Below are 57,671 nucleotides of genomic sequence, written 5' to 3'. Positions count from 1 at the left end.
GCACTTAACTAGAGAGGTGAAAGTCCTCTTACCCGGTTTCGCAGAGCCGAAGGTTAGCGAAAGGGCAAGGGCGTTGTTGCAAGGCAGGGTCTACGCGACCCGGTCTGAAGGAAGCTCAACGCAAAATCGCGGAGCGATGAACAAGAATCCAGTATGAGGTGTGACGTATTCTGGGCCAGTGGGCCCGTGACCATTAAGCCCTCCATCTGCAAGCGGGATACGTTTTATAAATTGGGCGTCTACGCGAGGAAAGTTAAGTGTCTTACCCCGGGAGGTCTGTACTGTGTTGCGGGATTAACTGACATGGGAGCAATCTGGTGTGATCGCAGTGCAGAAGACAGCATAAGGCATAGTAGGTGACCTCTTGTCACTGAAGGCCTGAACAAATCTCGGAGAGTCATCATCGGGGAAGTGGTTTCGGATGGCATCTGTTAAACAACTGTCGTTGTCTCTGGAAACTCCGGAGGATGTTCACCCGAGCAGGCCGCATTTTGCAACTTGTTCTTTGATCTTGTTATTTATCTTGTTCGTGTTTATAGGTGGACAGGGTCTTTTCACCTATGGACATACCTGTTCATACAATGGACAGTCTTTTCTTGCCTTTTCTTTATTGCTATCTATGTTTCTGTCACGCAAGAAAAAACCCGGATCATCAGAGTTGCCGCTCCTACCGGGTTTTTCTCTCAAACTATTAGCTATTGCTCGGGAAGCAGTATAGCAATGATTTCTTTTGCGTACACAATTGGGGTGTTGAAATTGATTCGGGTTGAAATTCAAACAGGTGATTTAGAGAACCTGACTCCAACCAACGGTTGCTGCTAATAGTGCTCGCGTCTTTTGCTAATAGTGAAGGCGAATGCTGGCCGAGCCAGAAAAAACAATGACAGCGGCAAAAGACACCGTTTGGGGGATGATTCCTAATCGTGCGATGGCCAAGCAACTTGCTGTTCGGGATATTTCTTCACTGGTTTATGATGCAGTAAATCTTGAAGGGCTCGCAATGACATTACCGGAAGTTCAAACACTGCTGGATGGGATTACCGTTGGTGGCCACAAAGTCAGTGATCAAAATATGGCTCTGAACCAGGCGGTGTTTCTATGCGACAGCGGAAATGACTGAGATGAATAAGTTTTTGAGATCGTGCATTCACAACAAAATCATAGAGAACTTCCAGGCGAACGGCTAAACAAACTCGAAACGACGTGCAGCAAGACGGTCATAGCCCGGAGCTGGTTGCTGACATCCTGAGCAAACTGCATGGCCGCTCTTGCATGGGGCCACGATTACATGGAATACTTCAGAGCCTTGATAGAGACTGAGTTTTACACCCGGATAAAAAAATGACTGGTATTATTGAATTAGAAAAGCTTCTCAGCAGCATCAACCCGAAGCTTGTAGAGGGTGAATTTATTTTCTGTACTTTACCCGGAGACCTCTCCGATTATGCTCATTTAAATCCACTTTCAAGCTTTATTGAATCAGAAGGCTTATCTTTAGTTCTATCAAAAGATAACGCTGAAAGTGCGAATATTAAGTTTGAACATATTTACAGGCAAATAACACTGACTGTACACTCAAGCCTGGAAGCCGTTGGTCTAACAGCAGCAGTTTCAACCAAACTTGCCTCAAAAAATATTAGTGCCAATGTAATTGCAGCTTTCTTCCATGACCATATATTTCTCCAGCGTCAGATAAGGCGGAAGATGCTTTGAAAGCACTGCATGAACTCTCGACAACTAATAATAGCTATACACGCATGTAACGAATCAGGATGAATTTACATTGAATTTCTGGTGATATGTTAGCTCACTATGGAATACAGCAATGGTTACTTAAATCATCATCTACTCCAAGGATTCAGATGTACCATTTTGAGATAATGCCCCTTCAGTAAAATTAATACAATCCTGAGTGGGATTTTTGATAAAATATTCTGCTGAATGCAAAATATTATTTTCATCATGATCCGCCAATCCTATTTCATTTAGTGTGGTTTTTAAAAAAGAATCAGGGTCAGCATCTTTTAAAAGTAAAGCATGATAATGGTCATCTTTAGGCTTTTCTTTTTTATGTAATCTTGGCAAATGACACTTTATATCTTTTTCACAAAGTGATTTTACATTATCAGATTTTCCCCAGAGATTAGGGTAATTTTCATCAGTATAAAAAGTAAAAACAAATCTATCTTTAATAGGTATTGAGTTGATGGTTATGCAAGTTGTTGTATAAAATCCTTTATTCTTTGGAAAATATGAAAATCCAAAGTCAAACTTTCTGGCTAAATGTAATGAAAATACACCCGTCTTGTTTTCTGACGATTCGATAAAGTTGCTGTTTAATCGTAACTTCTCATTATTAACGGGCAAAACCTCAGTGTCTGACGTCATTTTAGCGGTTTTAATGGGCTTTAGAGGATTGCATGTAGAATTTGCTGGTCTTTTTTGAGTAATTGTGGTTAGACCTGAATTTACGGATATCGATGGTGGCATTATAGGCCTCTAGAGTTATTAACAATTTATTAAAAATGGAGTTTAGATTAGATTATTAGAATAAAAGTTCACTGTTTAAACTAACAATTCAAAAATAGTGCCCATCAAAAAATTCAAGTGGACAGTGCCTGTGGTGCCACCGCTGAATTTGGCGTTAGACTGGGAAGCCAGTGAGTGATCAATGGCCAGCTATTCCGTTCTTCCTTAGCGGAGTTGAAAGACGCAAACTCCGAATCCAGACAGATCGTGCAAAACATCGTTCGACTCTGCTAAGGGTGAGCGGAGATTACACATTAACCAAAAATCGACAATGCCGCCTGCAGAATAATCAGGTTAACAATATCAATAAAGAAGGCACCAACAATAGGCACAACCATAAACCCTTGGGGTGAAGGACCAAAGCGGTTAACGACGGAGCCCATGTTCATGACCGCTGTGGGTGTTGCGCCAAGACCAAACCCGCAGTGACCGCTGGCAATAACGGCCGCGTCGTAGTCTTTGCCCATCACCCGGAAGGTCACCACATAAGTAAATATTGCCAGCATAACGGACTGTGCCAGCAAGATGATCAGGATCGGGATGGCCAGATCGAGAATATTCCAGAGCTTTAAGCTCATCAGGGCCATGGCCAGAAACAGGGCCAGTGACACCGTGCCGAGAATATCGATGGTTTCAATATCCAGCTTTTTCACCCGGGTGACTTCCAGCGTGTTGGTGATGATAACGCCGATAAACAGGGCATAGACAAAATCGGGAATCATCAGCCATTTGATCTCAAAGTTGTTGACCCAGATTTCAAGGTACTTGGCACCGGTCACACAGATCAGAATCATAAACAGTGATTCAATCATCTTTTTTGAGGTGACATTGTCTTCCTCATTTTCGTTGTAGGTTACCAGCTCAGGAAACTGTTCATGGGTTCTGTTGGTGTTGCCGTATCTGGATTTCAGGCCATATTTATCCACCAGTCGCTGCGCCACCGGACTGCCAATAATGCCGCCCATGATCAGGCCGAAGGTGGCTGAAGCCATGGCTATCTCAAGTACATTGTGCATGCCGTATACTTGCTGGAAGGTTTGAGACCAGGCCGCACCGGTGCCGTGACCTCCGGAAAGAGTGATTGACCCGGCAATTAACCCCATCAGCGGGTCAAGCCCCAGCAGGCTGGCCAGTGACATTCCCAGGCCATTTTGCAGCACGATATAGAAAGACGCCACGGCAAGGAAAACAAACACCTTGACCCCACCTTTAATCAGCTGGGTATAGCTGGCGGCCAGACCAACCGTGGCAAAGAACATCAGCATAAAGGTGTTTTGCAGGGGCAGGTGGAAGTCAATCTCGACACCATTGAAGTGCAGCAAGGCAATAACACCGGCAATGATCAGTCCGCCAACAATAGGCTCAGGAATATTGAACTGCTTTAATAGAGGAATTCGGGCATTGATGAAATGCCCCAGAAATAGCACAAAAATGGCGATGAGAAACGACTCAAGCGCGCCAACCGTCAGTAGTTGATTCATAAACCCTCAAAATAAAAGTGATCAGATACAGGCAAAGCGTCTACCCAGTTTGCTGTAGCCCAGTCCGGTTTCTTTTATCACTTCTATCCGGGTGGGAATCCGTTCTTTCAGGGACTCAATATGGGAGATGATACCGACCATCTTCCCACTGGCATTCAGGCTATCCAAGGCGCTGAGTGCGGTTTCCAGTGTTTCCTGATCCAGTGTACCAAACCCTTCATCCAGAAACAGCGAGTCGATACGGGTTTTATGGCTGACCAGGTCAGATAACCCCAGTGCCAGCGCCAGGCTGACCAGAAAGCTTTCACCACCGGACAGGGTTTTGATATCCCGTGCGGAGTCACCCTGCCAGGTGTCCAGCACTTCAAGGCTGAGTTCATCGTTGCTCTTGCGGTTGAGCAGATAGCGGGCATGGAGTTGTTCCAGCTGCCGGTTGGCCAGAAGAATCAGATGATCCAGCGTCAGGCCCTGGGCAAACTTACGGAACTTGTCGCCTTTGCTGGAGCCAATCAGGCCACTGAGTTGCGCCCAAACCTGATATTGATGCTCTTGCGCCGCAATATCCCTGAACAGGCTGGCCTGGCCAAGACGTTTTTCGTCGTCGTCTTTCAGTGCCTGGGTAATCTCACCCTGTCGTTGATTGATTAAGCGAATATGGTTGTCCAACTCGGTCAGTCTGTCAGTCACTTCATCCAGAGTTAGTTTAGTCGCTGGCTGTTCAATATGAGCTTTCAGGTTGGCTTCCGCCGAGGCAAGCTTGCCTTTGGCTTCATGCAGCTGTTGTTCAATGGCCTGTTTCAGTTCTGTCAGTGTCTTTCGCTCTTCTCTGTCCAGCAGAGCCTGCTGGAAATGTTCGCTATCCCGGAATGGACTGTCGTTTAATAATGTCTGCCAGGTTGTTCCGGCGACTGTCAGTGCTTCGCTCAATGTTTCCTGTTCCATGGTCTGCTGGCGAACGATTCCAGTCAGCTGAGCCAGCTTGTCATCAATGGCTTTCAACTGGCTTTGGCTTTGTTGATGGTGTGCCTTTGCTTCGACCACCAGTGACTTGAGTCGCTGTCGCTCCTCACTCACGATTTTCTGGCCAAACAGATCCTGTCGTTGCTGCTGTTGCTGTTGTCTCTGAGTGTTGGTGTTATCCAGCGTTTGCTGGATGTCACGGATAAGTTCGTCCACTTTTTGCCGGTTTTGATGCTTGTGATTCAGCTGCTGGGTAATGGCCTGGATTTTCTCATTCAGCGCTTGTTGTTCAGCGGTGATGTGCTGCCATTGTTGCCAGTTTTTTTCCTGCTGACTCAGCCAGGTTGATTGCTCTGACAGGATAGGAATCTCCAGATGCAGCGCAGTCTGGATTCTCTGCCTGATCTTCTCTTCCAAAGCCCGGTTGGCGTGTTGGCGTTGCTCAAGCTGTTGACGCTTTTCGGACAGCTGCTGGTCAATCTGGCTTTGCTGATGCTGGTTAACCTCCCGTTGATGGGTGCGTTGGGTCATGTCGTTATTCAGCTGGTCCAGCTGCTGCTGTTCAAGTTGAATGCGGCGATTAAGCTGGCTCAATTGGTCAAGCTGCTTTTTCCGGGTCTCCCCGGTCTCGGAAAACTGTTTGAAGTGGCTCTGATACTCTTCGGTGTTGTTGATCGATAGGGAAAGAGACTGGGCATTGCTGGTGGCGGACCAATCTGATGTGACCAGAGCAATCTGATTTTGCAGCTTGTTAATGGTCTGCTCTGAGGATTCCAGTTGTACCTGTAAACGCGCAACCTCTTTGTTCAGCTTCTCGCCCTGAAGTTGCAGCTGCTCCAGTTCCTGCTGTCTGGCGGTTAAACGTTGTTCGGTATCGGAAATATTCAGCTGCTGATAGTGTTCAATGGCCGGGTGTTCTGTGGCACCGCAAAGGGGGCAGGCCGCTCCGGCCTGCAGTTGGTTGCGATAGTCCTTAAGGCTGGTGATCTGCCGCTCCCGGGCTAACAGCTGCTCCAGGTCATGACAGTGCTGCCTGACATTCCGATACTCTGTCCGGCATTTTTCAATGTTGTCGGTGTACTGTGCTACCGACTGCTGCAGGTTGCCATGGAGGCTCTGCTCTTTCTGTAAGTCAGCGGTGCAGTTGATAAATTGCTGGCTGAGGTTATTCAGATGCAGCCATATCGGGTATTGATCGTGCCACTGCTGCTGATCGGTCAGCAGCTGCTCTTCTTCCTGGCCATTTAACAGGGCTGTTTTGTTCTCTAGCAGTGTTGTGTTCTGGCTGGCGCGTTGTTCCCGTGTTTTGGCCAGCGACTGAATATACTCTTCCAGTGTCTGGTGTTGTGCGCCCAGGTTCTGGCGTTCCTGCTCTAACTGATGAATAGCTTGAACAAACTGTTGTTCACCTTGGCTGGCGGTTTCCCGCTGCTCAAACAGGGTTTGTAATACCGGCAGCTGTTCGCCCAGTGTTTGCTGGTGTGCATTCTGCTCCAGATAACGGTTGGCTACCTGAAGTTGTCCAGTGAGTTGTTCCCGGGACTGCTGGTCATCGGCAATGCTGTTGTTCAGTGTGCCCTGCTCATGTTCAGCGGCCTGCAATTTGCCTTTGATGGCCTGTTGTTCATTGGTCAGCCTCTGTATATCAGCATCCAGAGGGATGACCTGCTCTACCAACAGGGATTCGGTTTGCTCCTGTTCCTGCTGATAGCTTTCCCAGGCATTTAACTGAATCTGGCACTGTTTCTGAACACTTTCCGCCTGTTCGGTGGTGACCTGTTTTTCCTGCTGATGATCGGCCAGTGTCTTTTGTATCCGTTGATGCTTTTGTGTCAGTTCGCTCAACCGATCCCAGTCCGGCAGCAGCTCCATGGCGGGCAGGGCCTGCTCCAGACGGTTTATTTGCTCGCTGTGTTCTGATTTGTGTTGAAGAGCATTATTCAATGACTCCCGGGCTTTTTCCTGTTCACGTTGTCTGCTGGCCAGCTCTTCCAGCCAACGCTTCTGCTGGTTCAGGGATAGGCGTTCGTTGCCGGTTTCCTCCTGTTGCCCGGCAAGCTGACTCTGTTCTTCTCTCAGTTCTGTCAGTCGATCGTCGTTCAGTAGGGCAATGCCGCCCGCTCTGGCCTTTAACAGGTCGAGTTGCTGCTCTGAGGTGCGCATGCGCTCAAAGGCACGGCGGGAGATTTCTCCGTAGATCTCGGTACCGGTCAGTTCTTCCAGCAGCTCAGCCCGGTCATTGGCACTGGCCTCCAGAAAAGCGGCAAAACCGCCCTGGGCCAGCATCATGGATTTGGTAAAACGTCCGAAATCCAGCCCGGTCAGCTCACTGACCTTTTTCAATTTATCGCTGATACGGGTGGTAATAATCGTACCATCACTGTCGGCCAGCTCGACTTGGGGTGCCTGCAACTTGCCGTCTGCTTTGCCCCTGGCCCGGCGTTGTGACCAGAAGGCCCGATACGCTTGACCTTTGACTTCAAACTCAACTTCGGCGAGTGACTCAGCCGTATGCCGGGTCATCAGCTCGTTATCGGAGGCGGAGATTGTGGTCAGGCGGGGAGTCTGGTGGTACAGGGCAAGGCAGATGGCATCCAGCAGCGTGGTTTTGCCAGCACCGGTTGGGCCGGTAATGGCAAAGAGACCCGTGTTGGTAAACGGTTCACTCTGGAAGTCTATTTTCCACTCGCCCCTGAGGGAGTTAATATTTTTCAGGCGCAGGCTGAGAATTTTCATCAGGCGTTGTCCTTCTGGCCATGCTGCGCCAGCATGGGATGCTCTTTGTCTGCTGCAAACACGTCTTCGAGTATTTCCTGAAACGCGCCGGTCAGCTGCTGTAATTGTTCATCGGTCAGCTCTTCCTGCTTAAGCCGTTGCTGAAAAACATCCTCAACGTTCAACTCGGCCAGACTCTCCTGGTCAGCAACGGTCAGGGATGCTGCGGCTTTTTCCCGTTTTCTTCTTACCCTCAGCAGCTCAACTGAGGACAGCTCCTCTTTGGCCAGCACCATTTGTTCGACCCGGCTTTGCAGGTCGTGAAGGTAGGCTTCGGTGGTGATTTCAATCTCCAGCCATGGATCAGCCTGCGGTTGCTCGTGCTCATTGGCACGCTCAGTGGCAAGAGTGGCCAGCTGCTGGTCAATGCTGTCCAGGGAGCCCTTGAGGCTGATCAGAGGCCTGAAAACAGGAACAATGACGGACTCAATTTTATTCAGCTCGTTTTCCCTGAAGTCCACAATAATGACTTGCTTATCGGATCCGGCTTCATCAAAACTCAGCGGGATTGGTGAACCTGAATAGCGGATATGTTCCTGCTTAGCCACGACCTGTGGCCGGTGCAGGTGGCCGAGGGCAATGTAGTGAGCCTTGGGAAATGCGGCCACCGGAAATGCCGACAGGGTTCCGATATAAATCTCACGCACGGATTCGCTCATTTGCCCGCCAACTGTCGTTAAATGACCCGTTGCAATAATGGGCAGCCGTTCCCCTGCCAGCTTTTCAGCTTCTGCATAAATGGTCTGATAGTGGGCAGCAATCGCCTGTTGCAGTGCCTGCTGTTTATCCTCACCGGTCTCTCCCGCCTGACTTTCCAGAACATCCCGTGGGCGGACAAACGGAATGGCACAGATCACCGCGCCGGGGTTGCCCTGAGCGTTGTTCAACACCAGAACCTGTTCCCGGGAGTCTTGACTGACACCACCCACCACAAAGGTATTCAGGCAGGCCAGCAGCTCTTTTGATTCATTCAGTGTGGCCACTGAGTCATGGTTGCCACCAATCACGATAAGCTGCCGACAGTGGGTATTGCGCAGGCTGACAATAAAACGGCTATACAGTCCCCTGGCATAGCTGGGCGGGGTGCCGGTATCAAAGATATCACCGGCAATAATCAGGGCATCGATGCGCTGCTCTTGTACCAGCTCGATCAGCCAGTCCAGAAAGGCCTGGTGTTCTGCCTCCCGGCTTTTGCCCATAAAGTGCTGGCCAAGGTGCCAGTCTGAAGTGTGAAGAATACGCATGGTGTCTTAAGTGTCGGGCAGTCAGGGGTTGGTGTGAACATCACCCTGGTGAAAAAGTAAAAAAGTGAAGCTACACCAGAACCGAACTGTAGCCAATCATCTGGCAGCGGATTCCTTGTTTCACTCTTCTTGCGACAGTGCTGCCTGGCAAAGGATAGCTGGATCATCTGGGAATTGCTCAGGGTACTCAGATTAATATCACATCAACTGAGTGGACTGGAAAACTGCGGTCAGCTATTGAGCTGTATCAGGTTGGTTTAATTGATCCCAGACGGGGTTTCCCCACAGGGGCACGGTGGTCATGGAGTGTTTGGCACTGCCGACCGTTTCTTTGGTGGAGTAGCTGAGATAGATCAGGGTTTTGTTTTTCTCATCCCAGATACGTCGTATTTTCAGAAGAGTTGTCATTAACAGGGAAGAGGTTAACGCACGCATGTTTTTGAACCGTTAATTAAATAGCGGGCTCAGCCCGCGTAACAGGCTGAGCATTGACCGATGCCAGTCAGTAAAGAACGCGGCAGCGGATGGTGCCCTCAATCTTTTTTATCTTCTGCATGGCCATATCGCTGTGTTCAGCATCAACATCGATAACGACGTAACCAACGGACTCATTGGTCTGCAGGTACTGACCGCTGATGTTGATACGGTTTTCAGACAGTATCTGGTTGATCTGGCCCAGAATACCGGGAATATTCTGGTGGATATGCAGCAGTCGGTGCTTGCCGGGGTGAGCAGGCAGAGCGACTTCCGGGAAGTTGACCGACGACAATGTAGTACCAATATCGCTGTACATCACGAACTTCTCGGCAACCTCCCGGCCAATATTTTCCTGTGCTTCCTGGGTACTGCCGCCAATATGGGGGGTCAGGATAACATTCTTCATGCCACGCAGGGGGCTGATGAATTCATCATCGTTACCCCGTGGCTCTTCCGGGAATACGTCAATGGCTGCACCCAGCAGCTTACCGTTCTTCAGGTACTCGGCCAGCGCTTCAATAACCACCACAGTACCACGGGAGGCATTGATCAGAATGCTGTTGTCCTTCATGGCGGCAAACTGTGCTTCACCGAACATCCACTGGGTATCCCGGGTTTCGGGAACATGCAGACTGACAATGTCGCACATGCCAAGCAGGGTGTTCAGATCACTGATCTGGGTCGCATTGCCCATGGAAAGCCGGGTCACCACATCATAGAAATAGACTTCCATGCCCAGGGACTCTGCCATGATGCTGAGCTGGCTGCCGATATTTCCGTAGCCGATAATACCCAGCTTTTTGCCGCGGATTTCATGGGAGTTCGCCGCTGTTTTCTGCCAGCCTCCCTGGTGTGCCATGGCATTCTTTTCCGGGATTCCACGCAGTAGCAGGATGGCTTCAGCCAGCACCAGCTCAGCCACTGAGCGGGTGTTGGAATAAGGTGCGTTGAAAACAGGTATCCCCCGTCGTGTAGCTGCGGGCAGTTCTACCTGGTTGGTGCCAATGCAGAAACAGCCAACAGCACAGAGTTTTTTTGCCTCCGCAAAAATTTCATCGGTCAGCTGGGTTCGGGACCGGATGCCGACAAAGCGGGCATCAGCGATACGTTCCTTAAGTTCCTCAGGAGGCAGGGAGGTGGTGACATAGTCGATATTGGTATAGCCCGATGCTTTAAGAATCTCGACAGCAGACGGGTGGACACCTTCCAACAGGAGAAAACGAATCTTGCTCTTATCCAGCGATATTTCGGGCATATCGGTCTCTTTATGGTTAGCTGAGGGCGGACTGGCTCAGGGCTGTTTCGGGCTCAAGGCTGTTTTACACAGAAGCACTGTTTTTATTGTGCAGGCGGACAACAGCAGTAGTGCTTCCAATTGATGGCTGTTATTGATCCGCCCATCGTTTTCATGGCGCATTACCGGTTGCGCCCGGCTGCGTCAGGCGGCACATCATAACATAGGCTGTGCCTGATGGTACTTACTAAAAGGCGGTGGGTAGTTACCGGCAGGGAGATCGGCCTCACATCAGTGAAACCGACCAGGTTGTAAACTGTGTCATAGTGACCGTATTTAAATACCCATGCTGGAGAGGGTAAACATTAATTGCCGGATCGCCTGTGTCAGGGCCGGGTGGTCTTCACTGAAGCGAATGGCCTCCTGCTCCAGCTGATCGTTGTAGCCCTGAATGGGAATCTCTCCTTCTGCCTGGGCAACGGCAATGTTGATCTCTTCGGTTATCTGTTTTAAGGCTCCTGCTGTGCATTCATCGACGGGTGAGTTTTCAAGAATATCATGAAGGCTCTGGATATTGAGTTGCAGCTCTTCTGACATACTATGCTCCTTCCACTGTGCGGCCAGTCTTTATGATACTACTACAGTGTATGTGAAAGTGAGATGCTTTAACTGTGACTTGAGCCGTGGGACAATAGTCTCCCCGGGGAATGACAGGCAAACACTGTCTGTTACCCCGACAAAGCTTCTGGCTCAGTTGAATAATAAATATCCGTATGATGTTGGCGCGTATTGTGCGTTCCATTTTTCATCACCGGCGTTAATAAGGGATGCGCTATGAAGTACAGGCACCGCTGGATCAGTGGCGACCGTATTGACCTTCCTGTTGGGAAGGTGGTTTGTGTAGGACGGAATTATGCGGCACATGTTCAGGAACTGAATAATCCCCTGCCGGATGATCCGGTCCTGTTTATTAAACCCCGTACGGCCATGGTTAACCTTGAGCAGCCTGTGAAATTACCCCGTAATCGTGGGGCGGTCCATCACGAGACAGAAGTGAGCCTGCTGATCAGGGAGCCTCTGACCGATGCCAGTGAGCATGAGGCTAACCAGGCGATCATGGCTATTGGTCTGGGACTGGATTTGACACTGCGAGATCTGCAGGAACGGCAAAAGTCAAAAGGGTTGCCCTGGGAAGTTGCCAAAGCCTTTGATAACAGCTGCCCGTTATCCGGGTTTGTGGCTGTCGAGCATATTAAAGATCCTGCCAATCTGGGGTTTTCTCTGTCGGTCAATGGAGAGCCAAGGCAGAAGGGGACAACGGCGCATATGTTGACCTCCATTCCCGGGCTGTTGAGCTATATCAGCAGGCATTTCACCTTACTCCCCGGAGATATCGTGCTGACCGGAACGCCGGAAGGTGTTGGGCCTCTGCAATCGGGGGATGATGTAGAGCTGTCCATGAATGGGATTTTTTCGACCCGGACGCGGTGTCTCTGAAGACACGTGTTACGAGCCATTCACTCTCAGAGTGGGCTGAGAGGATCAGAGGCTCCTGATCCTCTTCAATATTCTAGAAGTTCCTGACCCGCTGGGTCCGTCCACCCCGATCAATGGCAACAAACACCATGGTTGTTTCTGTCAGTTTCTCCCAGCCATGGTGGTTTTCTATCCAGCCTTCAACGACCACCTTAATCGAGGTTTTGCCGATTTCTGTCACCCGGGTAAAGAACCCGATCAGGTCACCGGCCTGAACTGGCCTGAGAAAGCTCATACTGCCAATACTGACCGTGACCACCCTGGCACCATTGGAGGCCTTGCGGGCGCATACTTCCCCGGCCTGATCCAGGTGCATGGCTACCCAGCCAGCAAATACATCACCACTGCTATTGACGGAACGATGATCCGCCAGGACTTTCAAGGTCATTTCCCCTTGAGGAGCAGGGACGCTGTCGAGATTTTCATGTCTGGCACTCATGGAAGGCTCCAAACTATTTTTATTGTTTTGTTCAGTTAATTTGATTTTGCGGGTATTCTATCTTTTTTACTATCTATTTCATATTAAAAGTCTTTTTGGCCGTCCTGTAGAGAAAATAGCTTCACATTACTAAGCAATTTTATGCTGTACTCTGACAGCCTGCTGACTGATTATTGAACATTGAATATTGGGTTTGGCTGATTCTCTGTTCTTGGTGCTAAATAACTGTTTGTTATCTACGAGATAATTGGTTGTTAATATTTGGCGATATTGGTTTTTTACAATTTATTGAAAATAGATTCATATGAAACTCTTATGTAAATATCCTGCAGCCTGTATAAGTTTTAATGATGTGGTCGGGAGTCTGCTATGAAAATAGAGAGAAATGATACTGGCTTTTTATCATATGATGATGGTCGTCCCGGCCGGGAAAGTCACAGTAAAAGCGTCAAAGATAAAAGTTTTTCAGGTATGTCCGTTTCAGAAAGTAATGAAGTAGTTAACCATCTTCCTGAGGCGGAAAAATTAAATGATTATCATGAGGAAAATTTATCGGATCGTTCAAGCCAGTGGCGTGTTTCAATAGCTTCTATTGACTCCGGTTATATTTCGAATGCTGGAGAAAATGACGATGAATCTTTGCATGAAAATAAAAGGCTGAACCCGAATAAGGCTGCTATTTCTGTCCTGGAACGTATTGAGTCCTTTAAAGAAAATGCTGGTCATAAAAAAATAACAGAATTAAAAAGCTCTCCCATCCCCGAAGATGATTATGAAGTTTCAGTGGCCGAGTTGGTTGATAAGTATGAAAAACATCATTCTACTCCTGAAGCTGACAGGGGAAAATCTCACTCAGAAGATAAAGTTAAGGTACCAGCCGGATCTCCTTTTAATAGAGGCCGGTGGACACGTAAAGCGATACGAAATAAAAATCATAAGATCGATTTACCCTCAACCAAATTAAGTCAGGAACTCTGCTCTGAACCGATAAAAGCAGAGGAAAAAATTCAACGTCAGTTAGCGCAATTATTTTCCTTCAGAGCTGCTCTGAGTGATCGGGCAACACGATTCCATGAAGTTGAGCCCTACCAAAATGGTGCCCTTGACCCGGGCTTTGTCATGAGGGCTGTCACAGATATACAGTCTTTTGTCAGGCTGTCTGAACCGTACAATTTGATTAGAGACGTGAATATGGATCTGGAGCAGGTTCCGGATGTTATGAAACTGGTTCTGGGGGAAGATAGATATACAACCCTGAGAGGAGAGGCCCTGCGAGATGCCATTTGGCCTGCTGTTGCAGAAAGCTTCTGGAAATTTCTTGATGAGTGTGGCTCTCTGGAAAGCACGGCAAAGCATATGCCTGAGTTTCAGAAGTGTGAGCACTATTTTCCATTAGCGTGTACCAGGGCTGTTGCTAAATTCAATCTGGCATTTGGGATTGCTGAAAAGCGTTTTCAAAAGTATTACCTGAAAAGCACGCTTACCGAAAACGAAAAGGGTGAAGTCCTTCAGCTTGTTAAAATGGCTGAACAGTTACAGAGTAAGTTCTCAGAGTTTTATTGTCATTATAAACAGCTTCCTGATAGCTCTGTTAAGGTCGTTTTGAAAACAATGCTCGGTGATGTTCTGGTGGATGATGGTGATACTAAAAGCAGGAAATTAATTAGAATGCACCAGGGCATTTTGAAATTGCTAACAATAGCAGATCCTTCCTTTCAGCTTGACCCTGAACAGTTATTACGTGTCAGAGTCAGCTTTGGTCAATGGGATTTGGATTTTTCAGTAGAAAAGGCATTTTCAGAACTTCGCTCAGGCATGAAGGAAAAGGACCCACTGATATTCTATCGAGATTTGGCCAGTCAGATTGTAAATAATGTTAAGGGCAGAGAAGGATTTCCCGAATCCAGTGAACAGGCTGTATTGCCTTCGGATACCATAATAACGTCAGATTCCCAGCGGGAAAAACTGAGAAATTTTTACAGACAGTTTATGATTGACTTGTATGATCAGATAGATCCAATTCTGGAAACCCTGGCTAATGATGAGCTTAAAACAATTCATCAAACAACCTTTGACTATATCTGGCGTGGAATTGAACCAGACTTGTTACCGTCTGTAACCTCAAAAGACAGCAGTCGTTTTCTCAGGCTTAAGTCCAAAAAGCAAAAGCTCAAAGAAGAGCGGCAAAAAATGCTGGAAGTGGCGAGAACAGAGTTTGCCGGAGTTGCTCACTTCATGGAAGTTAAAATTGCCTATATGCAGGCTGAAAAGCAAAATCCATCCAGTTAAAGATTTCTCAACGGTAAAAACAGGCAATTCCTGAACCATTGAACTATCTTTGAACAGTTATCGTTAGCGAGCCATTTAGAGGTGCATATCATGGCATCATCCTGGGTACTGGTTGCTGATAACAGCCAAGCCAAGGTCTATCGTTTTGACCGACACCAGAAAGAGCTTGATCTGGTTGATCATATTGATCATGAAGAAGGCAGATGGAAACGGCATGAGTTCGTGACGGCAGGTCCCGGCCATTCAGTCACTTCATCCACTGGCGGTAGTGTCCGTAGTCTGGGTACGGATAACTCGCCCAAAGAGCATGAGTCGGTCAACTTTGCCCATATGCTGGCCAGGTCTATCAATCATGCCCATGATCAGCACCAGTTTGAGACCCTGCGTATTTGTGCTCCCCCAAAACTATTGGGTGAAATACTGCCTGTGGTCGATAAACATGTGCCGTTGGGAGATCACATCAATAAAGATCTGGTGCACGAGAGCCCGGAGCAGTTACTTGAGCGCCTTACTGAGCTTCATTAAAATCAGTCATCAGCAGACACATTCAGCGTTTTTCCTTCCATCATTTGATCTGGATCATGTTTTTGTCGTTTATTAAGGCTGTTTTTCCCATCGGGATTTGATCCTGATCATTTATCTTCCCTGCCCGCAAAAAACAGCCATCCGCACCCTGATTTTATTGATGTACGTCACTTTTTAATGATGGGTGCTCGCTGACGCATATCAAGCCGGTCTCGTGCTCGTTTGGGTAGCCTTGTTGCGCTAACTCATTCAAACCCGAGGCACAGGCTCCTCATGCTTCTTAAAACCAAACTGTTTGGAAAGGTCTACAGCTTTTCCAGCATTAAAGAAGTACTCGCCAAGGCCAACGAAAAACGTTCTGGCGACGTACTGGCGGGCATAGCCGCCGAATCAATCACTGAAATGATCGCTGCGGTTGCCAAGTTGATGACCAACGTCGATCTGATTTATGCGGCCAGCAAGATCGAAGTACTGGCCACCTGTAATACGACCATCGGTCGTCATGGCACTCTGGCAGCCCGTCTCCAGCCAAACCACACCACGGACAACGTCGACGGTATCCGTATCTCTACCCTGGAAGGTCTTTCCTACGGTATGGGGGACGCGGTTATCGGTCTGAATCCGGTGGATGACACCACTGACAGTATCTACCGCTGTCTGCACCAGTTTGAAGAGATCAAGCAGAAGTTTGAGATCCCAACCCAGAACTGTGTACTGGCACATGTACTGTCCCAGATGGAAGCGGTTGAGCGTGGTGCACCTGCGGGCATGATTTTCCAGTCCATCGCCGGTTCCCAGAAAGGCAACGAAGCAGCCAAAACACCCGCGCGTCTGGGGATTGGCAAGGCAGGCCCCCGTTACGAGACGGAAACCATGCTGCGTTTTCGCGCTGACCATGCGGTGGCCATCGACTCGGTCTTCAACGAAGTGGCTGAAGCGTTCATTACTGAAACCGGTCTGATCGCTGTCTCTTCCAAGTGTGATGACAAGGACATGTACGTTACCCGTCCTGACCTTGGCCGCATGATCAGTGATGAAGGCGTTGCCAAAATTCAGTCTGAGTGCCGCAAAGGTGCGGACGTTCAGATCGTCATTGCTGATGGTCTGTCTTCCAGCGCGATTACCGCCAACCTGAAAAACATCCTGCCTGCGTTGCAGCAGGGCTTGGAAGGTTATGGCCTGAGCGTAGGCGACCCTGTCTTCATCAAGTTTGGCCGTGTCGGTGCCATGGATCACCTGACTGATCTGGTCAACAGCAAAGTGACGGTGATGCTGGTCGGTGAACGACCAGGGTTGGCTACCGGTGAGTCCATGGGTGCCTATATCACCTATGAAGGCAAGGTGGGCATGGCCGAAGCCGGCCGTACTGTTATCTCCAATATCCATCGTCGCGGGACCCCGGCTGCAGAAGCGGGAGCGCACATTGCCAACATCGTCAAGAAGATGTTTGAGCAGAAGTGCAGCGGTGTTGGTTTCCGTTTCTGATCTTTGGGAATAGAGGAGTAGAGCAATGAAAGGTGATCGTCTGGGTGCCAGTGTACTGGCGGTGAAAATGATCCCTAATGTTGATGCCAGAATGGCAGATAAAGCTGGGCATGCCAGAGGGCTGGAAGAGCCTGGGCATCCTGACAGCTGATGCGGATGACGTGACCTACTGCGCACTGGATGAAGCGTGCAAGAACGCGGAAGTGTCTGTGGTGATGGGCAAGAGCTTCTTCGGCGGCGCGGCCAATGCCAACTCCAAACTGGCCGGTGAAGTGATCGGCATGCTGGCGGGTCCAAGCCCGGCTGAAGTGCGCAGCGGCGTGTGACGCCTTTGCTGACGCTGTACGGTTTGTTGCAGAGAATCCCAAGCATTTCTGATTAGCCTGAGAGGGGCTGGCGATGAGAACACAAGAGGCGGCAGGCTTTATTGAAACCGTTGGCTTCCTCCCGGCGGTAGAGGCGGCGGATGTCTGTTTGAAAACCGCCAATGTCAGCCTGGTTGCAAAACACAATTCCGGTGGTGGTCTGGTGACCGTCATCATCCGTGGTGACGTTGGTGCTGTGAAAGCAGCAGTAGAAGCGGGAACCATGGCTGCCGATCGCCTTGGCAGAGTGGTATCCACCCATGTGATTGCCAGACCGGCCACGGAGCTGGATGTGCTGCTCAGTAGTACGATCAGAGAACCTGCTCCCGCTGCGGCAGCCCGGCCAGAGGCTGTGGTGCCAGCAGAAGCGGTAGTGACAGTTGGCTCTGATCCTGAGTCTTCATCCATTGCGGCTCTTAATGGGCAAATGACGCTGGATGAACTGAAGGCTCACAGAACAGTAGAGTTAAGAAACATGGCACGACAGCTGCCGGATTTCCCAATGAGCAAACAGGACATCAAGTTTGCCAGGAAAGACGCGCTGATTCAGGCCATGATCGAATATCACAGAAGGTAAAGTAAGTTGGAACTGCTTGATAAAGACCTCGCTTCCATCCAGGAAGTAAGAAATCTGATCCGCCGGGCCAAAGAAGCCCAGAAAGTACTGGCTGACTACAGCTTAATCCGGCCAATGCCGATTGTGAGACTCCGCTGTGAATACCCTCGTGAATGAAGAACTCCTGAAGCAAATTGTTGATCAGGTGATTGTTGAATGCGCTGCGCAAACCCTGTCCTCTACCGAGGCTGAGTGCGGCAACAAAGAGATCCCCATTGAGGCGTCTGCCCGCCACGTACACCTTTGTCAGAAGGATGTTGAGGCCCTTTTCGGAGCCGGCCATCAGTTGACACCGGTGCGTGAACTTTCCCAGCCAGGTCAGTTCCTGTGTGAAGAGCGGGTAACAGTGATTGGCCCCAAAGGCACTTTTGAGAAAGTGGCGGTACTGGGCCCGGCGCGACCAGAAAGTCAGGTAGAAATCTCCCGTACGGATGCCCGTCAACTGGGTGTCAATGCACCGCTGAAAGAGTCCGGTGATATTGCTGGCAGCCCCGGTATTTTCCTTTATTCCTCGGTTGACAATAAGCAGGGTATGGTTCAGCTCCACAAGGGTGTCATTAGTGCCCGTAACCATATCCATATGACCACTGCCGATGCCCTGCGACTGGGGGGTGAAGGACAAGCAGGAAGTAGATGTTCGGGTCGAAACCGATCGTCTGATGACTTTCCATCGGGTTCTGGTCCGGGTAAACGACAGTTTTTCCCTGGCAATGCATATTGATTTTGATGAAGCCAATGCGGTTGGCCTGTCGGCCAATGCAAAAGGCGAACTGATCGCCTGTTAATTTTAACAAGCGCTGCCCACCTCCCGCGGCCCGAAAACGCCAGAAACGTTGTTTTTACCGGGTGCGGGCAGCGGTTCCAACGTGATTTACGACGATGTCTGAATTCAATCCTGAGCGCATCAGCCAATTGATCCGGCAAGTGGAAAACAGTCTGACCCACACCGCACAGGTTACCGATGCTGACAAGCTGGTGGTGGGGGTCGACCTTGGTACTGCCTACATCGTGCTGGTGGTGCTGAACCATCAGGGCGAGCCGGTTGCCACGGAAATGCAGTTTGCCCAGGTGTTGAAGGATGGGCTGGTGGTTGATTACATCGGTGCGCTGACTATTGTCCGTCAGCTCAGGGAAAAGCTGGAGGCGCGTCTGCAGGTATCCCTGGAAAAAGCCGCCATTGCCATGCCTTCCAATACCCCGGAATCGGTGTGCAAAACCCATCGTTATGTGGTGATGGATAAAGTCAGTGTGTCGCTTCGTCAACATATTGGTGCCAGCAGCCAGCCGGTGGTGAGTGTTGGTGACCGGGTGGTTAAAGGGCAGTTAATCGGTGCAGCACCTGAAGGGCAGTTAGGCTCGATGATTCATGCCAGCATGGATGGACAGGTTGTTGAAGTGAATGAACGACAGGTGGTTATTGTCCGGGGATAAGAGGGATAAAAAGGATAAACAACATGAGTAAAGCATTAAGAGTTTTTCCAGAAGCTGCTTTAAAACGCGCTTTCACTTGATACAGTTTTAATCAAGAGCAAGGCCTATTTGCCTATGGTAAGCTTTTTACTATCTTGAAACATTGAGGCCTCAAAAATGTCCCGCCAGTTTATTGATCAGATGCAGTATTCAGTAGACGTCAGTGACAAGCCAGTGAGAATTATCTCTCTGGTGCCATCGCTGACAGAGCTGTTGTTTGATCTTGGCCTGGAAGACCGGATTGTTGGAGTAACCCGCTACTGTGTTCATCCCGGGCGGGCACGCAAGGAAAAAACGATTATCGGTGGTCCCAAGACATTGGATTTTGCGGCGATAGATGCCTTGCAGCCGGATTTGATCCTCGGTAACAAGGAGGAGAACTACCGGGAGGGCATTGAGCGGCTGCAACAGCAATACCCAACCTGGGTCTGTGATATTCACAACCTGGATGATGCCCTGGCCATGATCACCTCCGTTGGTCAGCTGACCAACAAAGAACACAATGCCGATGAAATCGTCAAAGACATCAGGCGCAAAATGGCACGACTGGCTTCGGGAAAGACGCTGCGTGTGGCTTATTTTATCTGGAGGAAGCCCTATCGGGTTGCTGCCGGTAATACGTTTATCAATGAGATGCTGAAGCTTTGCGGGATGGAAAACGTCTTTGCTGATCTGGAGCGTTACCCGGAGATCACCATCGAACAGCTAAAAACAGCCGGGCCAGATATGCTGCTCTTGTCTTCAGAGCCCTATTCATTTAAAGACCGGCATTGTCAGGAATTTGCCGGGCTGGGTGTGACTGCCAGTACCCGGCTGGTGGATGGTGAGATGTTCTGCTGGACCGGCAGCCATTTGCGCCTGGCTGCTGATTACTTCATGGCCCTGAACGAAGAACTTAGTGCTAAATCCGGGGAATAATGTTCTCTCCCAGGTCTCGCTGATCCTGCCATGTATGAACGGTATTCATGATAAATTTTATCTGATCCGCTGATTGAACAAAGGCGGGTCCCCGGTCTTTTCTTCCTTGCTGAATAGTCTTGAATACTGCCTGATCCAGTTCCTTCTTATTTTGATATTTTCCGGAGAGTATGTCCCGGTAGATTTCATTTAACACAATAAGCGTTCCGGTTCTGCCAACGCCTGCCATGCAATGCACCATTGTGTTGCCTGAATAGTCTTTCCCGACCTGATGAGTGCGCAGTGCTTCTACAAACCTGAGCAGAGAGTCTTGACCGTTTGTTTCATTAGGTACTCCGTGATCCGGCCAGCCAGTATAATGATATCTTCGTATAACGCGGGTTTTGCCAGTAAGGGGATCAGTCACCGCATATTTTATTTTTGAATACCCATCTTCTTGTTGTTTTGCCTTGTATCTCACTTTAATCCCATTATCAAAGACGATTTCACGGTCGACTTTGCCATCGACTTTGCCATTGACTTTGCCGTCGTCTTCGAGTTTTTCTCCGGTTGGGTAATACGAAGCAATAGGTCCTCCTTTATTTACCTCGAACTTCTCATTATCTCTGGTCAGATCACAAATTACACTGCACCCCGAGTCAAGGGCTGCTCGCCAGATATCGCCTCCAGACATTTGTGCTTTAGTTCGAGGTGCCTGAATGGCGACATACCTGGCATTGGTCAACTCGATATTATTGGCGGGAATATGATTGCCATCAATTGTTAAGGCTGTTTTTTTCGGCAAAGGTACATTTCCTACTGTCTTATCGCTAAAGCCAAATCTACTCCATCGTCCATTGGTAATATGTTTACCTTTTATGGCCGCCAAACTCTCATCACGCATTTGAATATGTGCGCCTATATAATTTTCCTTGTTAATTAATTCAGTAACTTTTTCTGATAAAGGCGAAGTTGTTATTTCCCGGGGCAATTCCACATCATCGTACAGGGATTCCGTACTGCCATAAACACTGTTGTAGCCACTATCGAGACTGGTGGTTGACCCCCAGCCAGAATGCAATGTATTGGCTGAACTTCTTCGATTTCTAACGCTATCAACACTGGATGTTGCATCCTCGTCCGGTGGCTGAGTACTATTGCTATCATCGACGTGATTCATAAGGAGGTGAACATCGTTCTTGTCGACGAAGATTACATCAGGCGGCGATACTTTTTTATAGGCCTCAATGAGCCTTTTTGCTAAGGCTGGTGAGACTTTTCGATCCTTTAAACCCAGGGTTTTTACCGCTAAATCAGAACCTTCTACAGGTTTTTCCTTATTGGCTTCAGAAGAGTTGAGCCTTGGTTTTATAGAATTAAACTTAACTTCCTTACCATTGCTTTGGGCCACCAATACATATTCTTCAGAGTTTTCAATGGATGCTAATTGATTGATTTGATTGATTTGTGATGGGGTAAGCGAACCTAATCCGTTGCTGCTCATAATAATCTTCCGAGATCCTTAAATGATCTGAAAATTATAGCATCGTGCTGGTTAGTAAGTTTGACTGGAAAATGAACAGGGCCTCATGGAGACCCTGTTATTGATCAATAAATGTCACATCAAAGGGCATTGTTAAAGATCTGTTCAACTTCTGCCAGAGTTCCCTGCCTGGGGTTGGTTGCTGCACAGGTATCCGAGAGCTTCTCAGCAGATACCGGCAGGTTATAGGTCATAACATGGGGAAGCAGAATGGCATTGCAGATTCCGTGGGGCAGGCCATAGCGAACTCCCAGCTGGTGTGCCATGGCATGAACATAACCCAGACCGCTTTGATATGAGTCTGCTCATTAGTGATGATGCAGAACCGGGTCATTTCGGAAGCAGTACCCGCTGTGATGTTGATACAAATGACGTCCTTCTTGTCTTCAAGCGTGCGTTTCAGCTTTGCCTCAATGCTCTGCCCAAGCACTTTGCCAAAGCCTTCTTCGACAATCACAATCAGCGGCTGGGGTAGTTTAATCATCACGTCCATGCCCTGGATGATGATGTCAGCCAGCTCCTGAACGTACTGGGAATCCGGGTTTCTATGCCCTTTCAGCGCCAGGGCAACATGTTGCGCACCGGTTTCAAGGTCAAACCATGACAGTTTTTCCCGAATGGTTTTTGCCAGTTCAGCCCCGGGCAGGGCCTCATCCTTCAGTGAAAGTCTTAATGCCGGGACGTTTTTAATGGGAAAGACATCACGGGAAAAGTTGATGGTGCTGCCGCTGATATCAGTGGCATGGGAGCCGGCACCAATCACCGTTGCCCGAATGGTCTCCACCGCATCAAAAACAGAAAGCTGCTGAAACAGGGATGAACGACGGATGGCTTTGCCCAGCAGAACGCCTAAATCGCCGTATTGATAATCGGTGGTGGAAGGCTCCTGATCATAGATATGAACGGCAACGCCACCGGAGAAGCAGATCTGATCCAGGCGGTAGTTACGGTGCAGGTCACGGGTGCCCCGGCCGATCAGAAAGGCCAGATCATTGGTGGCCGGTTTGAGGCCCATTACTTCCTGGAGAATCTCAACCATTCGATCGACGATACGGTCAATCTGCTGTCGATTCAGCTGGTCGCCCACCTTCACCGGCATGCCCATGCGACGGGTCATTTCCCGCCATTTTTCAGAAATATAAGTGACTTCTGTGCCGCCTTTCTCGAATTTAATCAGTCGACCACCGATGTCCAGACAGGTGGTATCAATCACTTCACCCACCTCATAGGTGGCGATATTAGTGGTGCCACCGCCAATATCGAGATTGGCCACAATACTGTTCTGGTCAAAGGACTGTTTCGCGGCCCCGGCACCTTTACCGGAGATAATACTTTCCAGATCCGGACCGGCCGTGGCAACCACAAAGTCACCGGCCAGAAGGCTTAACGCATCGGCAACCTGTCGTGCATTTTCCTTGCGGGCTGTCTCGCCAGTGATGATGACGGCACCGGTATCTATATCCGCCGGATTGACGCCTGCATTGATGAATTCCTGCTCCATCAGCTGGCGAACCTTATCGGCATCGATCATGGTGGGTGACAGCAGCGGGGTGAAGTGAATCTGGCTGCGGTAAATGACCTGACGGTCAACGATTTCCACTTTTGGAATCATGGCACCCGGGGAGATGTTCTCCAGGAACATCCGGGTAAAGACCAGCTGGGTGGTTGAGGTGCCAATATCAATGCCGGCACTGAGAATTTCTTCGCGCATGGCTGTTCCGGTTCAGAGGCATTATGCGCAGGCCGGTTTCCGAAGAAAGCCGCCCGCAGAGACTGCAAAGCTTGATGGGGCAGGCAGGCTTGTGCAGAAGCCGACCTGCATCGGGGATTAAGCGTGTTTCGCTTTCAGGCTAGCCTGTGGCTCAGCCATGTTTTTGGTCACCAGAATGGCGATGATCACCGCAGTAACACCACCAACCAGCTTGCCAACGATCATGGCCGAGATCATTTCGCTGTTCACGGCAGCGGTGTAACCCAGGTGATCACCCAGGGTGAAAGAGGCACTGACGGCGAAAGCAACGTTAATGATTTTACCGCGGTTATCCATATCTTTCATGATGTTGAACATGGCGATACTGTTCGCCAGGGTCGCTACCAGACCAGCAGCCGCAGTTTCGCCCATGCCCATGGAACGGCCAACGGCCATCAGCGGTTTGTTGAACGGGTGGTAATAAAGTGCACCAGGGGGAAGGCGCCCGCCAGAACCATGGCAATGTGACCAACGGTGGCAACACCATCAGAGAATGGTGCCATACCCGGAATAACGACAAAACCGGTCAGGGCTTCAATCACTGCGGCAGCCAGGGCGGCAGTGATCAGAATAACCACACCCTTACCGAAGACTTCAAAACTGCGATTGCTTTTGATTCTGAAATAGCTCCCGGAAGTTGGAGAAAGCAGGTTATTTCCAGGCGGCGTATCAGTGTGCGAAGGCTATCAGTGGCGGGACGGCATACTTATGACCTGACGCAAGTCAGTCTCACTCAATTCATTGACGTTAATCAATAAAATTGAGCGGTATAAAAATCACGGCTGATATCAACAGAAAGCGTCTGTGTTACTGCTCCGGGCAATGAAAGTGCCACATTGTCAACGTGCAATGCCTGACAGTCGTCGTCATTTTTCCAATGGCCTTATGCCCCTGAACTGAAAAAAATTCTCTGGGCAGGAACTTTTGTCGAGTTAACTGATCTATAACTCAGATACTGGATGGTCAGACAAGTAATAGAGGATGGCTAAACCACCATAGAGTACTACTAATCCATTGCCGCATACATTCAATCCTTGTGTCGATATGACCGGAGTTACCATGCAACCAATAGCGTCAGGCAGTGCAGCCACAAGCAGAACAGCAACCGATGAACGACAGTTCTCTGATGATCTGAAGCCACCGCATAAATCGGTGGCTGCATACAACAAACAAATCTCAGAAATCCCGGAACTGGAGCTGGTCGAATCCCTGGGGCAGCTGAAACTGGATTCACCACCCGACGCAACGCTAACCACCACTATTGATGAGCGCAGAATCGGGCTGAATATTTCCACGATGCCGCAGCCATCAGACGCTGGTTTGGACGGTGCATTGCAACAGCATGACCAATCGAATTCACCTCACGATAACAATACGTACGATAATAAGACATACGATAATACGACATACGATAATACGACATACGATAACAAGAGTAGTACCGAGCCTGAATCAGCAGATAAGGCCACGGTGCCAGCAGGTGCTGTTCCGGCAAACAGTGTTAATTCACTTGCCTCACTCAACAGGCCATCAACGAACGTCTCAGACACCGAATCATCATCGGACAATTCAGACACCGAATCATCGACGGACGATTCAGACACCGAATCCGCCTCCCAAAAAGCATCGACAGCACGGGTTTCCGGCGCTACTGCAAATAGCGACACGATAGTACCTTTTAATAAGTCACAGGGCGCGGCCCTTATTAACAATCAATCGGGGGAAATGGACGCAAAGAAGGCGGACATTTTCCATTGTCAGACCAATTATCTGCAACTCAAACAGGTGATCAGCTTCGGTCGTTATGCCTGTGCAGCCAGTTTTAGCCCTTCGAGTAAGCATCTGGTTATCGATGCTTTAGACAGTGAGGACGATCGTATTCTGGGCATCTGGCGACAAACTGCGGATGGCAACTGGTCCCAGAGCGGGAAGTTCAGGGAGCATAACTTCCATTTCGAATTCAACCGGTCGGAAAATACATTACTGCGTACCAGCTCCGAAGGCATAGTCACGGTGAGTAAGCTGAACAGCAATGGCTTTTGGCAGGAGGAGGTGGTACTTGAGCACGGCCCCTGCGGTAGAGGCGAAAACCATGTGGCGGTGATCGCAGGCTTTAGCCCCCGACAGGACAAGATTATGACTTACAATTTTCGGGCCGGCAAAATCCGTGTACTTCCGGCGGATAGCAACGGTCAGTGGACTCCGCTAACCCAGACTCAAGAGATCCGTCACCGTCGGCAATGGGGGCCACAGCAGCCACCTTTCAAAGCCACGGACCATAATTTACTGACTTACCGGGGTGCAACAGCGACCATCTGGGCATTTAATGACGACAGCAACTGCATGGAGGTGCAAAAGGTCATTGAGTGCAGTAAGTGGATTTGGGGTGCCCACATGAGTGATGATGAGCAGTATGCTGTGATCTTCGGTGTGGACCAGGCCATCTTTCTGGGGTGTGATGGCGATGGCGAATGGTCGCAAATCGGGGAGGTTTGTCATCCTAAAAGTTATTCAAAGGCCAGTAACGAACCTATCATAGGCTTTATTCACAAAGCATCCTTCAATGCCTCCAGACAATATGCACTGAGTGTTGATTCAAATCATATCGCGATTATCTCTGGTTATGACGAAAACGGTTCATGGGAAGTAAAAACTGAAATTCAGGATTGTTCAGATGCCCGATTCAGTGCCTCCGGGCGCAAATTACTGGCCCAACTCTACAAACCTCTGTCTTGCAACAAGACTGATGACCCGCTGGATCAAGGTCAGCCCCCTGATGAGCACAGCGACGATTGTTGCGAGGGCTTCATACGACGGACCTATAAAGGCTTTAAACTCTGGGACTGCAGCAGTAATGGTGGTCGGCTGGATAAAGTTCAAACCTGTGAGCACAGCGGCAGTAAAACAGTCATCTTCAGCCCGTCAGAGAATTTTCTTCTGAGCTACGGTGTTGAATCGAATTTTGCCTGTATTTGGGGGTATGACGAGGAAGGTAATCTGGTTGAGAAGGCAAAGGCATTTCACCGGGGGGGGGTCCACTATGCGGCTTTCAACGCTCAGGAGGACAGTGTGCTGACCAGGGGTAATGGCCAGGAGGTAAAAATTCAGGGCCTGGACAGCCAGGGCAAATGGCAGGAACAGTTGGTGGTTAAACATCAAAGACAGATTCTCGATGGCTTTTTTTCCGATTCAGGGCACCTTGCCTATACCGTTGGCCTGGACGGAACCGCGTGTATCCTGGGTCGCGACAACAATGGCCAGTGGATGAAACAGGCGATGATAGACCTGGCTGATGGCTACTCCATTGGAGGTGCCCAGTTTAATGGATTGGATGACCATTTTCTGATCTATGGCAAAAAAATAAACAAAAAAGACAAACACCAGCCAGGCCTTGTGCAACTATGGGGGCTGGATAGTGATGGTAAATGGGTAGAAAAAGAGCAGATAAAACTGGATTACCCCGTGAAAAATGCCGAATTTAGCCCTGATAGCGATCATTTATTGATCAGTTGTAACGATGATCGACGGGGATATTTTCGTTCAAAAAATGGTACGGTGTTACTCTGGAAAATTCCTGCCAGCCCGGGGGTGGAAACAGCTCACACTTGAGGTGTTACTGAAGTTGACGTTTCGTTGCGAGCACGCAACGAAACGTCAACAGGCCCTGGGAATGAGGGCTGAATATTTTCCTTTTTTGCAAAGAGGTAACGGCAAATAAATTTTTATCGTGTTGTTATTCAAATCGTCCATGCTGATCTCTGTTGTCAATCCAGCCCATCTGCCCATGTCGTATCACGCATACGGGGATCGTCGACCCGTTGGCCAAAGCAGTTGTAATATTTTCTTGTTTCAGTTTCGGACTGCGAGTCCCGAAAATGTTTGGCGCTGATCGTCATTTTTTCAGTGGCTTCATAACTCTGAACCAAAAAATACCTCAGTGAGAGGAACTTTTGCCAAATTGACTGATCTATTGATCAGTTACTGAATGGTCCGACCAGCAATGGCGGACGATTTACTCAATCACAGGATGCTACCGGTTCATGGCGGTGTAAATTCAATCCCTGTGCCAATATGATCGGAGTTATCATGGGACCAATAGCGCAAAAATGTCTGAACGCTTGCTTTGCGGGCGGTTCTAAAGCCTTGAAAAGCCCGCAAGCACAAACAAAGGTGATTTCATTTGGTCGTGTGCTGAGCAGGGCAGCCGCAAGCAAAATCGAAACCGGTGAATGGCAGTTATTTAATAACCTGAAACCCCTTTTTGAATCAGTGGCTGCCTATAACAAATATGCTGCAAAAGTCTCTGAACCGGAGCAGCTCAAATCCCTGGAACGGTTGAAACGGAATGCACCACCCGAGTTGTCGATCATCACTGCTATCGGTCAGCGTAAGCTGGAAATTATCGGGCTTAAGATTTCCATGATGCCATCGTCAGACGCTGGTCTGGGAGATGCATCACATCAGCATGAACAGTACACTGGCTCCGCAGCCATTAATGATGGGCAGTTACAGGATATTGCTCTGAATAACACGCATGCGGGCAATATTGATCCAGCGAAGGCTGACATTTTCCAATGCCAGGAAAATTATCTGGAATTTCGACTGGCGGCCTGCTTCGATCACCATATTATCGAAGCCAGCTTCAGCCCAATGAGTAAGAACCTGCTTATACGTGGTTGCAACGATGGGGGCGATTTCAGGCTGAAGATCTGGCGACAAGGTGCGGATGGCAACTGGTTGCAAAAAGGGGATGTTGAAGACTCTGCTTCTATCTATCGCTACGAGCTCAACAGGTCTGAAAATACGCTTCTGAGCAGCAGCTACGATGGCAATGTCAAGGTAAGTACGCTGAACAGCGATGGCCGTTGGGAGGAGGCGGTGGTGCTTGGGCTTACCCCCTATGATGAAGACTATCCACGGATGGATGCAGGCTTCAGCCCCGGGCAGAACAAAATTATGTCCTACGACCCACAGAACGGCAAAATCAACGTATTGCGCCAGGATAGCAACGGCCGGTGGACTCCGCTAACCCAGACTAAAGAGATCATTCACTATAAGCATACCGGACCACAGCAACCACCTTTTAAGGCCACAAACGACTATTTCCTGACTTACCAGGGCTCAAAAGTGACCATCTGGGCCTGTAATGATGAGAGCAACTGCCTGGAGGAGAAAAAGGTCTTTGAGTGCGGTGGGAACATTGCCAGTGCCCAGCTGAGTGATGATGAGCAACACGCTGTGATCTTCACCTGGGGTAACCAGACCATCTTTCTGGGTTGTGATGTCGATGGGAACTGGTCACAGATCGGGGAAATCTGTCATCCTGCGACGATCATAACCGACGACAACCAACATATTACCAACCTGGTTTGCAGAGCCTTGTTCAATGCCACCGGGCACTATGCGCTGACCAAAGATATAGACAACACAGTTATAGTTTCTGGCTACAATGCTTATGGTGTCTGGGAAGGAAAAGCAGAAATTCGTTGTTGTTCAGATGCCAGATTCAGCCCATCCGGGGGTAAAATACTGGCCCGTTTTGAAAGCGGTGGCTCTTTTAAACTCCTGGACTGCAAAAGTCCTGATGATCGCCTGGATCAAGGTCAGACCTTTGTCCATCACGCCAGTCGTGAAGCGCTTTTTAGCCCCTCAGAGAATCTTCTTCTGAGCTATGGCTATAAATCGAATTTCGCCTGTATTTGGGGGGATGACGAGGAAGGTAACCTGGTTGAGAAAGCCAGGGTGTATCACCTGGCGGGGATTGACTATGCTGCCTTCAACGCTCGGGAGGACAGCGTGCTGACCCGCGGTTGTGATTGGACCGTAAAAATTCATGGCCTTGACAGCCAGGGCAAATGGCAGGAACGTTTGGCGTTTAAACATCTGCTGGAAATTCGTGAAGCCCGGTTTTCTACTTCAGGGCGCTTTGCCTATACCTTTAGCCAGGACACCACTGCTGCCATCCTGGGGTGCGATGACAATGGCAAGTGGACGACACTGGCCGTGACAGAACCTGGTGCCTATGGTATCCATGGTGCCCATTTCAATGCACTGGAAAACCATTTTCTGACCTATGGCAACAAAATAAACCGGAAAGACACAGACCAGTCTGGCCTTGTGCAACTCTGGGGCATCGGTGATGATGGCAAATGGATAAAAAAAGAGGAGGTAATAGTGGATTTTCCCATTAAACAGGCCAAATTCAGCCCTGATAGTGAACATTTAGTGATTTATTGCAACGATGTTCGGCAAGAGCCTTTCCATTCAGAAGCTGGCATTGCGTTACTCTGGAAAATTCCTGCCAACAACAGGGAGTGAGCAGCCCGCGACTGGATAGAAAAGCAATATTGAAATACCCATGGTTACCACTGCATAACAACTTGAGTGAATGACAGATCAGGGAGTATGTAAAACGACGAAAGATCAGTGGTGGGACTCGCAGCTTAGGATTTGTCTCGGAATAATTTCCTCTTTTTGCCACGGAGACACGGAGAAAAGAAAAAAATCTTTTCCTCTGTGACTCCGCGTCTCCGTGGCAAGGTTTTCTCCTCACCAGGCAAATTGGAAATGTGGAAGTTATTTTCAGACAACTCCTTACCAGCGCTGTCGGGACACATTCGTGAGCCTGAAGAAAACGTGTCGGCCGCATGGCCTGTCATTCTCAAAATACCTGAAAGCCAAAATTTCAGGGTCCTGTCTTATTCCGAAGTTTTCACAACTGGTACGTGAGAAATTAACTCACCTCACAGCCAAATTTACCTACTCTTTTTGAGCAGTTCCCCGACGACCAATAGAGGATGATTTAAACAACCATAAGGATACTACTGGTCCATGGCGGTATAAATTTAATCCCTGTGTCAATATGACTGGAGTTATCATGCAACCAATAGCACAAAAATACCTGAACATTTGCTTTTCAGGTAGCACCCAATCCTTGTGCAGTCTGCAAGCAAGAAAACAGGTGATTTCATTTGGTCGTGTACTAAGCAGAGCAGCCGCAAGCAGAATCGAAACCGGTGAATGGCAGTTATTTAACCATCTGAAACCACTGTGTAAGTCCCTGGCTGCCTATAACAAAAATGCCTCAAAAGTCCCTGAACCGGTTCAGATTGAATGGCTGAAACGGTTGAAACTGAATTCACCACCCGAAGCGACGATCATCACCGCTATCGGTCAGCGTAAGCTGGAAATTATCGGGCTGAATATTTCCATGATGCAGCAGTCGTCAGAAGTGGGTCAGGTCGATGTATTGCAACAGCGTGAACGGCGGAATATACCGTGCGATAACCACTTCGAGCCTGCATCGGCAAATAAGGCCATGGTGACAGCTGATGCTATTTCAGCTAGTGGCAATACACTGACATCAATGAACAGTCCATCAACCGACGACTCAGACACCGAATCTGCCTTCCAGACAACGTTAGTAGTAGAGGCTCACGGCAATCCTGCAAATATCGCTGCGCTAGTTAATGACTTGCAGTTACATGATGTTGCCCTGAAAATCAGGCAACCATGCTTCATTGACCCAATGAAAGCGGATACTTTCCAATGCCAGACCAATTATCTGAAACTTAAACTGCTAGTCAGCCTTGATGAATGTATTCTTGATGTCCGCTTCGGCCCAACGGGAAAGAACCTGGTTATTATGGGTTGCGACGATTATGACGATTCCAGTCTGGGCATCTGGCAACAAGGTGCGGATGGCAACTGGTTGCAAAAAGGTTTGGTCGAGGATTATAGAAAGATCTTTCGTTGCCAGCTTAACCGGTTGGAAAATACACTCCTGAGCAGCAGCGACAATGGCATTGTCACGGTGAATACACTGAACAGCGATGGCCGTTGGGTGTTGGCGGAAGTGCTTGAGCATACCCCCACTCATAAAAACTATCCGAAGGTGCAGGTAGCCTTCAGCCCCTTGCAGGACAAGATTATGTCCTGGGATCCACAGACCGGAAAAATCAACGTATTGCGGGAAGATAGCAACGGCCGGTGGACCCCGCTAACCCAGACTAAAGAGATCTGTCACTTTCAGCAATGTGGGCCACAGCAACCGCTCTTCAAGGCCACGAACAATTATTTACTGACTTACCAGGGCACAACAGCGACCATCTGGAACTGTAGTAATGAAAGCAACTGTCTGGTGGAAAAAAAGGTCATTGAGTGCAACAGGAATATTTTAAGTGCCCAGCTCAGTGATGATGAGCAGCATGCCTTGATCTTGACAGAGGGGCCCCAGGTCGTTTTTCAGGGTTGCGATCTCGATGGCAATTGGTCGCAGATCGGGGAGATCTGTCATCCTGAATCGAGGTTAAATCGCCTCAACAACCGTATCACCAACGTTATTTGCAATGCGTCCTTCAATGCCTCCGGCCAATATGCACTGACTCTTGATGCAGACGATAAAGCCATAATTTCTGGTTATGATGATGACGGTGTCTGGGGAGTAAAAACTGAAATTCAGGGTTGTGCAAAGGCTGAGTTCAGCCCCTCCGGGCGTAAATTACTGGCCCGTCTCTTTCAGAATAAAGGTCAGACTCTTGAGCACAGCGGCATTAGCGAAGCTATCTTCAGTCTGAGCTATGGCAACTTTCAACTGTGGAACTGCAACAGTACTGGTGGTTGGCTGGATAAAGGTCAGACCCTTGAGCACAGTGGCTGTAGCGATGTTATCTTCAGTCCCTCCGAGAATCTTCTTCTGAGCTATGGCAATGAAACGAATTTCGCCTGCATTTGGGGGGATGACGAGGAAGGTAATCTGGTTGAGAAAGCAAAGGTAGGTCATCAGGGGGGGATTGACTATGCTGCCTTCAACACTCAGGAAGACAGTGTGCTGACCCGCAGTCGTGATCGGACCTTAAAAATTACGGCCCTCAACAGCCAGGGCAAATGGCAGGAACAGTTGGTGGTTCAAGATCAAAGCGACACCTGTGATGCCCGGTTTTCCCTTTCAGGGTACCTTGCCTATACCATTAGCCTGGATGAAACCGCCTGTATCCTGGGGCGCGACGATAGTGGTAAGTGGGTGAAACAGGCAGTGACGACCCCCGGTGCCTACTCCGTCGATGGTGCCCAGTTTAATGAGTTGGATAACCATTTTCTGATCTATGGCAACAAAACCAACCGGAAGGACAAACGCCAGCCAGGTCTTGTGCAACTCTGGGGCATTGATGATGATGGCAAATGGGCAGAAAAAGAGCAGATAAAACTGGATTATCCCGTTAAACTGGCTAAATTCAGCCCCGATAGCGATCATTTAGTGATCCAATGCCACGATAAACGACGGCAATTTAGCCTTGCAGAAGCCGCTATCGCGTTACTCTGGAAGATCCCTGCCAGCCCGGGTAAGGTGGGAAAGAATCAGGCCTGTAATACCATCGAACTTTCTAACTCTCTATTACTCTGACTCCTCATGGGAGTTAAAAAGCACGATTGGTATTTTCCTTATTTTGCCAAATTATCATTATAATGCCTTCCTGTTTCAGCAGATCCCCAGCCAGCAGTGAGATAATGGTTCTCTGACTGAGCAGGATCTCTTTGACACCCCAGTGAATCAACACCATTACATCCGCTTCAGAGATGGACTTCTGCCCCAGGAAGTCGTGAACCCGGATGGTGCTGGCGGTTTTTTGTGGCTCAACTTTACTGTCACGAATGATGTCTGAAAGCCCCATCCGGCTGCCAAGAATCGCACTTGAGGTGTTGCAAAATGGCTAGGAGCCTGAATAATTTCCTTTGTTTTGCCCCGGAGCGACAGGAGAAATGCTTTTTGCTTTTCTCCGTGCCTCTCTAAGTGGTTTAAGCTTAACCTGAGTTATTTACCCCTCTGGATGTTACTTACTGCTGATTAACCATTACGGCCTGATCCAGGCATCCTGCCAGTACTGGCTGCTGGCTGGCGCATAGGCCGGATTTGAACACCAGGCGGTGTAAGGCCATGGCTTACACTCGTACAGGGCATGATCACTGCCAACAACAATATCGCCCGCTGCATAGCTGGCATTGGCATCATACAGTGGATACTCACCCGGAGGTGGTGTTACGCCGCCGTCTACTTTAACCGTAAAGCCCGCCTCGTAGCTTGCTGTTTCACCATCTGCAGTGGTTCCGTTTACGTTCAGGGTATAACGGCCCGCTTCCGCATTACTGATGATCATGGTCAGATTACTGTTTTCGGTGACGGAAAGGCTGGTATTACTGACCACACTTCCGTTTGAGTCAGTGATAACTGCATTCAGGTTCATAGCTTCATTCACGGTAATCTGCAGCGACAGGCTTACCTGACCATCGACCGCTGTATATTCAGTAGTGACGCCGGAAACCGTGATTTCAGCGTCAGCATCAGGCTGACTGCCACCACAAGAACTGTCAGAGACTTTTTGCCATACGCCCCACTCTCCGGTGGTACCGGGCTCTTCACCCTGGGTCCACCAGCCTGACTGCCACAGAGCCCCGTTATGAGAGACCTCATCCCCTTGCAAATAGATGGTGCCAGCATCCCAGGGATTGGCGCAGCTGGTGCCGTCCGATACGGTGACTTTCCGCTCAGCGGAAACTGTCTGGCCCGCACTGTCGGTTACGGAATAGTTCAAGGTATAAACGTCAACGACAGATGTATTGACAGAACCAGATATCCGGATTGTGGTTGTCAGATCACCGTCTTCTGCATCCATAGCCGTAACCCCTGCCATTTCATCAAACAGGGTATTTAGCGGGATGATCGAATTATCAACACCGGAGAAAACCGGCTTCAGGCTGAACACTTCCACAGAACGGACGGCAGACGTTGTATGACCATCACTGTCCGTTACACGATAAGTGAGGGCATAGGTGCCAATCTCATGGGTATCTACATAACCATCGATGCGAATTTCGCCAGTCAGGTCGCCATCTTCATTATCAATGGCATTGACGCCGACCATGGCATCAAAGTCAGAGCCATGGAGAACACGGACATTCTGAACGCCTTTCAAGACCGGCTTGCCGTCAACCGGTGGAGGCGTTGGAGAGTTGCTGTGGATAAACGGGCCATAGTCTTTAACAAACTGCTCGTTATAGGCGTTACCGGAGGCATCGGTGCCCATATCCCAGTTTATCGACCAGGTCATCACACCGCGCAGGCCCTGCCCCTGTGAATCAAGGCGTTTGAAAGCGTTGTATAGATCCTGAGGGTCTTTGACAAAACCGGTAGCTGCGGCATCATTACTGGATGGGATGCCGAAAACCAACCTGGAATGTGGAATCTGATGAAAACCACGGGTGCCGTTTACCAGTGAGTCCGCCATGTAATAAATAAACTCTTCTTTTAAGGCATCGTTGTTCTGGGCAATCCAGCCAACCCCATCAATCCATATACCATCGCCACCCTGATTATAAAACTGCGGGTTGATCCAGTCGTAGTAACCTTCCAGGTTATCGATGTAGGGAACGTACTTACCACTGTCTACAAGGTAAGGAAACTCCGGAGCCATGGTAATCAGGAAGTTTTTACCCTGCGCCTTGTAATGATCTTTTACAATACGAAGCGCTGCTGGAATTACCGTCTGGTTATCTGCTGCGGTAACGGCGGCCTGTTCCAGATCGATATCCAGACCATCAAAGCCGTAGTAGTCGGTCAGTCGGATAATCTCATCCGCAAAAGGCTGCTCATCACCGGCCCGCAGTTCAATGTGCGCATCAGCACCACCGAGGGCGATCAGCACAGAACGGCCCTGATTATTCAGTTCAGCAATCTGGTCAATAAACTGCTGCTCAGTAAGACTAATGGCCGGGTCCAGATGGAACGTCGGAATACGACCTGCAGCTGTGTCGTACACTTTCATAAACGAGACGTTGACCACATTGTACATTGGGTCAACCTGGTCCAGTTTCACACAGGGAGCGTTCCCGCCCTGATAGCCGGAGCCATTGCACCAGTTGTGCCAGTAGCCCACCACAACGCCACTGTCCGGATTAACCATGGCCGAACCGTTAGCCTGTGCAGTCACAACTATTCCCGCCAGTACCGCAGAAGTAGCCAGTTGTAATAATTTACGCTTAAACAAATTTCTGTTCCTTACACATTTTATTTGCCAGCAGTTTTTATAGGCTTTTGATTTATAAGACAAGAGCAACATAAGGATCCGATCACAAATTATCGAAAAAGGTCAGGGTAGACTTCGATGAAAAAGCAATGGCACCAGCATAAGCCAGTGCCAACTACTTACAGATTAAAATGAAAAGGTCGTAAATGATCAGTCACAGGTTGAAGGTCCAAAATTTACCCACACATCGACCACTCCGGGCTCGTCCCCTTTGCTCCACCATTTAGCTTCCCAGCGCAGACCGTTGTGGTTGACCTGGGCACCACCGTTATAGCCAATACCGGACTGCCAGCCAAGCTCAACATCACTGATCAGCTGCCAGGCTTCGTTGGAGGGTGAAGGCTCCGAACCCTGTACCCACCATTTGGCTTTATACACCAGGCCTTTATGGCTGACCGTTTCTGTGGTGTAGATTGTGGCAGCATCCCACGACGGATAGTTGCTGGCATTGGGATCAGTCACATCACAGTCGCCCGGAGGTATCACCCCGGCAACGTTCTCAACGTGAACAACGGTGGTTGCACTGGCTTGGGCATCGCCATCCGAAACAGTAACCACAATGTTGTGGGTTTCGCTGGCATCAACAGCAGGAGCCTTAAGCTCCAGGGTGTTTTCCAGCTCAGAAAGGATGGTGAACACTGACGGTACGCTCCAGCTGTACGTCAGAATATCGTTATCGGCATCCCGGGCGTTGGCAGTCAAGGTAAACAGGGTCTGCTCATCAACATAAGTCGTTGGGGAGATAGTCACCGCAGGGGCTGTGTTAAGTTGCTCCGGTTTATTGGTAATCACCACGCTATCGGTGTTTGACAAACCTTCTACATCAGTAACCGTCAGAGTAAAGGTGTACTGCTTTTCTGCATCTACCCTCGGTACGACAATCGTCGTTGTTTCAGCGGTTGCATCAGCCAGTGTTAACGGATCGCCAACTGTCTGCTGCCATTGATAAGTAATGGCATCTCTATCTGGATCGAAGGAACTACTGCCATCCAGGGTGACTGCCACCGGACCAACGACGGATTGATCAGCCCCTGCCCGTGCCACCGGTGCGCGGTTTCCGGGCTCGGTGGTTCCTTCTCCATGCCCCAGGGACTCGTGCATGGCATTGGTGAGCATGCCGTTATCCGCATCAATTTCCCAGGAGAACAGGCCCGCCATATTGTTATCAAGCACATATTGCCCCTTGGCCTGAATCGATGAAGGATCATCGTAGGTGATCAGCTCACCGGTTGACTCCTTCCACAGGTAAGGTGCCTCGGCCTGCTGATCATAGCCATAGACAAAGCCTTGGGCTTCACCGTGATTCTCATAAATATCACGATAATCCAGCACGCCCTTTTCCCAGGTGCCGTTGATACCACCGGTAGCAGTACCACTGAACGGATTACCAGCCTCCTTCAGGTTACTGACACCTGCCCAGCCACGGCCGTAAAGCGCAACACCCAGAACAATTTTGTCGTGATCAATACCTGACTTGACGTACTCCTGAATACCGTTGTGGCTGAAGTAGCGGTTTTCCCCCATATCGTTCATGGATGACTCATACAACCCGGTATGGTGGTTAAGATTGGTGACATTAAATGCACCGTAAAAGTCATAGGTCATGGCAAAGAGGTAATCCAGGTAAGGGCTCACCTGTTTATAATTGACCACATCAATTTTATCTTTGCCAGCGTTCATGGCGGAGGTCAGCTGGTATTCCCGGCCGGTTTCAGCTTCCAGCCTGTCCAGCATTTGACGCAGCTCTTTCATCAGGGTGACATACAGTGGACCATCGGTTTCAGGATTACCCAGCGATGGATTTGCACCTTTACCACCCGGGTGCTCCCAGTCGATGTCCACACCATCAAAGAACTTCCAGGTGCGCAGGAACTTCTCGACAGAATTAACGAATGTTCTCCGGTTCGTTTCATCATGGAACTGGTGGAAGGGATCACTCAGCGTCCAGCCACCAATGGATGGCAGGATTTTAAGGTCCGGATTGGTCTTTTTCGCCGCCATCATCGCCGCATAGTTGCCTTTGTACGGATCACTCCAGGAAGAAGCACCTTCCTGACTAAAGCCTTTTTGCAAGGCGGCCCATGGATCATGAATGACCACTTCAAACTCCGGGGTACCGGCACAGGCATTTTGCAGGGCTCCCCAGGAACCATCAATCGATTTCAGTGAGTCATTATGCTGTTCAGAGCAGATAGGAATAAAGCCGTAGAGAATATGGGTCAGATTCTGCACTGGTACCTTATCAAAGGGATAGTTACGACCATAAACCGACCACTCAACAAAATAGGTACCCATCACTTTGCCGGTTTTATTCTCATAAGGTTTATGGAACTCTGTCCAGGAAACCGGCAGAGCCTCCAGATGAGCACCATCGGTATCAGCAACCACTACTGGTTTGGGTGCTGAGGTGGAGCAGCCGCTGCCATTGCAAAACTGCAGCGTCATGTCCCACTTACCACCTTTGGACATAGGGAATGATGCCTGTTTTGCGCCAGCAGTGCCGGTCCACTGTACGTCACCATCAAATAATATTTTAGCTTCAGTGTCCGCTGCTGTGCCCCAGGGCAAATCCCAGCTTACCTCAATATTCACCTCGTCATTAACCGTCACCAGTTCCTTATAAGCGACAGCAGACTGGCTGACCTCCACCAATGCATATTTGTGATCTCCCCAACCGAGGACTGGCGTGGGCGGCAGAGCTGCCTGAGCAGCGGCAGAAGCAATCATACTTCCTAGAATGAATGCCAGTTTTGTTTTTCTGATCATGGATACCCCAAAAAACACAGCAACTTAAAAAGGTGGGCAATGTTAGTATCAAGCCCAGCACCAATCAATAAACAACATCTCATACTTAGGCTGCAAAATGGAACGGGTTTCTGCAATCGGTTTCATGATTTACATGTATTTGTGAATTGAGGGGGATGCTAAACGACAATGGTATAAAAATGCGGCACCAGTAATGAATCAGGGGGATTAAGATAGGTAAACACGTAGCGATTTGTTGTGTATTTTCAGAGGCACACCTGCTTCCAGACAGGCCAGCAGGGTACGGATATGAAAAAGCACACACACCCAAGTCTGTACACCTGTCTGTCGTCGTATTTTATCCGGATGGATCAGGCAGGCACCTTTATTATGGTGTCAGCAGGGTTGAGGCCAACCAGCAAATTTACCTATGGACAGTCTTATCCACATGAGAGCGGTGATGGCATTCCATGGATATACACTGCTTCCCTGCGGAATGTTAAATAGGTGCTATTGGAGAGGACTGATCCACAAAGATCAATTGCTCAGTAGCAAACCCAAGTGCTTTGGCTTTGTTGATAAAGTCCGATTTAACCTGATCACTGACGGTAGGCGTTCTGGCCAGCAGCCAGAGATAATCTTTGCCATTTCCTGAGATAAAGGCGTATTCATAGCCTTTCTGATCAAGCTCGAAAATAATGTAGGAGCCGTAGAAGGGGCCAAAAAAAGAGACTTTCAGATATCCCTCGTCAGCTTCTCTGACAAATTTTGCCTTGCCTTCGGCCTGCTTACGTTCACCTGCCTCAGCAGAGTAACCTGAGTTGATGACCTGAATACTGCCATCAGGGTTGCTTGAGTATTCTGCGGTGATATGGGAAAGGCCTCGCTCAAATCGATGATCCAGCCTGGCTATCTCATACCATTTTCCAACATAGCGGTTAACCTCAAATGGCTTTACCGGTGTAACGCCTTCGGGTATTCCTGTACAGCCCGTCAGCAGTGCTATCAGTGACAGAATTTTAATGGCTTTCAACACGTTTTATCCTTATTTCAATACATCCCACATAATAAAGTTCTTCACTTTACCTGAGAGGACATAATACCAAAACAGATTTGATGTATTTAATAGTGCGACAATAAATTTCATAAATTACATGGAGTTATCTGAAGTTGAGCACGGTTTGCCGTGGTTTGGGAAAATTAACGTACAAACAGGTATTGGCGCTAAAAAATTTGGAGGGTATGGCTCTTGCAGGGAACAACGCTGTTTCTGTTTACCAATGATTTGAGGCTGAGTGATAACCGGGCCTTGATGCAGGCCGCTGCCAGTTGTAAACATCTGGTGTGTGTCTATTGTGTTGACTCTGCCTGGTTTAAGCCAGGCCGTTACCAGTCAAGGGTGATGGGCGAGCATCGCTGGCGTTTCCTGTGGGAGAGTATTCAACAGCTTGAATCACAGCTTGAACAGCGACGGCAAAAACTGTTGGTGCGTTTACAAAGTCCGTATCAAGCAATCGAACAAATGCTGAAAGCCCATAAAATCGATGCGGTCTATCGCAGCCGTAATACGGGTTTTCAGGAGAGTGCCTATTGGCAAAGTCTCAAACAGAACTTCCCGGCAGTCACCTTCAATGAAGTTGAAACATTTACGCTCTTCCACCAGAACGATCTGCCATTTGCCCTGGACGAGCTGCCGGAAACATTTACTCAGTTCCGAAAGCACGTCGAAAATCTGCTCATCACCGAAGCCGCAACCGCACCGGATATCATGCCAGGGCCCATGCCCGGTTTGAATTACCATTCTGACAGGTTACCGGCAAGGGCCAAAACCAACAGCCCGTTTACTGGTGGTGAAACGGCAGGGGCAGAGCATCTGAAGCACTATTTCTCAGCGCTGCAGCCAACCACCTATAAAGAGACGCGAAACGCCTTGCAGGGTTGGGAGACCTCAACCAAATTTTCACCCTGGCTGGCCCATGGCTGTCTCTCCGCCCGGCAGATTTTCCAGGCACTCAGGCATTATGAGTCATTGATTATGGCCAATGAATCCACCTACTGGATTCAATTTGAATTGCTGTGGCGTGAATATTTCCAATGGTACGCCCTGAAGCATGGTGTTCGGCTGTTTTCATCCAGAGGCATCCGGGATAAGTGCCGGTTGTCCTGCTTTTATCCGGAACGGTTTCAGAAATGGTGCGCCGGTAATACACCCTGGCCCATTGTGAACGCCTGCATGAAAGAGCTGCAGGCCACCGGTTACCTGTCCAACCGTGGGCGGCAAATAGTGGCCAGCTGCTTTATTCATGAACTGGGGATGGACTGGCGCTACGGGGCTGCCTGGTTTGAGCAGCAGCTGGTGGATTATGACGTGGGCAGCAACTGGGGCAACTGGCAGTATCTGGCGGGCGTGGGTGCTGACCCGAGAGGGAGTCGCCATTTTAATCTGGATAAACAGGCTCAGCAGTTCGATCCTGATGGCCACTATATCAACCGTTGGGGAGGGCATAAAACCTACCCTCTCGACAGTGTCGATGCGGCTGACTGGCCTATCATGCCGTAATCATTCAGCGGCTAACAGCTCATGCCGCCAGCGGGCCTTATGATCTTTCGCCAGGTGGGCCGATACCTGTGGCATGATTCGGATGGAGGACAATAGAGGACAATAGGACACCCACTTTTTTAAAAGTGAATAGAGAGTGCGTCATTTATTCATTTTTTAAAATGATAGTATTGATCGTTTTCAGAAATCCTCATTCATACCAAGCAGGAAGAGCCTGGAAGATACTATCGAGACAATATAAGAAAGAGCCCTACAGAAAACTCTGGTCACATTAAAGTAAATCAAAATGTGTTGATCAGGCAGGATAGAGATTACCGCTCACAGACATCCCATGAACCCAGCATTTTCCGCTGCTTTCTGCATAAGCCTTCAGTGAAGCCAGCTTGCCGACTGCTCGGTGAAAACGATTCTGCCATCGCATAGTCTCCAGCCATTCATTTGGGGCAATATCCAAGCGTTCCAGGATAGGTGGTACATCGTCAGTTATACGGCCACGTTTGCCTTTGCGGACAATTCGGCCAGACCAGTCAACCAGTTCAAAGTAGCTAATGAGTGGGTATGGAATCGCCTGTTCAGGGTTTTGACCCTGAGCTTTTAACGGTTTCAAGTGTGCCTTTTGTTTTTTTCCGTTTGCACTGTCGTATGACTCAATGCGCTCTTTAATAGAGGTATGTTCTGAGGTTTCCAGCGTTGCGGCAATTTTTGCCCGGATGGGGTTTAAGTCGACATAGGTCATGCAAGTCAGCAATGCTGCCTCATCTAACAGGGACTGACTTTTGTAACGACCTTCCCAAAAGCGTCCTTTGCACTCATCCTCTTTATTAGCCAGCCGGGCTAAGTATTCGTTGAGACAGCGCATGAACCAGCTGATATCCATTAAACGACCTCGGTACTCCTGGGCATATTCTTCGATGCGCAGCAGCTCTGCTTTGCCTGGCTGGTCGCCGGCAAGATAACGTTGAACCAGGTGTGGGCCAGAAAACAGCTGCGTCCAGCGTTGTAAGACTTCTTTAGTGTCCCATTTTTTGGCTTGCTGACTATTAATATGGAGCACCACATGATAATGATTCGACATCACCGCATAAGCACAGACTTCCAGGGCAAAAATACCAGAAAGCGCTTTCAACCGATCAACCACCCACTGCCTGCGATGCTCATAGTTTTTGCCTGAGAAATTGTCTCGGCCGCACAGGAAAGCCCTGCGAACGCAGCGTGCCATGCAGTGGTAGTAGGACGTACTGGCTGGATATATGAGGTTTTTTCGGGCGGTCGTCATGTCATTTTTTTTGGTTACTGGGTATATGTGCTTAATGCCATTAAGAGGCTCCAGAAAAAAAAGACGGTGTGGCTGATTAGTCAAATTTTTGGGTGTCCTTTCCTTTTATTTTACTGGAACTCTGGGTCGTTTCAGTTAAATTAGAAGTCAGTGGTAAATTACCTGAGTTTTTAGTTGAATTGACTGACTGACGATACCGCTTTTTGCGCTCCCTTTCGCGCTCGACGTAAGCGGGATCTGTCAGGTAGCGCTCCCTGTGGCGCTTCCTTTTGCGCTCCCTTTCGCGCTCGGCGTAAGCGGGATCTTTGCGAAGCTCCCTTTGGCGCTCCCTTTCGCGCTCGGCGTAAGCGGGATCTTTCTGGTAGCGCTCCCTTTGGCGCTCCCTTTCGCGCTCGGCGTAAGCGGGATCTTTGCGAAGCTCCCTTTTGCGCTCCCTTTTGCGCTCAGCGTAAGCGGGATCTTTGCGAAGCTCCCTTTTGCGCTCCCTTTCGCGCTCGGCGTAAGCGGGATCTTTGCGAAGCTCCCTTTTGCGCACCCTTTCGCGCTCCCTTTTGCGCTCGACAAGTGAAGAACTGCCATCAACATTAACTTCTGCCTGGGTTGTTTGGTTATCACTTGTCGCTTGGTGCATGCATAACGGATTAACGACAGCATCTGGCCGTAAATCTTGTGAACTATGAATTCCGGCAGGAAGATCAGTTAACTGTAAATCTGAGCTTGTATGATTCGCTGTTGTCTGCTTTCTAATTTCAAGATCGTCCAACGATATTAACTGCTGAAAGGGAATACCTGTTGTTAGTGATAATGCATCATTAACGGGTTCATAATCAGTCTGGTAAGGAACATATTTATCAAGAATGGATTGTGGTACCTCTGGAATACCTGTTCCAGAAGCGTTTTCTGAATCGAAGTTTATTAGGGATGTAATATTATATTCATTCAATGAAATAGAATGATTAGCTTCATTTTGATATGTATCTGGTCCGCTATTGTAAGTAGGAATAGGGTTCAGCACTTGAACTGGCATGCCTTGATAAATAGGCTGCTGTTCGGTGGTGCCAAATTGCTGTTCTTGATCTACTAAACCTGATGCGCTGGAACAAAGATAAGAAAAAGAAGCATCGAATGAAGGCAGTTGATTTATTTGATCCATTGAATTATTGAACTATCGAATTACAGATTAAGACCATGCTTTCTTATAAAAGTTCCTCCCTTTCGCGACTCATTCGCATTTATTTATGTCAACCAAGTATAAGGATTTGCTATTGCGATTACAATACAAGAATCAATATAATGATTTATAACCTGTTGATATTAAATTGATATTTTTGAGGCGGTGTTGCAGCAGGGTTTGGGCTTGCCTTTACCAGCTTCGAGAAAGCCAAACCCTGACTGTCATTTGTGATTAACTCTGGCTCAGCATTTCCGGTTTTACGTCACTATTAGTAATAGCCATAGCAAATCTTTATGCTTGGTTGACATAAATAAAGAATGAGTTGTGAAAGAGAGGAACTTTTAAAAGAAGGCGTGGTCTCAGGCTGTAATTAAATAATTTAATAATTCAATGGATCAAACCAATCAATTTCCTTCATACGATGCTTCTTTTTATTTTCTTTGTTCCAGCGCATCAGGTTTAGTAGATCAAGAACAGCAATTTGGTGCCACCGAACAGCAGCCTATTTATCAAGGCATGCCAGTTCAAGTGCTGAACCCTATTTCTATTTACAATAGCGGACCACATACATATCAAAATGAAGCTGATCACTCTTATTCATTGAATAAATATAATATTAAATCTCTAACAAACCTCGATTCAGAAAACGCTTCTGGAACAGGTATTCAAGAGATACCACAATCCATTCTTGATGAATATGTTCCCTACCAGCCTGAGTATAAACCCGTTAATAATGCATTATTACTAACACCAAATACTCCCTTTCAGCAGCTAATATCGTGGGACGAGCTTGAAATTAGAGAGCAAACAACAGCGAATCATACAAGCTCAGATTTACAGTTAACTGATCTTCCTGCCGGAATTCATAGTTCACAAGATTTACGGCCTTTTGCTGTCGTTAATCCGTTATACATGCACCAAGCGACAAGTGATAACCAAACAACCCAGGCAGAAGTTAATGTTGATGGCAGTTCTTCACTTGCCGAGCGCAAAAGAGAGCGCCAAAGGGAACGCCAAAGGGAGCTTCGCAAAGATCCCGCTTACGCCAAGCGCGAAAGGGAGCGCAGAAGGGAGCGCCAAAGGGAGCGCTACCAGACAGATCCCGCTTACGCCGAGCATCAAAGGGAGCGCCAAAGGGAGCGCTACCAGACAGATCCCGCTTACGCCGAGCGTCAAAGGGAGCGCGAAAGGGAGCGCTACCAGACAGATCACGCTTACGCCGAGCACAAAAGGGAGTGCCAAAGGGAGCGCGAAAGGGAGCGCTACCAGACAGATCCCGCTTACGCCGAGCGCAAAAGGGAGCGCCAAAGGGAGCGCGGAAGGGAGCGCTACCAGACAGATCCCGCTTACGCCGAGCGCAAAAGGGAGCGCCAAAGGGAGCGCTACCAGACAGACCCCGCTTACGCCAAGCGCAGAAGGGAGCGCCAAGGGGAGCTTCGCAAAGATCCCGCTTACGCCGAGGGACAAAAGATCTATAAAAAGACCTACCAAAGAATCAAAATACAAACCTCCAACAAGGAAGAAGCTAAAGAGCAAGCTGTGATCGCAAGAGAGCGGTATCTTCAGTCAGTCCATTCAGCTAAAAACTCAGGTGATTTACCACTGACTGCTAATTTAGCTGAAACAATCCAGAGTTCTAAGGCTTGTTGAGGTTTTACATCGGTAACCAGACGATACAGCATGCCATAGCGACGACGCTGACATAGCAGCAATTCCCGCTGACCATATCTCTGTAACCGCATAAATAGATTATCCAGGTGACTATTTTTCAAGGTTGAACGAACCATGGCTACTTTATCAGCCAACTTATCAGCAAGTTCAGAACACAGGATACACAGGGCTACCGGCGTTATCTCATGTGGTCAACCAGGTGTTTTAAGCTGATACTCCTGCCACTCCCCTGTGTCAGCATAGTTGTCGCCTCTCCTGAATTGAGAAACATAAACAGGGGGCGGCCAGTGAGTGATCAATGGCCCGCTATTCAGAAGAGTTCAAAGAGTCCATCATTCAGAAGATGATGCCACCAAATCATGTGCCTGTTTCTCAGCTGGTACGTGATACTGGTATCTCTGATGTGACTCTGTACACTTGGCGAAAGAAAGCTTTATCTCAAGGAATACCTGTGCCAGGCGACGGAAAAAATCCAGATCAGTGGACACCTGAAAACCAATTAGCCGTAATCATTGAAACAGCGGCCTTAAATGAAGCAGAAATGGCTGAATACTGTCGTAAGAAAGGCCTTTTTGCTGAACAAATTGAACAGTGGAAACGAGCCTTTAATTAGCGGTGTGTCGCCCAAATCTGTCAGCCCATCAGAACAACGTAAGGCCTTGACGGTTGAGCAGAAAAAAGACAAGCAAACCATCAGGAAACTCGAACGTGAGCTCAAGCGCAAGGACAAGGCATTAGCAGAAACTGCTGCCTTGCTGGTGCTCACAAAAAAGGCCCGAGAGATCTGGGGGGAACCAGAGGACGATTAACCTCTCTCCCGGATCGCTAAATTGCAGTCAACCTGATGATCACACAGACCGTGAAAGCTGGTGCACGCCAGTCGAAAAAGGGGTACCGCCCAATCCATCGCTGGATTGCGAAGCTTTCCCACGCCCCAATCGTCAGGATGTGTACGTCAGCGATGAAGACTACGCCTGCGTTTACTATCTGGCCAATCCGTTCTGGAAAGCGGTGATGGAATTCGCCTACATCTGCCGGGCAAGACGTTCCGAACTGATCAATATGAAGCGGAACCAGCTGCTGGAAAGAGGCATACAGCTGAAACGGGCCAAAGGCTCACTGGATGAAATCACCCTCTTGATCCCGCGCCTGAGAAAAGCCCTCAAGCTTCTTGAAGACTACAACAACGGTGAGAAGTTTGAATATGTGTTCGGTGCGCCCAACGTAATCGCCAAAAAAGGCATTCAGATGTCACCGGGGCAAAAGATGCACAAGAACACTTTAGACAGCCAGTGGCAGAAACTGATCAACCGTGCGGTGGATGAAGGGCTCATTGACGAGAAATGGCACTTCCACGATCTCAAGGCAAAGGGAGTCTCTGACCATGAAGGACTGGTCTCCGGCCACAAAACACTGGAAGCGAAGAAAATCTATATCCGAAAAACCCAGGAAGTACAGGGTACGAGATAACAAAAGGGAAGAGAGATGAGAGAAGATATCACCGGGCAGTTGTCCGGTTTTTTTTGCCGCCAATTACACGACATATCTTTGAGAATTGGTGCCCAGGAGAAGACTCGAACTTCCACAACCATACAGCTACCAGTATCTAAGGCTAGCGTGTTACTCTTATATTTATTTCAACAACTTAGCTCAAATCGTTTTAGGAAAAAATGCGCAAGTGTGTATTATTTTTCGATATTTTAACCATTTTTTTTAGGAAAAATTTTAATGAAAAATACCTTCTGGTTACCCAGCGAAAGTGGTCATCTAAACGACAGTGTTCAACACTGAAAGATATTTTCTCTGATCATCGCCCATACCTGCGAAGCGTTTGCTTCATGCTTCTTGGCATTACAAATCGCATTTTACAATCCACCCAGTGCACAACTCGTAACCAACAAGAAGGGACAGGCAAATTTTTGCCTGCGGGCAATCCTGTCATCGTTCTGAAATTTATAGAACGCTGAATCCGTCGACATGGCCAGATATGCTATCCGGGTATCGGTCACCCCGTATCATACACACCCATGCCGCGCTACAATCAAACCCATAATATTGGCTCAGGATACCAACAGGATGCCCCCTGATCAGCCAGATACGCTGCCCCTGGAGAATATTGACTTTCGCGCCCTGTTTAGCCTGGTCGGCGAGGCAAACGCTGAGCTTGCCCGGTACGATGGTTTGCTACAAGGGATACCAAACCCTGCGGTGATGCTCTCGCCACTGACCACTCAAGAGGCCGTACTCTCTTCCAAGATTGAGGGTACTCAGGCCACCGTTGATGAGGTACTGGAGCAGGAGGCAGGGCTGGAAAAGGAAGCGAGAAATTCAAGGATATCCAGGAAATTTCAAACTACCGCTCTGCCCTGTTTCAGGCCAGTGAACACCTGAAAGCTTATCCCATCCGTTTAAGCCTGATCCGTGAGTTGCACAGCATACTGCTCAACAGCGTTCGGGGACAGAATAAATCTCCCGGTGAATTTCGCAACGATCAGAACTGGATTGGCCGGGCGGGTTGCTCCATGGAACAGGCGACATTTGTGCCTCCCTCACCGCTGCGATTAATGGAGCACCTTGAGTCCTGGGAACGTTATATCGATTATGATGACTGCGACTTTCTGCTTCAGGTCGCTGTGGTACACGGGCAATTCGAACTGTTACATCCATTCAAGGATGGTAATGGCCGGATTGGACGCATCCTGATCCCACTATTCCTGTACCAGAAAAAAATTCTCTCCGAGCCTATGTTCTACCTGAGCGAATACCTGGAAGCCCACCGTGACGAATATTACCAGCGTCTCCAGGCGATCTCTTCAGAAGGAGACTGGAATGGGTGGATTGCTTTCTTTTTGCGAGCAATCACCCTTCAGGCCAGGGAAAACAGTGCGCGGGTGAGAAACATCATGGGGCTGTATGAACATATGAAGCATCAAATTCAACACATTACCCGTTCCCAGTATTCTGTTCATTTACTGGATGCGCTGTTTAGTCGCCCCATCTTTCGCACCACGGATATTATTCAACAGTTTGAAGAAAAGTACGGCATTCATCCCAAAACCACACCGGCTTTACTCCGTCAACTGCGCGATGCCGGGATTTTATTGGAGATCAAACCGGCTTCCGGGAGGCGTCCTGCGGTACTTTGTTTTGCAGAGCTGTTAGAAATTACTGAAGGTCAGGGTGTATTCCAACGCGGATAGCTCTGAATTCTCACGCCTTTTAAGGAGTGGAATCTCTGATTCAGGCTCCACAAACCTCGTTGAGGAGTTTGGAGACTCCACAAAACCACTTGAGCTTGATAGCACATTCAGGCTCCACAAGCACCATTGAGGAGTTTGGAGACTCCTCAAAACCATTTGAGGAGCATGATACCCGATTCAGGCTCTACAAGCCTCGTTGAGGAGTTTGGAGACTCCTCAAAACCATTTGAGGAGCGTGATACCAGATTCAGGCTCCATAAGCCTCGTAGGGAAGGTAAGGATTCCACGGCATATGTTAAGTAGTTAACCAAATGAAATCATATATTTCTGACTAAGTAGTCAGTCACTCTGCGGCGTTGCAACTCCGGTCACATAGCTACGGCTATGCTCCCTGCGTTGCGCCTTGCATAGTAACTGCCCACTTAGCCAGAAATATACGATTCCATTTGGCCAACTACTTAATGAGCGGAAAATTTAATTCAAAGTAACCGGATATCCTTGATAAATGAAAACTTCAAGCTTTAAAAAAGCTCATACCAATCAACATATTACTTCCGGTAAGAGGCACTACCGGCAGTAAGGTTTTTACGGTGCTTCTGTCGCAGAAAAGGCGGCCAGCCCAAGGGTATCAAGCCATCCCCGCTATCGGGGTACAACCGGCTGATCAGTTACGGTTCAGTAAGCCCTGCAACCGCCCCCGGTCAAAAATCACCTGCTCAAACGCCACCGGTGAGTCCGTTTCAAAATGGATCGCCACAAATGCCGGGCAGTCGTCATCCTCGCCGTTCGCTTCCATTTCCATCAGGGTGTAACGGTAGGCACCGGTGATCTCCCGATCCTGGAGAATCTCCGGCAACACACAGATTTTCAGAATCCGGTGGCCCTGGGTCCAGGTAAAGGCAGGGCCGGTATCATGGCGATAAGAGATATCCTGAAAGTACCCAGGTATACGGATACCCAGTGCATAGTCACCACCAAACTGCTGCTGATAACACTCCATATTATCCCCAGATAGTTATTGTGTTTTGGGATCACTTTTTTTGCAGGTAATGGCCTCTTACGGAGGCCAGTCGGCCAGATCACCGGGGCCGTTTTTTATTTTTGATACATCCGACCATCCAACACCGGCCTGTCCCACTATCAGGCTCATGAATCATCAGAGATATCATAGGAATCGCTCCCGGCTCTGACTGCGGTTGTTATTAGCCCCACTTTGCCGCTTGGGTAATAGACCTGAGTTTCACCTTATCACGGTGGGCTGCCGTTATCTTCCCCAATTTATCCTGCCCTGCTTAACTGATCACGAAGGCTCCGGATTCCAGGGGCAATCATTGCATCGCTGGGCATATGAACTGAAATCCCGGGATGGTGGATCATATTCATAACCTGTAAAAGCACGACGATACAGAGACCATGACCAGTGGGATTCAAGAAAAAGGGATGCCTATCAGAAGTCGCTCAGCCAGGGCTACACGGCAAGCCGGGCAAAATCGTCACGGTTAAAGCTTGAAGTCCGAAACCCCGGGAATTTTATGCTCCCAAAGTTTCATCTTCCATAGCCATCACCCTGGCTGCCTGCATTGCCAGAAATTCGTTTTGAGCTATCGGCATGCTGGCTATTTGCAGATTCATGCAATTGTCTTCAGTAAACTCCAGGCGAAAATCCATGATAAAACGACGATCTTCAGCAAACCTCAAGCGCCTTTGGTCAATAATGCCAGAGAGCTTGCTGGCGAGTATGCCATCGGGGTCATTAACGCACTCGTCCAGTTTCCTCTCAATCAAAACACCCCATAAAAAATCCTCGAACTCTTTCGAACAAATTGGTGTTTCCAAACCCGGTAGCTTGCTGGATGATCAGTAATGGTGGGCATAAATAAGACCAGACTCACTGACTTTAATAAACAGCTCTCTATGCTCTTTGGCCAACACCTTCAGCCTGCGCTTTTTGTGTGGTTTAACCAGTGCAACCGCTAAAGTAATGGCAGCCAGCTCGGCGACACGCTGGTTAGCCGACAGTTTCAGTTTATGCAAACGCGCTATATTCTTCCTGGAAATAGTTGACTGACGCATAAAACCAAATATTTCATTTTCCTGATCAATTGCACATCTTTCCTCTTTGGGTTTCCTAGAGCACTCTTTGCAGATATGATTCTTATGCCCTTTGCCAGAAAACTGTTCATTTGGCTTGCTACAGGCACAAATCCTACAGTAATGCCCCATTTGTACCTCTCAGTTTATTTCACCAATAAACCACGAGACTCGTTGAGTAATATTGTTCGCTCAGCAAGCTCTTTAGTAGTTAACAACTCATGGTAAATTTCGATGTATCGTTTTCTGATACGGCGAAACTCAAGTGAGCCATACGCCTCACCCATCCACTTCCGCTCGTTATCCGTAATCGCGTTATTGACCTCTTCTGGCAAGTCATAAATATAATCCAGATTGTGGAAGTTGGATGCATGCCAGATATCATATTCCTGCTCGAGGGGCTGGCCCAGCACGTAAGGGATCAGATAAAGATTTGACAGCATCAGATCCGCCAGCCTGTAGCGTGCTTCCACCGGTTTGTTCATTCTCAGCAGGCCCAGAGACCAGCACAATTTCTGGATCGGTTCACCCGCATCATCAGGAAATTCTTCCTGGTACCAGTTAAAGTAACTCTCTGACTTTTGCAAATCGTTCAGGACCAGGTACAGACTGAACAGAACATATCGTTTACCGCTGCCATCACTGATGAAGTGATATTCTTTTTTCTCTTTGTTGAGCGCCGATCGATAGCTGGAAATTCTGGCTTTCAGTTTTTTTTCAGTTTCAGGGAAGATAAACATCGAATCTCTCAGAGTTTATTAACAAGAATGGTTTGTAGCTGACAGCTTCTGGAGATCACTCAGGCCACATCTCATGCTCATAAATGTAGTCAAAGGTTTCCAGTCCTTCATCAATAGCAGGATCATCCTCATCACCATTGGCTACCCAGGCTTGCATATACAGCTCACGGGCATAATCGTACAGCGCCTGCTGGACTTGCCGCTGGCTTAACGGGTCTGTGATGGTGGAGACGGCACCATTTATGACCGTTTTCAGTATGGGAATATATTGGACATCATCCTCACACTCTTTCTCATTACGGTGATGAAATTGAAGAATAATGGCTTTGCCAATGGTCGTGGCGGTTTCTACCCGGATAGTCATAGGGCTTCTCTTTTATTAACGTCTGTTTGCACAACGATCCGATCAAAACGGGCAATAATTTTCTGCAGTATAAGCCTGCGTCCGATAACACAGCCGGATTACTGAAACTATTGTCTTTTGGCGCCATCGATGAGAAAGAGGGGAAAACGCTGTCTGGTGACCAGGTGTTGAACAATCTCCGGGCAAAGTTTCCGGATAATAAATGGCGCGGGTCAGAACCCATGGCATCATACAGCCATCTGAAGTATTACCAGTAACCCTCACTAATGTCAGACAGCATCCCCTTCTATGACCTGAATGCCGAGTCTGTTTTTAACACAACGGTCGACGTTGATACCCAGTCCCTGTATCAACACTTTCTGCCACATATACAAGAATATGGTCATATACTGGATGCTGGCTGTGGTTCAGGCAGAGATGCCAAGGCCTTTCTGGAGCTGGGCTATCAGGTAACAGCATTCGACGGCAGTAAAGCCATGGCCAATATGGCCAGGAATCGCACTGGCTTGGCTGTTGAGCATTCATTATTTAAAGACTTCCAGTCAAAACAGCAATTTGATGGTATCTGGGCCTGCGCCTCGCTCCTGCATGTTCCTTATACAGAACTCTCCGATACCTTCACCCATCTGGCCTCGTTCCTGAAAATGGGTGGCATCTTCTATTGTTCGTTTAAGCTGGGCGAAAATCACCAGCTCATCCGTAATGGTCGGAATTTCACTGATTTAAACTACTCTGGTCTTATAGATATTCTCAACAATACGCCACTGAAGATCAGCCATCACTGGCAAACATTCGACCTTCGGCCAGGCAGAGCCAATGAACAATGGCTTAATGCCCTGCTAATCAGGATTTAAGTAAACATGGAAGCAACGCCGCTATATTCAGATCGAAGCCCTGCAAGCCCTTCATAACAGTCGACTGGCCGGCTATCAGCGTGGACTGGTGGTACTGGCCACAGGACTGGGCAAGACCTGGCTGGCCGCCTTTGATACCCGACAGTTCAAGGCCAAAAGGATTCTGTTTGTGGCACATCGGGAAGAGATACTGCTGCAGGCACAAAAAGCCTTCACCCGTATCCTGCCCAAAGCCCATGTTGGCTTTTATAATGGCAAGGAACGGACGGCGAATGCCGACCTGCTCTTTGCTTCCGTCCAGACCCTTGGCCGCCATAGCCATCTTAAGCAATTTGCCAGCGACCACTTTGACTACATTGTGGTGGATGAGTTTCACCATGCGCACGCTGCCACCTACAGAAATATCCTCAGTCACTTTTCCCCGGGCTTTCTGTTAGGACTGACCGCAACACCAGAACGAACCGACCAGGCGGATATCCTCAACCTTTGCGACAACAACTGGCAAAGCAGATTGCCTCTGGGAGTGCAGAACTGGCGGATGGCTGTTTTGTTAATTATGAGCCCACCGTCATCGATTTATTAAACCGGCTTGCCCGGCAACAGAAAGACAGCATTGAAGATGAATACCAGTCATTAAAGACCCTGCTTGATTATCGCCCAACCGCTACGGAATTCTACCATTACCTGAATGAAATTCAGATGCCCTTCAGCCGGGTTAGCCAGCAGCACAATAGCTGGTTTCAGCTGGTTGCTAACCAGCAGGATCTGATGAAGCAGGAAACAGAGGTGTTGCAACGCCACAGCGATTTTCTTCGAAATACTGTTGAGAAAACCGCCATGGCCAAGTCCTTTAAAATGATCCTGCTCAGTGCATTCCTTGACCTTGATGGTTTTGACAACCCGCCAACCACTGAACAGCTGGCGGAAAAAAGCTGGCACCACCTGAAACGTCGGCCAGATCTGTTCGCCAAAGATCTTCCTGAAAATAAGCAAACCCTCACTGCTGACAGCAAAGCCTGGCATAAATACTGGCTCAGCAATCCCATTAAATTCTACTCAAACAAAGATAACGACCCCTTTGTGATAGACAGTGGTCGTTTTGTCTGCAAGGAACAGGTTCTTCCCCAGCATAAAGCGACCTTGCATCAGATGATGCAGGAGTTGGTGGAACTGAGAATAGCGATGTATATCAACCGGGGCTGATCTTTGACCAATGAATCAGAATGTATAACCTGAAAATAACAGCGCCAATTTACTCCCACTTGCAGGCGCTTAATAAATCTCGCTAAAGAGGAATACCCATGGAAAAACTTATCTCTATGACCATCAATGGTCAGTCAGTCTCCGGAACCATCACCGACCTCTCCCGCGCAGGCTTATCCATTGAAATCACTGCTCCGTTCTCCGGATACAGTGCTCACCGGTATGTGCCGACCTTTGCCAGGGCCAGTCGTAACTTTCTGGAAATTGGGGATCAGGTAGCTTCAGAGCTGCTGTCGGAACTCTATAATGATCTTTTGCTTTTGGATGGTAAGCGTCAGTCACTGCAAGCTGTATTGCATGGCAGCGAGGGGGTTTTCTCAAAGATTGCGGAGCACAAGGCTCTTCAGGCTGAGTTGTCCACAAAAAAACCAGAGCTAAAACAGCAATTCAGGGCTGGCCTGTTGGATCAAAAGCAGTATCAACAATCACTGAAGCGTATTCGTGATCAGGATTTTCAGCACAACATGCTGGCCAGAGAGCTTGTGGATCAGTTTATTGAACAACATTTTCCAACGTGGCATCACAGCCTGGATCATGATCAGTTGATCGATTTTCTATCGTCAGACTGATGCTGATCCGCCATCTTTTACACCTCCACTTACCAACGAGAAGAATAAAAATGTACGACATTATTGGAGATATCCACGGCCGGGCTGATGAACTTGAAGCTCTATTGCTGAAGCTTGGCTATCAACGACAGGGAACGGTTTATAAACACCCTGAACGCAAAGCCATAGTTGTCGGGGATTTTATCGATGGCAAGGGACAGCACCGGAAAACAGTAGATATTTGTCGTTCAATGGTAGAACAGGAAAGCGCGCTTGCCGTGATGGGCAATCATGAGTTCAATGCCATCTGCTACTCGATACCCGATGGCACCGGAGATTACCTGCGCCACCATAATGAAAAAAATATCCGGGATCATGCTGAGCTTATTGCCGAGTTTCCCTTTGGTTCTCATATCCCGGGGCTTTGAGCGACAGCGTAGCCTGCGTTGATTACAGTGTCGCAAGGCCTGGCGGCAAACTGGTGGCTTACCGTTGGCGTGGTGAGCAGAAGCTGGAACAGAATAATTTTATCTGGGTAGACAGGCATCTATAGTGATGGGGTGTCAGAAAAAAGGGAGCAATAATGCAGCACTTTTTATTGGGTTGATTTATCATCTTTGCTTTCTGATTGAAGGGTTCAGGTCTCATCATGGCTAAACTAACCACCGGCCAGAAGCGCCGGCAAAAAGAGCTTAAACGACGGAAGAAAAAGCAACTTCAGGTAAAAAAACAGCAGACATCCACATCCATGACTTTCATGGACTTACCATCCGGCCTGCCGAAGCTCTCTGAAAGGCTGAGTGAATTTGCCGGCACCTTGTTGGATGGAACCCAGACAGGCCGCAATTATATAGAAAACATCATTACCATGGTCGCCGGGTGCTGGAACATGGGGGCTGTGACAGAAGCAATGGCTTTGGAAATGCGTGAAGAGTTGTCCGAAGGGTTAAGGCAGTTACAGCCCGAGCTGTTAGAGGTAATGGAACCACACTTCGACAGACTGATCACCGCACGACGCTTCCTCTATGCAGATGACCCTCGCTTCATTGTCAGTCATGATGTGACCTGGACGGGACCCAATGATTATTACTTACAAATCGCCAGCATAAACCTGCCCAAAGATGAACGCTATTCAGGCAGTCTGGCAGGGACAGGTGTATCCGCAGAATGGCGAGACAAGATTAAAGAGTTCCAGGCTCCACCCTTAACAAAAGAAGAACTCAAACTAAAGCAGCTGATTGACCAGGGTTTTGCAGTACTGCGTGACAATAAAACAACAACCGGCTTTGATAAGCCTGAAGTTGATGCCTGCGAAATCTGGCTGGATGCCTGGGAAGTAATCAAAGAACTCTATCAGGACAAGACATCTCTGGACACCATTGGCTCCAGGATGGAATTTACCCTGTACTCTTGGGGCTCCGAGATGGATATGCATTTGTTAAATGCCGCGCTTGATGAGCCCTCTTTTATAGAAAAAGGTATTACGTTCTTTCAGGAGTTTTTTGAGCATTTCCCGGAATCAGAGGAGGATACACACAAGGCTTACCGACGGGCCATGGCTCAGCTGCAATTTCGGGCCAGGGCATATGAAGAGGGCGATGCCACCTTTACCGCCCTGGTGAAGGATTACCCGGACTCTGCCTGGAGTTATATTGGCTGGGGGGATATTTATAATCCGACCTTTTCCCGCGCCCATTACGGCGATGTTCCTGCGGATATTGAACGCGCCAAACAGCTCTACCAGATTCCTGTCGATCGCAAACTTGAAGACGCTGATCATGCCCGGGAACGGCTTGATCAATTGTTAGCGTTTGCGCGTGATGAAACGGCAACACTCGACGCTTAAACTCAATGACAGCGAACTCTGCCACTGTGACAGAGGCCCGGGCAATACCAGAAGTGCGGTAAAGATGGTGGGAATATTGGCCTGATCACCAGGGCACTTCATAAAAAGCATCCGTCCCCAGCAAAGGAATGTATTGGCTGGCCAGTGCGTTCAAATCACCCGGGCCTTTCAGGGATATCCAGTCCTCAATGCTGCCCAGAAAACAGAAGCGCTGAGCATGAAACTGACGCTTCGTATCATCAACCAATTCAAAACGCAGAACCGGCATAAAGCGGCTCTGCCTGACCATCTTCTCCATGTAATCTGGCTTCAGGTTTCCGAGCCATCCGGCTTCCTTTATCTCTCTTGCCGTATCTCCTGCAGAGGATTCAAAAACGGTCACATACTGCTGCTGGCAAGCCATCCGGTAACGGAAAGACTCTTTCAGGGCTTCCAGTGCAGAAGCTATGTACTGCTGCTCAGATTCCTTGATTAACCGGGGCATCGCCTTGCGCAGGAAGACCTGGCCATTTTCGGGCCGTTCATAAATTTCAAACCCCTCAGGAATCGTACTGATTTGCTCTGCCTCAGCCTTCTTTTGACCTGAAAAATAGTAGCGGGGCTTGCCGGTACGGGTGACACCCTGATAAAGGAAATACGTTTTCCCTGTCCGGTTGGTATATGGCAGCGACACGATCATTTTCTCCTGTCAGTGGGTGATGATTGGTTCCAACGGGTATTCGTAGATATAGCATCACCAGCTACCGACCATTTGACCAGGGACTTTAATCGTCCACCAATTCCGTGGATAACCCGGTGAACAACCCGTGGGATAGTCAGGAAAACAGGGGGAAATACGGGCCAAAAACAGAGCGGTTATTTTTTAACCAGCAGTGAATAACTGAGCAAAACAAAAACCCCGCATAAAGCGAGGCCGTAGAGAACGAACAGTGTCGTTGGGGTTTCCTGTGCATCCTGCCTGGTTTTTCGAGGCTTCCATTGGTTCACATCACTGTGATACCTGAACACCTCTTCCCTGATGCAGTGTTTTATTCAACTCAAGGCTCTCGTCGGTTGAATATGTCTATTATTTTACCGGCAGTGGCGTATTATCCTATCCGCCTGAATACGGGGTAAATTGCACAACCCCCGTATTAAACAATAAAAAAACCTCACCCGAGGCAAGGCTGCAAGTGCTGATCCATCAGCCGTAAGCCGTTTTTATTATTATTTGGGTGGTATTTATTCTTAGGCAGAGAGTGAGTATTTGGTGTTCTTATTACCAGGCCCCGAAACAATCGTTACCGACTTCGGCAATCACTCAATGAATGAGTACAGATTACGTACTTACCGCAATTAAATAATTGATCTACATCAACAAAACTGAGTTAGCAATAAGAATGAAGCCAATCTTATTTGAACCAAAAACGGCAGAAGCCATAGCAGCATTTACCCTGTCGGACCATCACCAGGTATTCCTCCGGGATGTTGACGTGTTTCTGGATTAATCGAGGTTATGCCATCAGTGTCGGGGAGCGAATCAGCTCGATTGATGATCGCTTTCTGCCCGGCTTTATGATGATGTACGGCGAGACCGATCTATGGCAAGGCAAAGCGGCCAGGGATGGGTGAAAGTCTGATATTGACTGGTACTTTCATACAATA

General features: G+C 48.6%; 56 protein-coding genes and 2 pseudogenes. 34 read left to right on the top strand and 24 right to left on the bottom strand.

Annotated elements, in window-relative coordinates; translation table 11 throughout:
- The first annotated feature begins 812 nt into the window (after positions 1 to 812).
- From CX664_RS28175 to CX664_RS13565, 3 genes are all read left to right on the top strand, one after another.
- Complete coding sequence (locus CX664_RS28175; RefSeq protein ID WP_219622195.1) at positions 813 to 884, top strand: helix-turn-helix domain-containing protein; 72 nt, start codon at positions 813 to 815, stop codon at positions 882 to 884.
- Positions 881 to 1,120 (top strand): hypothetical protein, encoded by a 240-nt coding sequence (locus CX664_RS26425; RefSeq protein WP_219622192.1) that lies wholly within the window; start codon positions 881 to 883, stop codon positions 1,118 to 1,120. Before CX664_RS28175 ends, CX664_RS26425 begins: the two co-directional genes overlap by 4 nt.
- Positions 1,121 to 1,341: 221 nt before the next feature.
- The gene (locus CX664_RS13565; RefSeq protein ID WP_101747249.1) at positions 1,342 to 1,713 is read left to right on the top strand and encodes an ACT domain-containing protein; all 372 of its coding nucleotides are present in this window, start codon (positions 1,342 to 1,344) and stop codon (positions 1,711 to 1,713) included.
- Between the two features lie 132 nt (positions 1,714 to 1,845).
- On the opposite strand, the gene CX664_RS13560 is transcribed toward CX664_RS13565, so the two are convergent.
- The 7 genes from CX664_RS13560 to CX664_RS13530 form a co-directional block, all read right to left on the bottom strand.
- Positions 1,846 to 2,490 (bottom strand): hypothetical protein, encoded by a 645-nt coding sequence (locus CX664_RS13560; protein ID WP_146000002.1) that lies wholly within the window; start codon positions 2,488 to 2,490, stop codon positions 1,846 to 1,848.
- Positions 2,491 to 2,783: 293 nt separating this feature from the next.
- Entirely contained in the window at positions 2,784 to 4,010 is a 1,227-nt protein-coding gene (gene gltS, locus CX664_RS13555; RefSeq protein ID WP_101747247.1) for a sodium/glutamate symporter, read from the bottom strand.
- Between the two features lie 21 nt (positions 4,011 to 4,031).
- Positions 4,032 to 7,706 (bottom strand): AAA family ATPase, encoded by a 3,675-nt coding sequence (locus tag CX664_RS13550; RefSeq protein ID WP_101747246.1) that lies wholly within the window; start codon positions 7,704 to 7,706, stop codon positions 4,032 to 4,034.
- Positions 7,706 to 8,989, bottom strand: a complete 1,284-nt coding sequence (gene sbcD / locus CX664_RS13545; protein ID WP_101747245.1) for an exonuclease subunit SbcD — start codon at positions 8,987 to 8,989, stop codon at positions 7,706 to 7,708. The genes CX664_RS13550 and sbcD overlap by 1 nt, the downstream gene beginning before the upstream one ends.
- A gap of 234 nt (positions 8,990 to 9,223) precedes the next feature.
- Positions 9,224 to 9,424: a CreA family protein gene (locus tag CX664_RS13540; RefSeq protein ID WP_101747244.1), complete on the bottom strand. Its 201-nt coding sequence runs from the start codon at positions 9,422 to 9,424 to the stop codon at positions 9,224 to 9,226.
- Positions 9,425 to 9,491: 67 nt separating this feature from the next.
- Positions 9,492 to 10,721, bottom strand: a complete 1,230-nt coding sequence (gene serA / locus CX664_RS13535; protein WP_101747243.1) for a phosphoglycerate dehydrogenase — start codon at positions 10,719 to 10,721, stop codon at positions 9,492 to 9,494.
- A 315-nt stretch (positions 10,722 to 11,036) separates the two neighbouring features.
- The gene (locus CX664_RS13530) at positions 11,037 to 11,297 is read right to left on the bottom strand and encodes a DUF4404 family protein (RefSeq protein WP_101747242.1); all 261 of its coding nucleotides are present in this window, start codon (positions 11,295 to 11,297) and stop codon (positions 11,037 to 11,039) included.
- Positions 11,298 to 11,534: 237 nt separating this feature from the next.
- Between CX664_RS13530 and CX664_RS13525 the strand changes: the two genes are divergently transcribed.
- Positions 11,535 to 12,197, top strand: a complete 663-nt coding sequence (locus CX664_RS13525; RefSeq protein WP_101747241.1) for a fumarylacetoacetate hydrolase family protein — start codon at positions 11,535 to 11,537, stop codon at positions 12,195 to 12,197.
- 73 nt (positions 12,198 to 12,270) lie between these two features.
- Here CX664_RS13525 and CX664_RS13520 read toward each other — a convergent pair whose 3' ends face one another.
- On the bottom strand, positions 12,271 to 12,675 hold the full coding sequence (locus CX664_RS13520; RefSeq protein WP_101747240.1) for an acyl-CoA thioesterase: 405 nt from the start codon (positions 12,673 to 12,675) through the stop codon (positions 12,271 to 12,273).
- A gap of 369 nt (positions 12,676 to 13,044) precedes the next feature.
- Here CX664_RS13520 and CX664_RS13515 point away from each other — a divergent pair, with 369 nt between their 5' ends.
- The 10 genes and pseudogenes from CX664_RS13515 (at position 13,045) to CX664_RS13475 (ending at position 20,343) form a co-directional block, all read left to right on the top strand.
- Positions 13,045 to 14,964: a hypothetical protein gene (locus CX664_RS13515; RefSeq protein WP_101747239.1), complete on the top strand. Its 1,920-nt coding sequence runs from the start codon at positions 13,045 to 13,047 to the stop codon at positions 14,962 to 14,964.
- A 90-nt stretch (positions 14,965 to 15,054) separates the two neighbouring features.
- Positions 15,055 to 15,489, top strand: coding sequence for a host attachment protein (locus CX664_RS13510; protein ID WP_101747238.1), 435 nt, complete (start codon positions 15,055 to 15,057; stop codon positions 15,487 to 15,489).
- A gap of 273 nt (positions 15,490 to 15,762) precedes the next feature.
- The gene (gene eutC / locus CX664_RS27805) at positions 15,763 to 16,974 is read left to right on the top strand and encodes an ethanolamine ammonia-lyase subunit EutC (RefSeq protein ID WP_276328489.1); all 1,212 of its coding nucleotides are present in this window, start codon (positions 15,763 to 15,765) and stop codon (positions 16,972 to 16,974) included.
- Positions 16,975 to 16,999: 25 nt separating this feature from the next.
- Complete coding sequence (locus CX664_RS27800) at positions 17,000 to 17,125, top strand: hypothetical protein (RefSeq protein ID WP_276328488.1); 126 nt, start codon at positions 17,000 to 17,002, stop codon at positions 17,123 to 17,125.
- Entirely contained in the window at positions 17,085 to 17,300 is a 216-nt protein-coding gene (locus tag CX664_RS13495) for a BMC domain-containing protein (RefSeq protein WP_219622191.1), read from the top strand. The genes CX664_RS27800 and CX664_RS13495 overlap by 41 nt, the downstream gene beginning before the upstream one ends.
- A gap of 73 nt (positions 17,301 to 17,373) precedes the next feature.
- Positions 17,374 to 17,916, top strand: a complete 543-nt coding sequence (locus CX664_RS28450) for a BMC domain-containing protein (protein WP_101747237.1) — start codon at positions 17,374 to 17,376, stop codon at positions 17,914 to 17,916.
- Between the two features lie 136 nt (positions 17,917 to 18,052).
- Positions 18,053 to 18,505, top strand: a pseudogene (locus CX664_RS27795) (PduL/EutD family phosphate acyltransferase); the annotation flags it as partial.
- 43 nt (positions 18,506 to 18,548) lie between these two features.
- Positions 18,549 to 18,740: a PduL/EutD family phosphate acyltransferase gene (locus CX664_RS28165; protein WP_420810359.1), complete on the top strand. Its 192-nt coding sequence runs from the start codon at positions 18,549 to 18,551 to the stop codon at positions 18,738 to 18,740.
- Between the two features lie 94 nt (positions 18,741 to 18,834).
- Entirely contained in the window at positions 18,835 to 19,386 is a 552-nt protein-coding gene (locus tag CX664_RS27480) for a hypothetical protein (RefSeq protein ID WP_101747236.1), read from the top strand.
- A 156-nt stretch (positions 19,387 to 19,542) separates the two neighbouring features.
- Positions 19,543 to 20,343, top strand: a complete 801-nt coding sequence (locus CX664_RS13475; RefSeq protein ID WP_101747235.1) for a helical backbone metal receptor — start codon at positions 19,543 to 19,545, stop codon at positions 20,341 to 20,343.
- Here CX664_RS13475 and CX664_RS13470 read toward each other — a convergent pair.
- From CX664_RS13470 to eutH, 4 genes and pseudogenes are all read right to left on the bottom strand, one after another.
- Positions 20,327 to 21,826 (bottom strand): tyrosine-protein phosphatase, encoded by a 1,500-nt coding sequence (locus tag CX664_RS13470; RefSeq protein WP_101747234.1) that lies wholly within the window; start codon positions 21,824 to 21,826, stop codon positions 20,327 to 20,329. The genes CX664_RS13475 and CX664_RS13470 overlap by 17 nt on opposite strands.
- Positions 21,827 to 21,945: 119 nt before the next feature.
- Entirely contained in the window at positions 21,946 to 22,131 is a 186-nt protein-coding gene (locus CX664_RS26415) for an iron-containing alcohol dehydrogenase (protein WP_241693411.1), read from the bottom strand.
- The gene (locus CX664_RS26410) at positions 22,056 to 23,576 is read right to left on the bottom strand and encodes an ethanolamine ammonia-lyase reactivating factor EutA (protein WP_244910666.1); all 1,521 of its coding nucleotides are present in this window, start codon (positions 23,574 to 23,576) and stop codon (positions 22,056 to 22,058) included. The genes CX664_RS26415 and CX664_RS26410 overlap by 76 nt, the downstream gene beginning before the upstream one ends.
- Before the next feature lie 117 nt (positions 23,577 to 23,693).
- Positions 23,694 to 24,193 (bottom strand): annotated as a pseudogene (gene eutH / locus CX664_RS13460) (ethanolamine utilization protein EutH).
- A gap of 481 nt (positions 24,194 to 24,674) precedes the next feature.
- On the opposite strand from eutH, the gene CX664_RS13455 reads away from it, so the two are divergent.
- From CX664_RS13455 to CX664_RS13440, 3 genes are all read left to right on the top strand, one after another.
- Positions 24,675 to 27,224 carry a WD40 repeat domain-containing protein gene (locus CX664_RS13455; RefSeq protein WP_101747233.1) on the top strand — a complete coding sequence of 850 codons (2,550 nt, stop codon included), beginning with the start codon at positions 24,675 to 24,677 and terminating at the stop codon, positions 27,222 to 27,224.
- Positions 27,225 to 27,701: 477 nt separating this feature from the next.
- Positions 27,702 to 29,933: a WD40 repeat domain-containing protein gene (locus tag CX664_RS13450; RefSeq protein ID WP_146000001.1), complete on the top strand. Its 2,232-nt coding sequence runs from the start codon at positions 27,702 to 27,704 to the stop codon at positions 29,931 to 29,933.
- 559 nt (positions 29,934 to 30,492) lie between these two features.
- Positions 30,493 to 33,018, top strand: a complete 2,526-nt coding sequence (locus CX664_RS13440) for a WD40 repeat domain-containing protein (RefSeq protein ID WP_101747231.1) — start codon at positions 30,493 to 30,495, stop codon at positions 33,016 to 33,018.
- 13 nt (positions 33,019 to 33,031) lie between these two features.
- Here CX664_RS13440 and CX664_RS13435 read toward each other — a convergent pair whose 3' ends face one another.
- The 3 genes from CX664_RS13435 to CX664_RS13425 form a co-directional block, all read right to left on the bottom strand.
- Positions 33,032 to 33,286, bottom strand: coding sequence for a hypothetical protein (locus tag CX664_RS13435; RefSeq protein WP_174783925.1), 255 nt, complete (start codon positions 33,284 to 33,286; stop codon positions 33,032 to 33,034).
- Between the two features lie 180 nt (positions 33,287 to 33,466).
- Positions 33,467 to 35,656, bottom strand: a complete 2,190-nt coding sequence (locus tag CX664_RS13430) for an immunoglobulin-like domain-containing protein (RefSeq protein WP_180966492.1) — start codon at positions 35,654 to 35,656, stop codon at positions 33,467 to 33,469.
- Between the two features lie 189 nt (positions 35,657 to 35,845).
- Positions 35,846 to 38,461: a glycosyl hydrolase family 18 protein gene (locus CX664_RS13425; RefSeq protein ID WP_219622190.1), complete on the bottom strand. Its 2,616-nt coding sequence runs from the start codon at positions 38,459 to 38,461 to the stop codon at positions 35,846 to 35,848.
- A gap of 288 nt (positions 38,462 to 38,749) precedes the next feature.
- On the opposite strand from CX664_RS13425, the gene CX664_RS13420 reads away from it, so the two are divergent.
- Complete coding sequence (locus CX664_RS13420) at positions 38,750 to 38,947, top strand: hypothetical protein (RefSeq protein ID WP_101747229.1); 198 nt, start codon at positions 38,750 to 38,752, stop codon at positions 38,945 to 38,947.
- On the opposite strand, the gene CX664_RS13415 is transcribed toward CX664_RS13420, so the two are convergent.
- The gene (locus tag CX664_RS13415) at positions 38,940 to 39,473 is read right to left on the bottom strand and encodes a lipocalin family protein (protein ID WP_101747228.1); all 534 of its coding nucleotides are present in this window, start codon (positions 39,471 to 39,473) and stop codon (positions 38,940 to 38,942) included. The two genes, CX664_RS13420 and CX664_RS13415, sit on opposite strands and share 8 nt — an antisense overlap.
- Before the next feature lie 216 nt (positions 39,474 to 39,689).
- Here CX664_RS13415 and CX664_RS13410 point away from each other — a divergent pair, with 216 nt between their 5' ends.
- Positions 39,690 to 41,000, top strand: a complete 1,311-nt coding sequence (locus CX664_RS13410; RefSeq protein WP_101747227.1) for a DASH family cryptochrome — start codon at positions 39,690 to 39,692, stop codon at positions 40,998 to 41,000.
- A 295-nt stretch (positions 41,001 to 41,295) separates the two neighbouring features.
- On the opposite strand, the gene CX664_RS13405 is transcribed toward CX664_RS13410, so the two are convergent.
- Entirely contained in the window at positions 41,296 to 42,126 is an 831-nt protein-coding gene (locus CX664_RS13405) for a transposase (RefSeq protein WP_244910665.1), read from the bottom strand.
- Between the two features lie 226 nt (positions 42,127 to 42,352).
- Positions 42,353 to 42,907, bottom strand: a complete 555-nt coding sequence (locus CX664_RS25730; protein ID WP_146000000.1) for a hypothetical protein — start codon at positions 42,905 to 42,907, stop codon at positions 42,353 to 42,355.
- Between the two features lie 1,455 nt (positions 42,908 to 44,362).
- Here CX664_RS25730 and CX664_RS25725 point away from each other — a divergent pair.
- From CX664_RS25725 to CX664_RS13380, 6 genes are all read left to right on the top strand, one after another.
- Positions 44,363 to 45,100 carry a hypothetical protein gene (locus CX664_RS25725; protein ID WP_145999999.1) on the top strand — a complete coding sequence of 246 codons (738 nt, stop codon included), beginning with the start codon at positions 44,363 to 44,365 and terminating at the stop codon, positions 45,098 to 45,100.
- A 319-nt stretch (positions 45,101 to 45,419) separates the two neighbouring features.
- Complete coding sequence (locus CX664_RS13390; protein ID WP_101747224.1) at positions 45,420 to 45,734, top strand: transposase; 315 nt, start codon at positions 45,420 to 45,422, stop codon at positions 45,732 to 45,734.
- Positions 45,694 to 45,930, top strand: a complete 237-nt coding sequence (locus tag CX664_RS25720; protein WP_145999998.1) for a hypothetical protein — start codon at positions 45,694 to 45,696, stop codon at positions 45,928 to 45,930. The genes CX664_RS13390 and CX664_RS25720 overlap by 41 nt, the downstream gene beginning before the upstream one ends.
- A gap of 139 nt (positions 45,931 to 46,069) precedes the next feature.
- Positions 46,070 to 46,591 carry a tyrosine-type recombinase/integrase gene (locus CX664_RS13385; protein ID WP_101747223.1) on the top strand — a complete coding sequence of 174 codons (522 nt, stop codon included), beginning with the start codon at positions 46,070 to 46,072 and terminating at the stop codon, positions 46,589 to 46,591.
- A gap of 606 nt (positions 46,592 to 47,197) precedes the next feature.
- Complete coding sequence (locus tag CX664_RS27050; protein ID WP_219622189.1) at positions 47,198 to 47,512, top strand: Fic/DOC family N-terminal domain-containing protein; 315 nt, start codon at positions 47,198 to 47,200, stop codon at positions 47,510 to 47,512.
- Positions 47,513 to 47,547: 35 nt separating this feature from the next.
- Positions 47,548 to 48,321, top strand: coding sequence for a Fic family protein (locus tag CX664_RS13380; protein WP_219622188.1), 774 nt, complete (start codon positions 47,548 to 47,550; stop codon positions 48,319 to 48,321).
- 664 nt (positions 48,322 to 48,985) lie between these two features.
- Here CX664_RS13380 and CX664_RS13375 read toward each other — a convergent pair.
- From CX664_RS13375 to CX664_RS13355, 5 genes are all read right to left on the bottom strand, one after another.
- Positions 48,986 to 49,321 (bottom strand): hypothetical protein, encoded by a 336-nt coding sequence (locus CX664_RS13375; RefSeq protein WP_101747222.1) that lies wholly within the window; start codon positions 49,319 to 49,321, stop codon positions 48,986 to 48,988.
- 530 nt (positions 49,322 to 49,851) lie between these two features.
- Entirely contained in the window at positions 49,852 to 50,157 is a 306-nt protein-coding gene (locus CX664_RS13370; protein ID WP_101747221.1) for a hypothetical protein, read from the bottom strand.
- A 21-nt stretch (positions 50,158 to 50,178) separates the two neighbouring features.
- The gene (locus tag CX664_RS26405) at positions 50,179 to 50,394 is read right to left on the bottom strand and encodes a hypothetical protein (RefSeq protein ID WP_163370559.1); all 216 of its coding nucleotides are present in this window, start codon (positions 50,392 to 50,394) and stop codon (positions 50,179 to 50,181) included.
- 164 nt (positions 50,395 to 50,558) lie between these two features.
- Positions 50,559 to 51,152, bottom strand: a complete 594-nt coding sequence (locus tag CX664_RS13360) for a hypothetical protein (protein ID WP_101747219.1) — start codon at positions 51,150 to 51,152, stop codon at positions 50,559 to 50,561.
- A gap of 55 nt (positions 51,153 to 51,207) precedes the next feature.
- Complete coding sequence (locus CX664_RS13355) at positions 51,208 to 51,516, bottom strand: hypothetical protein (protein ID WP_101747218.1); 309 nt, start codon at positions 51,514 to 51,516, stop codon at positions 51,208 to 51,210.
- Between the two features lie 110 nt (positions 51,517 to 51,626).
- On the opposite strand from CX664_RS13355, the gene CX664_RS26400 reads away from it, so the two are divergent.
- The 8 genes from CX664_RS26400 to CX664_RS13320 all read left to right on the top strand — a co-directional run bounded on the left by CX664_RS26400 (position 51,627) and on the right by CX664_RS13320 (position 56,027).
- Positions 51,627 to 51,773, top strand: coding sequence for a hypothetical protein (locus CX664_RS26400; protein ID WP_180966491.1), 147 nt, complete (start codon positions 51,627 to 51,629; stop codon positions 51,771 to 51,773).
- A 9-nt stretch (positions 51,774 to 51,782) separates the two neighbouring features.
- Positions 51,783 to 52,370, top strand: coding sequence for a class I SAM-dependent methyltransferase (locus CX664_RS13345; RefSeq protein ID WP_101747216.1), 588 nt, complete (start codon positions 51,783 to 51,785; stop codon positions 52,368 to 52,370).
- Positions 52,371 to 52,395: 25 nt separating this feature from the next.
- Positions 52,396 to 52,953, top strand: coding sequence for a DEAD/DEAH box helicase family protein (locus CX664_RS28160; protein WP_101747215.1), 558 nt, complete (start codon positions 52,396 to 52,398; stop codon positions 52,951 to 52,953).
- The gene (locus CX664_RS13335) at positions 52,857 to 53,573 is read left to right on the top strand and encodes a hypothetical protein (protein WP_101747214.1); all 717 of its coding nucleotides are present in this window, start codon (positions 52,857 to 52,859) and stop codon (positions 53,571 to 53,573) included. The genes CX664_RS28160 and CX664_RS13335 overlap by 97 nt, the downstream gene beginning before the upstream one ends.
- Before the next feature lie 98 nt (positions 53,574 to 53,671).
- Positions 53,672 to 54,202, top strand: coding sequence for a hypothetical protein (locus CX664_RS13330; protein ID WP_101747213.1), 531 nt, complete (start codon positions 53,672 to 53,674; stop codon positions 54,200 to 54,202).
- Positions 54,203 to 54,252: 50 nt separating this feature from the next.
- Positions 54,253 to 54,609 (top strand): metallophosphoesterase, encoded by a 357-nt coding sequence (locus CX664_RS13325; RefSeq protein WP_101747212.1) that lies wholly within the window; start codon positions 54,253 to 54,255, stop codon positions 54,607 to 54,609.
- Positions 54,606 to 54,734, top strand: coding sequence for a hypothetical protein (locus tag CX664_RS27790; protein WP_276328487.1), 129 nt, complete (start codon positions 54,606 to 54,608; stop codon positions 54,732 to 54,734). Before CX664_RS13325 ends, CX664_RS27790 begins: the two co-directional genes overlap by 4 nt.
- 96 nt (positions 54,735 to 54,830) lie before the next feature.
- Positions 54,831 to 56,027 carry a hypothetical protein gene (locus CX664_RS13320; protein ID WP_101747211.1) on the top strand — a complete coding sequence of 399 codons (1,197 nt, stop codon included), beginning with the start codon at positions 54,831 to 54,833 and terminating at the stop codon, positions 56,025 to 56,027.
- An 85-nt stretch (positions 56,028 to 56,112) separates the two neighbouring features.
- Here CX664_RS13320 and CX664_RS13315 read toward each other — a convergent pair whose 3' ends face one another.
- Positions 56,113 to 56,700, bottom strand: coding sequence for a hypothetical protein (locus tag CX664_RS13315; RefSeq protein ID WP_145999997.1), 588 nt, complete (start codon positions 56,698 to 56,700; stop codon positions 56,113 to 56,115).
- A 791-nt stretch (positions 56,701 to 57,491) separates the two neighbouring features.
- Here CX664_RS13315 and CX664_RS26395 point away from each other — a divergent pair.
- Entirely contained in the window at positions 57,492 to 57,638 is a 147-nt protein-coding gene (locus CX664_RS26395) for a hypothetical protein (RefSeq protein ID WP_180966490.1), read from the top strand.
- The last annotated feature ends 33 nt before the right edge of the window (positions 57,639 to 57,671 follow it).

The organism is Endozoicomonas acroporae, from assembly GCF_002864045.1.
Taxonomy (GTDB): domain Bacteria; phylum Pseudomonadota; class Gammaproteobacteria; order Pseudomonadales; family Endozoicomonadaceae; genus Endozoicomonas; species Endozoicomonas acroporae.
This window is presented reverse-complemented; position numbering and strand designations above follow the sequence as displayed.

Coding starts and splice junctions, on each gene's coding strand:
- CX664_RS26415 (WP_241693411.1), bottom strand. CDS start 22,131: ATGGCACACCAGCTGGGAGTTCGCTATGGCCTGCCCCACGGAATCTGC.
- CX664_RS27480 (WP_101747236.1), top strand. CDS start 18,835: ATGTCTGAATTCAATCCTGAGCGCATCAGCCAATTGATCCGGCAAGTG.
- CX664_RS27050 (WP_219622189.1), top strand. CDS start 47,198: ATGCCCCCTGATCAGCCAGATACGCTGCCCCTGGAGAATATTGACTTT.
- eutC (WP_276328489.1), top strand. CDS start 15,763: ATGCTTCTTAAAACCAAACTGTTTGGAAAGGTCTACAGCTTTTCCAGC.
- CX664_RS28165 (WP_420810359.1), top strand. CDS start 18,549: ATGCCCTGCGACTGGGGGGTGAAGGACAAGCAGGAAGTAGATGTTCGG.
- gltS (WP_101747247.1), bottom strand. CDS start 4,010: ATGAATCAACTACTGACGGTTGGCGCGCTTGAGTCGTTTCTCATCGCC.
- CX664_RS25725 (WP_145999999.1), top strand. CDS start 44,363: ATGCACCAAGCGACAAGTGATAACCAAACAACCCAGGCAGAAGTTAAT.
- CX664_RS13390 (WP_101747224.1), top strand. CDS start 45,420: ATGGCCCGCTATTCAGAAGAGTTCAAAGAGTCCATCATTCAGAAGATG.
- CX664_RS25730 (WP_146000000.1), bottom strand. CDS start 42,907: ATGCACCAAGCGACAAGTGATAACCAAACAACCCAGGCAGAAGTTAAT.
- CX664_RS13440 (WP_101747231.1), top strand. CDS start 30,493: ATGCAACCAATAGCACAAAAATACCTGAACATTTGCTTTTCAGGTAGC.
- CX664_RS13455 (WP_101747233.1), top strand. CDS start 24,675: ATGCAACCAATAGCGTCAGGCAGTGCAGCCACAAGCAGAACAGCAACC.
- CX664_RS13435 (WP_174783925.1), bottom strand. CDS start 33,286: ATGGGGCTTTCAGACATCATTCGTGACAGTAAAGTTGAGCCACAAAAA.
- CX664_RS26425 (WP_219622192.1), top strand. CDS start 881: ATGACAGCGGCAAAAGACACCGTTTGGGGGATGATTCCTAATCGTGCG.
- CX664_RS13320 (WP_101747211.1), top strand. CDS start 54,831: ATGGCTAAACTAACCACCGGCCAGAAGCGCCGGCAAAAAGAGCTTAAA.
- CX664_RS26405 (WP_163370559.1), bottom strand. CDS start 50,394: ATGCGTCAGTCAACTATTTCCAGGAAGAATATAGCGCGTTTGCATAAA.
- CX664_RS13360 (WP_101747219.1), bottom strand. CDS start 51,152: ATGTTTATCTTCCCTGAAACTGAAAAAAAACTGAAAGCCAGAATTTCC.
- CX664_RS13510 (WP_101747238.1), top strand. CDS start 15,055: ATGGCATCATCCTGGGTACTGGTTGCTGATAACAGCCAAGCCAAGGTC.
- CX664_RS13540 (WP_101747244.1), bottom strand. CDS start 9,424: ATGCGTGCGTTAACCTCTTCCCTGTTAATGACAACTCTTCTGAAAATA.
- CX664_RS13520 (WP_101747240.1), bottom strand. CDS start 12,675: ATGAGTGCCAGACATGAAAATCTCGACAGCGTCCCTGCTCCTCAAGGG.
- CX664_RS13425 (WP_219622190.1), bottom strand. CDS start 38,461: ATGATCAGAAAAACAAAACTGGCATTCATTCTAGGAAGTATGATTGCT.
- sbcD (WP_101747245.1), bottom strand. CDS start 8,989: ATGCGTATTCTTCACACTTCAGACTGGCACCTTGGCCAGCACTTTATG.
- CX664_RS13525 (WP_101747241.1), top strand. CDS start 11,535: ATGAAGTACAGGCACCGCTGGATCAGTGGCGACCGTATTGACCTTCCT.
- CX664_RS13325 (WP_101747212.1), top strand. CDS start 54,253: ATGTACGACATTATTGGAGATATCCACGGCCGGGCTGATGAACTTGAA.
- CX664_RS13470 (WP_101747234.1), bottom strand. CDS start 21,826: ATGAGCAGCAACGGATTAGGTTCGCTTACCCCATCACAAATCAATCAA.
- CX664_RS13420 (WP_101747229.1), top strand. CDS start 38,750: ATGAAAAAGCACACACACCCAAGTCTGTACACCTGTCTGTCGTCGTAT.
- CX664_RS13565 (WP_101747249.1), top strand. CDS start 1,342: ATGACTGGTATTATTGAATTAGAAAAGCTTCTCAGCAGCATCAACCCG.
- CX664_RS13560 (WP_146000002.1), bottom strand. CDS start 2,490: ATGCCACCATCGATATCCGTAAATTCAGGTCTAACCACAATTACTCAA.
- CX664_RS26410 (WP_244910666.1), bottom strand. CDS start 23,576: ATGCGCGAAGAAATTCTCAGTGCCGGCATTGATATTGGCACCTCAACC.
- CX664_RS26395 (WP_180966490.1), top strand. CDS start 57,492: ATGTTGACGTGTTTCTGGATTAATCGAGGTTATGCCATCAGTGTCGGG.
- CX664_RS13375 (WP_101747222.1), bottom strand. CDS start 49,321: ATGGAGTGTTATCAGCAGCAGTTTGGTGGTGACTATGCACTGGGTATC.
- CX664_RS13495 (WP_219622191.1), top strand. CDS start 17,085: ATGCCAGAGGGCTGGAAGAGCCTGGGCATCCTGACAGCTGATGCGGAT.
- CX664_RS13530 (WP_101747242.1), bottom strand. CDS start 11,297: ATGTCAGAAGAGCTGCAACTCAATATCCAGAGCCTTCATGATATTCTT.
- CX664_RS13515 (WP_101747239.1), top strand. CDS start 13,045: ATGAAAATAGAGAGAAATGATACTGGCTTTTTATCATATGATGATGGT.
- CX664_RS13330 (WP_101747213.1), top strand. CDS start 53,672: ATGGAAAAACTTATCTCTATGACCATCAATGGTCAGTCAGTCTCCGGA.
- CX664_RS13475 (WP_101747235.1), top strand. CDS start 19,543: ATGTCCCGCCAGTTTATTGATCAGATGCAGTATTCAGTAGACGTCAGT.
- CX664_RS13355 (WP_101747218.1), bottom strand. CDS start 51,516: ATGACTATCCGGGTAGAAACCGCCACGACCATTGGCAAAGCCATTATT.
- CX664_RS28450 (WP_101747237.1), top strand. CDS start 17,374: ATGAGAACACAAGAGGCGGCAGGCTTTATTGAAACCGTTGGCTTCCTC.
- serA (WP_101747243.1), bottom strand. CDS start 10,721: ATGCCCGAAATATCGCTGGATAAGAGCAAGATTCGTTTTCTCCTGTTG.
- CX664_RS27800 (WP_276328488.1), top strand. CDS start 17,000: ATGAAAGGTGATCGTCTGGGTGCCAGTGTACTGGCGGTGAAAATGATC.
- CX664_RS13345 (WP_101747216.1), top strand. CDS start 51,783: ATGTCAGACAGCATCCCCTTCTATGACCTGAATGCCGAGTCTGTTTTT.
- CX664_RS13550 (WP_101747246.1), bottom strand. CDS start 7,706: ATGAAAATTCTCAGCCTGCGCCTGAAAAATATTAACTCCCTCAGGGGC.
- CX664_RS13450 (WP_146000001.1), top strand. CDS start 27,702: ATGGGACCAATAGCGCAAAAATGTCTGAACGCTTGCTTTGCGGGCGGT.